At 67.0% G+C, this 57,280-nt stretch carries 49 protein-coding genes and 1 riboswitch (2 of these 50 only partly in view); of the genes, 27 read left to right on the forward strand and 22 right to left on the reverse strand.

Annotated elements, in window-relative coordinates:
* The 3 genes from AC5P5S_RS04615 to AC5P5S_RS04625 all read right to left on the reverse strand — a co-directional run.
* Positions 1-571: the 5' portion of a TolC family outer membrane protein gene (locus AC5P5S_RS04615; protein ID WP_033835642.1), read on the reverse strand. 788 nt of this gene lie to the left of the window's left edge; 571 of the gene's 1,359 nt are visible here — the first part of the coding sequence; its start codon is at positions 569-571; its stop codon lies beyond the left edge, outside the window.
* A 16-nt stretch (positions 572-587) separates the two neighbouring features.
* Positions 588-1,235 carry a protein-L-isoaspartate O-methyltransferase family protein gene (locus AC5P5S_RS04620; RefSeq protein WP_005410960.1) on the reverse strand — a complete coding sequence of 216 codons (648 nt, stop codon included), beginning with the start codon at positions 1,233-1,235 and terminating at the stop codon, positions 588-590.
* 136 nt (positions 1,236-1,371) lie between these two features.
* Positions 1,372-2,052 (reverse strand): TetR/AcrR family transcriptional regulator, encoded by a 681-nt coding sequence (locus AC5P5S_RS04625; RefSeq protein WP_005410959.1) that lies wholly within the window; start codon positions 2,050-2,052, stop codon positions 1,372-1,374.
* A gap of 117 nt (positions 2,053-2,169) precedes the next feature.
* Here AC5P5S_RS04625 and AC5P5S_RS04630 point away from each other — a divergent pair, with 117 nt between their 5' ends.
* Positions 2,170-3,300 (forward strand): efflux RND transporter periplasmic adaptor subunit, encoded by a 1,131-nt coding sequence (locus AC5P5S_RS04630; protein ID WP_012481207.1) that lies wholly within the window; start codon positions 2,170-2,172, stop codon positions 3,298-3,300.
* Positions 3,301-3,304: 4 nt separating this feature from the next.
* Complete coding sequence (locus AC5P5S_RS04635) at positions 3,305-6,466, forward strand: efflux RND transporter permease subunit (protein ID WP_062605679.1); 3,162 nt, start codon at positions 3,305-3,307, stop codon at positions 6,464-6,466.
* Positions 6,467-6,560: 94 nt separating this feature from the next.
* On the opposite strand, the gene AC5P5S_RS04640 is transcribed toward AC5P5S_RS04635, so the two are convergent.
* Positions 6,561-7,466 carry a LysR family transcriptional regulator gene (locus tag AC5P5S_RS04640; protein WP_062605681.1) on the reverse strand — a complete coding sequence of 302 codons (906 nt, stop codon included), beginning with the start codon at positions 7,464-7,466 and terminating at the stop codon, positions 6,561-6,563.
* A 117-nt stretch (positions 7,467-7,583) separates the two neighbouring features.
* Between AC5P5S_RS04640 and AC5P5S_RS04645 the strand changes: the two genes are divergently transcribed.
* Positions 7,584-8,357 (forward strand): SDR family oxidoreductase, encoded by a 774-nt coding sequence (locus AC5P5S_RS04645; protein ID WP_005414410.1) that lies wholly within the window; start codon positions 7,584-7,586, stop codon positions 8,355-8,357.
* Between the two features lie 101 nt (positions 8,358-8,458).
* On the opposite strand, the gene leuB is transcribed toward AC5P5S_RS04645, so the two are convergent.
* From leuB to ilvC, 9 genes are all read right to left on the reverse strand, one after another.
* Positions 8,459-9,520: a 3-isopropylmalate dehydrogenase gene (gene leuB, locus AC5P5S_RS04650; RefSeq protein ID WP_049432927.1), complete on the reverse strand. Its 1,062-nt coding sequence runs from the start codon at positions 9,518-9,520 to the stop codon at positions 8,459-8,461.
* The gene (leuD, locus tag AC5P5S_RS04655; RefSeq protein WP_024958459.1) at positions 9,510-10,088 is read right to left on the reverse strand and encodes a 3-isopropylmalate dehydratase small subunit; all 579 of its coding nucleotides are present in this window, start codon (positions 10,086-10,088) and stop codon (positions 9,510-9,512) included. Before leuD ends, leuB begins: the two co-directional genes overlap by 11 nt.
* Positions 10,088-11,506: a 3-isopropylmalate dehydratase large subunit gene (gene leuC, locus AC5P5S_RS04660; protein WP_043034057.1), complete on the reverse strand. Its 1,419-nt coding sequence runs from the start codon at positions 11,504-11,506 to the stop codon at positions 10,088-10,090. The genes leuD and leuC overlap by 1 nt, the downstream gene beginning before the upstream one ends.
* Before the next feature lie 60 nt (positions 11,507-11,566).
* A complete protein-coding gene (locus AC5P5S_RS04665; RefSeq protein ID WP_005410951.1) occupies positions 11,567-12,346 on the reverse strand; it encodes a class I SAM-dependent methyltransferase in 780 nt (259 codons plus the stop codon).
* Positions 12,347-12,356: 10 nt separating this feature from the next.
* Entirely contained in the window at positions 12,357-13,943 is a 1,587-nt protein-coding gene (locus AC5P5S_RS04670; RefSeq protein ID WP_043034058.1) for a 2-isopropylmalate synthase, read from the reverse strand.
* Positions 13,940-15,031, reverse strand: coding sequence for a threonine dehydratase (locus tag AC5P5S_RS04675; RefSeq protein WP_033835631.1), 1,092 nt, complete (start codon positions 15,029-15,031; stop codon positions 13,940-13,942). The genes AC5P5S_RS04670 and AC5P5S_RS04675 overlap by 4 nt, the downstream gene beginning before the upstream one ends.
* A 96-nt stretch (positions 15,032-15,127) precedes the next feature.
* Entirely contained in the window at positions 15,128-15,379 is a 252-nt protein-coding gene (locus AC5P5S_RS04680; protein WP_005410947.1) for an ACT domain-containing protein, read from the reverse strand.
* Complete coding sequence (ilvG, locus tag AC5P5S_RS04685; RefSeq protein ID WP_062605683.1) at positions 15,363-17,099, reverse strand: acetolactate synthase 2 catalytic subunit; 1,737 nt, start codon at positions 17,097-17,099, stop codon at positions 15,363-15,365. The genes AC5P5S_RS04680 and ilvG overlap by 17 nt, the downstream gene beginning before the upstream one ends.
* 38 nt (positions 17,100-17,137) lie before the next feature.
* Positions 17,138-18,112, reverse strand: a complete 975-nt coding sequence (ilvC, locus tag AC5P5S_RS04690) for a ketol-acid reductoisomerase (RefSeq protein WP_005410945.1) — start codon at positions 18,110-18,112, stop codon at positions 17,138-17,140.
* 657 nt (positions 18,113-18,769) lie between these two features.
* On the opposite strand from ilvC, the gene ggt reads away from it, so the two are divergent.
* Positions 18,770-20,488, forward strand: a complete 1,719-nt coding sequence (gene ggt, locus AC5P5S_RS04695; RefSeq protein ID WP_062605860.1) for a gamma-glutamyltransferase — start codon at positions 18,770-18,772, stop codon at positions 20,486-20,488.
* Positions 20,489-21,047: 559 nt separating this feature from the next.
* On the opposite strand, the gene AC5P5S_RS04700 is transcribed toward ggt, so the two are convergent.
* Positions 21,048-22,625, reverse strand: a complete 1,578-nt coding sequence (locus tag AC5P5S_RS04700; RefSeq protein WP_005410943.1) for a BCCT family transporter — start codon at positions 22,623-22,625, stop codon at positions 21,048-21,050.
* Between the two features lie 220 nt (positions 22,626-22,845).
* Positions 22,846-22,946, forward strand: a riboswitch (TPP riboswitch).
* An 82-nt stretch (positions 22,947-23,028) separates the two neighbouring features.
* Here AC5P5S_RS04700 and thiC point away from each other — a divergent pair.
* From thiC to AC5P5S_RS04730, 6 genes are all read left to right on the forward strand, one after another.
* Positions 23,029-24,873, forward strand: a complete 1,845-nt coding sequence (gene thiC / locus AC5P5S_RS04705) for a phosphomethylpyrimidine synthase ThiC (protein ID WP_012481195.1) — start codon at positions 23,029-23,031, stop codon at positions 24,871-24,873.
* A gap of 139 nt (positions 24,874-25,012) precedes the next feature.
* A complete protein-coding gene (locus AC5P5S_RS04710; RefSeq protein ID WP_005410941.1) occupies positions 25,013-25,684 on the forward strand; it encodes an ion channel in 672 nt (223 codons plus the stop codon).
* 269 nt (positions 25,685-25,953) lie between these two features.
* Complete coding sequence (locus tag AC5P5S_RS04715) at positions 25,954-28,284, forward strand: winged helix-turn-helix domain-containing protein (RefSeq protein ID WP_231336637.1); 2,331 nt, start codon at positions 25,954-25,956, stop codon at positions 28,282-28,284.
* 114 nt (positions 28,285-28,398) lie between these two features.
* Positions 28,399-29,298, forward strand: coding sequence for a helix-turn-helix transcriptional regulator (locus AC5P5S_RS04720; protein WP_495276293.1), 900 nt, complete (start codon positions 28,399-28,401; stop codon positions 29,296-29,298).
* A gap of 49 nt (positions 29,299-29,347) precedes the next feature.
* Positions 29,348-32,311, forward strand: a complete 2,964-nt coding sequence (locus AC5P5S_RS04725; protein WP_005410938.1) for a TonB-dependent receptor plug domain-containing protein — start codon at positions 29,348-29,350, stop codon at positions 32,309-32,311.
* Between the two features lie 179 nt (positions 32,312-32,490).
* Positions 32,491-32,697, forward strand: a complete 207-nt coding sequence (locus tag AC5P5S_RS04730) for a hypothetical protein (RefSeq protein WP_005410937.1) — start codon at positions 32,491-32,493, stop codon at positions 32,695-32,697.
* Between the two features lie 57 nt (positions 32,698-32,754).
* Here AC5P5S_RS04730 and AC5P5S_RS04735 read toward each other — a convergent pair whose 3' ends face one another.
* Both AC5P5S_RS04735 and ppa read right to left on the reverse strand, forming a co-directional pair.
* The gene (locus AC5P5S_RS04735) at positions 32,755-33,876 is read right to left on the reverse strand and encodes an HDOD domain-containing protein (RefSeq protein WP_005410936.1); all 1,122 of its coding nucleotides are present in this window, start codon (positions 33,874-33,876) and stop codon (positions 32,755-32,757) included.
* A 152-nt stretch (positions 33,877-34,028) separates the two neighbouring features.
* On the reverse strand, positions 34,029-34,565 hold the full coding sequence (ppa, locus tag AC5P5S_RS04740; protein ID WP_005410935.1) for an inorganic diphosphatase: 537 nt from the start codon (positions 34,563-34,565) through the stop codon (positions 34,029-34,031).
* A gap of 184 nt (positions 34,566-34,749) precedes the next feature.
* Here ppa and AC5P5S_RS04745 point away from each other — a divergent pair, with 184 nt between their 5' ends.
* The 4 genes from AC5P5S_RS04745 (at position 34,750) to AC5P5S_RS04760 (ending at position 39,956) form a co-directional block, all read left to right on the forward strand.
* Positions 34,750-35,223 (forward strand): hypothetical protein, encoded by a 474-nt coding sequence (locus AC5P5S_RS04745; protein ID WP_231336636.1) that lies wholly within the window; start codon positions 34,750-34,752, stop codon positions 35,221-35,223.
* 72 nt (positions 35,224-35,295) lie between these two features.
* Positions 35,296-35,796, forward strand: a complete 501-nt coding sequence (locus AC5P5S_RS04750) for an RNA polymerase sigma factor (RefSeq protein WP_005410933.1) — start codon at positions 35,296-35,298, stop codon at positions 35,794-35,796.
* A 104-nt stretch (positions 35,797-35,900) separates the two neighbouring features.
* Positions 35,901-36,836, forward strand: coding sequence for a FecR family protein (locus AC5P5S_RS04755; RefSeq protein WP_049396200.1), 936 nt, complete (start codon positions 35,901-35,903; stop codon positions 36,834-36,836).
* Between the two features lie 201 nt (positions 36,837-37,037).
* The gene (locus AC5P5S_RS04760) at positions 37,038-39,956 is read left to right on the forward strand and encodes a TonB-dependent receptor (protein ID WP_231336635.1); all 2,919 of its coding nucleotides are present in this window, start codon (positions 37,038-37,040) and stop codon (positions 39,954-39,956) included.
* Positions 39,957-40,105: 149 nt separating this feature from the next.
* On the opposite strand, the gene AC5P5S_RS04765 is transcribed toward AC5P5S_RS04760, so the two are convergent.
* The gene (locus tag AC5P5S_RS04765) at positions 40,106-40,363 is read right to left on the reverse strand and encodes a DUF2789 domain-containing protein (protein WP_005410930.1); all 258 of its coding nucleotides are present in this window, start codon (positions 40,361-40,363) and stop codon (positions 40,106-40,108) included.
* Between the two features lie 107 nt (positions 40,364-40,470).
* Here AC5P5S_RS04765 and AC5P5S_RS04770 point away from each other — a divergent pair, with 107 nt between their 5' ends.
* From AC5P5S_RS04770 to AC5P5S_RS04790, 5 genes are read left to right on the forward strand one after another with little or no spacing between them, the layout of a single operon-like run.
* The gene (locus tag AC5P5S_RS04770) at positions 40,471-41,058 is read left to right on the forward strand and encodes a biliverdin-producing heme oxygenase (protein ID WP_005410929.1); all 588 of its coding nucleotides are present in this window, start codon (positions 40,471-40,473) and stop codon (positions 41,056-41,058) included.
* A gap of 31 nt (positions 41,059-41,089) precedes the next feature.
* The gene (locus AC5P5S_RS04775) at positions 41,090-41,557 is read left to right on the forward strand and encodes a YbaN family protein (protein WP_100438088.1); all 468 of its coding nucleotides are present in this window, start codon (positions 41,090-41,092) and stop codon (positions 41,555-41,557) included.
* A complete protein-coding gene (gene exbB / locus AC5P5S_RS04780) occupies positions 41,544-42,272 on the forward strand; it encodes a tonB-system energizer ExbB (RefSeq protein WP_231336634.1) in 729 nt (242 codons plus the stop codon). Before AC5P5S_RS04775 ends, exbB begins: the two co-directional genes overlap by 14 nt.
* Positions 42,273-42,281: 9 nt before the next feature.
* Entirely contained in the window at positions 42,282-42,707 is a 426-nt protein-coding gene (gene exbD / locus AC5P5S_RS04785) for a TonB system transport protein ExbD (protein WP_043034068.1), read from the forward strand.
* Positions 42,704-43,423: an energy transducer TonB gene (locus AC5P5S_RS04790; RefSeq protein ID WP_099484122.1), complete on the forward strand. Its 720-nt coding sequence runs from the start codon at positions 42,704-42,706 to the stop codon at positions 43,421-43,423. Before exbD ends, AC5P5S_RS04790 begins: the two co-directional genes overlap by 4 nt.
* A gap of 77 nt (positions 43,424-43,500) precedes the next feature.
* Here AC5P5S_RS04790 and AC5P5S_RS04795 read toward each other — a convergent pair whose 3' ends face one another.
* Entirely contained in the window at positions 43,501-45,528 is a 2,028-nt protein-coding gene (locus AC5P5S_RS04795; protein WP_059035334.1) for a sodium-translocating pyrophosphatase, read from the reverse strand.
* A 354-nt stretch (positions 45,529-45,882) separates the two neighbouring features.
* Here AC5P5S_RS04795 and AC5P5S_RS04800 point away from each other — a divergent pair, with 354 nt between their 5' ends.
* Entirely contained in the window at positions 45,883-46,386 is a 504-nt protein-coding gene (locus tag AC5P5S_RS04800; RefSeq protein ID WP_005410923.1) for a hypothetical protein, read from the forward strand.
* Positions 46,387-46,458: 72 nt separating this feature from the next.
* Here AC5P5S_RS04800 and AC5P5S_RS04805 read toward each other — a convergent pair whose 3' ends face one another.
* Together AC5P5S_RS04805 and AC5P5S_RS04810 are read right to left on the reverse strand one after the other, a co-directional pair.
* Positions 46,459-46,848: a DUF488 domain-containing protein gene (locus AC5P5S_RS04805; RefSeq protein ID WP_005410922.1), complete on the reverse strand. Its 390-nt coding sequence runs from the start codon at positions 46,846-46,848 to the stop codon at positions 46,459-46,461.
* A 118-nt stretch (positions 46,849-46,966) separates the two neighbouring features.
* Positions 46,967-48,223: a 6-phosphofructokinase gene (locus AC5P5S_RS04810; protein WP_005410921.1), complete on the reverse strand. Its 1,257-nt coding sequence runs from the start codon at positions 48,221-48,223 to the stop codon at positions 46,967-46,969.
* Between the two features lie 136 nt (positions 48,224-48,359).
* Between AC5P5S_RS04810 and AC5P5S_RS04815 the strand changes: the two genes are divergently transcribed.
* The 3 genes from AC5P5S_RS04815 (at position 48,360) to AC5P5S_RS04825 (ending at position 51,193) form a co-directional block, all read left to right on the forward strand.
* Positions 48,360-48,923 carry an adenylate kinase gene (locus tag AC5P5S_RS04815; protein WP_005410920.1) on the forward strand — a complete coding sequence of 188 codons (564 nt, stop codon included), beginning with the start codon at positions 48,360-48,362 and terminating at the stop codon, positions 48,921-48,923.
* 330 nt (positions 48,924-49,253) lie between these two features.
* Positions 49,254-50,618 (forward strand): UDP-N-acetylmuramate:L-alanyl-gamma-D-glutamyl-meso-diaminopimelate ligase, encoded by a 1,365-nt coding sequence (gene mpl, locus AC5P5S_RS04820; RefSeq protein WP_043034072.1) that lies wholly within the window; start codon positions 49,254-49,256, stop codon positions 50,616-50,618.
* Positions 50,615-51,193: an LON peptidase substrate-binding domain-containing protein gene (locus AC5P5S_RS04825; protein ID WP_012481182.1), complete on the forward strand. Its 579-nt coding sequence runs from the start codon at positions 50,615-50,617 to the stop codon at positions 51,191-51,193. Before mpl ends, AC5P5S_RS04825 begins: the two co-directional genes overlap by 4 nt.
* A gap of 147 nt (positions 51,194-51,340) precedes the next feature.
* Here the strand turns inward: AC5P5S_RS04825 and AC5P5S_RS04830 are convergent, their stop codons facing one another.
* On the reverse strand, positions 51,341-53,338 hold the full coding sequence (locus AC5P5S_RS04830) for a bifunctional DedA family/phosphatase PAP2 family protein (protein WP_032966985.1): 1,998 nt from the start codon (positions 53,336-53,338) through the stop codon (positions 51,341-51,343).
* A gap of 85 nt (positions 53,339-53,423) precedes the next feature.
* Here AC5P5S_RS04830 and AC5P5S_RS04835 point away from each other — a divergent pair, with 85 nt between their 5' ends.
* Positions 53,424-54,086 (forward strand): serine/threonine-protein kinase, encoded by a 663-nt coding sequence (locus AC5P5S_RS04835; protein ID WP_231336633.1) that lies wholly within the window; start codon positions 53,424-53,426, stop codon positions 54,084-54,086.
* A 14-nt stretch (positions 54,087-54,100) separates the two neighbouring features.
* Positions 54,101-54,589 (forward strand): DUF2867 domain-containing protein, encoded by a 489-nt coding sequence (locus AC5P5S_RS04840; RefSeq protein WP_216655130.1) that lies wholly within the window; start codon positions 54,101-54,103, stop codon positions 54,587-54,589.
* A 51-nt stretch (positions 54,590-54,640) separates the two neighbouring features.
* On the opposite strand, the gene AC5P5S_RS04845 is transcribed toward AC5P5S_RS04840, so the two are convergent.
* A complete protein-coding gene (locus tag AC5P5S_RS04845) occupies positions 54,641-55,324 on the reverse strand; it encodes a hypothetical protein (protein WP_005414380.1) in 684 nt (227 codons plus the stop codon).
* A 108-nt stretch (positions 55,325-55,432) separates the two neighbouring features.
* Here AC5P5S_RS04845 and AC5P5S_RS04850 point away from each other — a divergent pair, with 108 nt between their 5' ends.
* Together AC5P5S_RS04850 and AC5P5S_RS04855 are read left to right on the forward strand one after the other, a co-directional pair.
* On the forward strand, positions 55,433-56,251 hold the full coding sequence (locus AC5P5S_RS04850; protein WP_062605701.1) for an SDR family oxidoreductase: 819 nt from the start codon (positions 55,433-55,435) through the stop codon (positions 56,249-56,251).
* Positions 56,252-56,343: 92 nt separating this feature from the next.
* On the forward strand, positions 56,344-57,280 hold the 5' portion of the coding sequence (locus AC5P5S_RS04855; RefSeq protein ID WP_062605703.1) for a YiiG family protein. It continues 56 nt past the right edge of the window; only the first 937 of its 993 coding nucleotides appear in the window; its start codon is at positions 56,344-56,346; its stop codon lies off the right edge, out of view.

Raw genomic sequence — 57,280 nt, forward strand, 5'->3', positions numbered from 1 at the left:
CACGCGCCTGGTCGTACTGGGCGCGTGCTTCGTGCACGTCGGTGATCGGCGCCAGGCCCACTTCCAGGCGCTTGTCGGCGAAGTCGAACTGCTTCTTCGCAGCCGCTTCATTGGTCTGTGCGGCGTTCAGCGATTCGATCGCCACCAGCACGTTGAAGTAGGCCGCCGAGGTGCGCACGATCAGGCTGTCGTTGGCAGATTCGAGGGTGAAGTCCGCCGCCTTGCTCAGCTCACGCTGCGAACGCAGGTTGTTGATCTGGGTCCAGTTGAACAGCGTCTGGCTGCCATCGATCGTGTAATTGCGGCGCTTGTTGGTGAACGAGCCGGAGTTGATGTCGGCGTTCGGCTCGCTGCGCGTGCGGTTCAGCGTGGCCTGGCCGTTGATCTGCGGCAGCAGGGCGGCGCGCGCCTGCACGGCGCCTTCCTTGTCGACCAGCCGGGTCGATTCGGCGGCGGACAGCTGCGGATCGCCGTTGCGCGCCATTTCGTAGACCTGCAGCAGGTCGGCGGCATGGGCAGACAACGGCAGCAGGGCAGTGGCCAGCGCAACAGCGAGGGATCGGCGGATCATTGCGGCTTCCTTGGACTCAGAGGTGGAACTGGGGTGCCGGGGCGGCACCGCGCAGGTAATCGATATCGGTCTCGAACAGGGACTCGGTGCTGCCGTCGGCCTTGACCAGCAGGGCCTCCATCGCCGGCGAGCGGCCGTGGATCACGAACAGGCGACCACCCGGACGCAGCCACGAGGCGAACTGTGACGGCACCACGTCGACCGCACCAGTGACACAGATCACGTCAAAGCGGCGTTCGGTCTGCCAGGACAGGGCGTCAGCCACTTCCACGCGGACGTTGGTGCCCAGGCCGGAGGCGTCCAGGCGGGCACGCGCGGCGGTGGCCAGCTCCGGGTCGATCTCCAGGCTCAGCACGTCGCGCGCGAGCGCGCCGATGCAGGCGGACAGGAAGCCGCTGCCGGTGCCGATTTCCAGCACTTCGTCACCCGGCTGCAGATCCAGTGCCTGCAGGGTACGGCCCTCGATGACCGGCTTCATCATCTTCTGGCCGTGGCCGATCGGCAGTTCGACATCGGCGTAGGCCAGCGCGCGGTGTGCATCGGCGACAAAAGCCTCGCGCGGCAGGCGGGCCAGGACGTCGAGCACCTTGATGTCCAGCACGTCCCAGGGACGGATCTGCTGTTCCACCATCAGTTCGCGGGCGTGGGCGTAATCAATCGTCATGAGGTTCAAATCCAGCGCAGTGGGCCGGCCATTTTACCGGTGCCGGAGGCCGGCGGCGCGCCCAGAGCATCAGCTGCCGGGTGGCCGGGGTCGCAGTGCCGGAAGTCATCGCGACCTCCGGTTCGTTCAGTTTTGGTTATTCAGCCGTCCCGGCCCCTCGCGGCGCATAGGCGCGCAGGAAGAAGTCGATGCTGGCGGTCACGTGGGCAAGAGGGTCGCACTCCACCGGTGACAGTGGCATGCCGCACATCATATGCATGTGCACTTCGCCCTTGACCAGGGTCAGGAACTGCTCGCCAGCCAGCGAATAGTCGGTGATTTCCAGCTCGCCGCGCTCGGCGCGCGCCCGCAGGAAGTCAGCCAGGGCCTCGCAGGTACGTTCCGGTCCTGCCTTCCAGAACAGCTCGCGCAGGCGTTCGTCGGTCTCCGGCGCCATCATCATGCGCTGGATAGAGATCGCCGCATCGGAAGTGATCAGTTCGAAGAAGGCCAGGCCGATGCCGATCAGCTGGTCGCGCAGCGGGCCGTCCGCGTCGGCCACGAACAGGGCATCGGGCAGCATTTCAATGCACTTTGACTGCACGGCCTCGGAGAACAGGGTCTCCTTGTCGCCGAAGTGGCTGTACACGGTCAGCTTCGAGACGCCGGCCTGGGCGGCAATGGCGTCCATGCTCACGCCGGTATACCCCTGTTCGATGAACAGTACCTTGGCTGCTTCAAGGATCGCCGCGCGCTTGCCCAGATCCTTGGGGCGCCCGGGTCCGGCGGCCTTGGCAGCGGGCTTGGCCGACGGCTTGCGGGAAGTGGAAGAACTCATCGCAACAATACTAGACCAAGCGGTTCGATATTTATACTATACCGGCCGGTTTATTAAATTGGGCCGGCAGTCGCGGCTCCCCCTTGTTGCAACCCTGCGTTTTCAGGACGTTGACCGATGAAGATCGTGCGCTGGATGGGCGGTATGGTGTGGGTGGCTGCGCTGGCAGCCTGTTCGGGACAGGAACAGGCGCCGCAGGCGGCCGTGCCGGTACTGGTGGTTCACCCCGGCGAACAGGCCGGACAGGCGCCGGCGGCATTCCCGGGCACGGTGCGTGCCCGTCAGGAAAGCCCGCTGTCGTTCCGCGTCGGTGGCAACCTGGTCAAGCGCCACGTCGATGCCGGCCAGCGGGTGAAGAAGGGCGACGTGCTGGCCGAACTGGACGTGGCTGACTTCGCGCTGCAGGCCCGTGCCTCACAGGCGCAGCTGGCTGCTGCCGAGGCCGACCTGGTGCGTGCCCGCGATGACCTGAAGCGCTACCAGGTGCTGGCCGACCAGCAACTGGTCAGCCGCTCGCAGCTGGACCAGCAGTCCGCGGCGTTCAAGGCCGCGCAGGGCCAGGCCAATGCGGCCCGCGCCAACCTCGATGTGCTGCGCAACCAGGCTGACTACGCGCAGCTGCGCGCGCCGGCCGATGGCGTGATCGCCAGCCGCGAGGCCGAAGCCGGGCAGGTGGTGTCCGCCGGCCAGACCATCTTCAACCTGGCCGCCGATGGCGGCCGCGAAGTGCTGATCGACCTGCCCGAGGCGACCATCCGCGACTACGCGGTCGGCCAGCCGGTCGAGGTGGAACTGTGGAACCGCCCGGGCCAGCGCCTGCCCGGTACGATCCGCGAGATCGCCGCCGCCGCCGATCCGCAGGCACGCACCTATGCCACCCGCGTCAGCCTGGCCGCCGATGCGCTGGCCGATGTCGAACTGGGCCAGAGCGCACGCGTCTACAGCAGCGCCGGTCGCCACGGCACCCTGCAGCTGCCGCTGGGCGCGCTGCAGCGCGGTGCCAACGGTGCCGCCAGCGTGTGGGTGGTCGATCCGGCCAACAGCACGCTGAAGGCCGCCCCGGTCACCACCGGTGCGTTTGGCAGCGAGACCGTGCCGGTGCTGTCCGGCGTGAACGCGGGTGACTGGGTGGTTGCCGCCGGTGGCCACCTGCTGCGGGCGGGCCAGCCGGTGATCGCCGTGGACCGGCAGAACCGCCCGGTGCTGAAGCCGGCCGCGCCGGCCGCTGCCGCCAAGGCCAAGGAGTAAGCCGGTGCGCCGCTTCAATCTTTCCGAGTGGGCGCTGGCCAACCGCCCGCTGGTGCTGTTCGCGATGCTGGCCTTCGCGCTGATCGGCGCGTGGTCGTACAAGCACCTGGGCCAGTCCGAGGATCCACCATTCACCTTCAAGGCGATGGTGGTGCGCACGCTGTGGCCGGGCGCCACCGCCGAACAGGTCTCGCGGCAGGTGACCGAGCCGATCGAGAAGGCGCTGATGAACACCGGCGAGTACGAGTTCATCCGCTCCTATTCGCGCCCCGGCGAATCGCAGGTCATCTTCATGGCCCGCGACAGCCTGCGTTCCAGGCAGATCCCGGACCTGTGGTACCAGGTGCGCAAGCGCGTGGGCGACATCCGTGCGACGCTGCCGCGCGAGATCGTCGGTCCGTTCTTCAACGATGAGTTCGGCGACACCTACGGCAACATCTATGCGTTGACCGGCAAGGGCTTCGACTACGCGGTGATGCGCGACTACGCCGACCGCATCCAGCTGGAACTGCAGCGCGTGCCCGATGTCGGCAAGATCGACCTGGTCGGCCTGCAGGACGAGAAGGTGTGGATCGAGCTGTCCAACACCCGCCTGGCCACGCTGGGTGTGTCGATGCAGCAGGTACAGCAGGCGCTGGCCGACCAGAATGCGGTCACCGGCACCAGCTTCTTCGAGACCGCCACCGACCGCGTGCAGCTGCGCGTGACCGGCCAGTTCAACGACATCGAAGCGATCCGCCAGTTCCCGATCCGCGCCGGTGACCGCACCGTGCACCTGGGCGACATCGCCGAGGTCAAGCGTGGCTTCGCCGATCCGGCGTCGCCGAAGATGCGCTTCATGGGTGAAGAGGCCATCGGCCTGGCAGTGGCGATGAAGGATGGCGGTGACATCCTCAAGCTCGGCGCCAATCTCGATGCCGAGTTCGAGCGCCTGCAGAAGACCCTGCCGGCGGGCATGCAGCTGCGCAAGGTGTCCGACCAGCCGCAGTCGGTGGAAGAGTCGGTCGGCGAGTTCGTGCAGGTGCTGACCGAAGCGGTGGTGATCGTGCTGCTGGTCAGTTTCTTCTCGCTGGGCCTACGCACCGGCCTGGTGGTGGGCGTGACCATTCCACTGGTGCTGGCGATGACCTTCTTCGTCATGCACTACTTCGACATCGGCCTGCACAAGATTTCGCTGGGTGCACTGGTGCTGGCGCTGGGCCTGCTGGTGGACGATGCGATCATCGCGGTGGAGATGATGGCCACCAAGATGGAGCAGGGTTACGACCGCCTGCGCGCGGCCAGTTTCGCCTGGGAATCCACCGCGTTCCCGATGCTGACCGGCACGCTGATCACGGCGGCCGGCTTCCTGCCCATCGCTACGGCGGCCTCGAGCACCGGTGAGTACACGCGTTCGCTGTTCCAGGTGGTGACCATCGCGCTGGTGGTGTCGTGGATCGCGGCGGTGCTGTTCATCCCGTACCTGGGCGACAAGATGCTGCCGGACCTGTTCAATCCGCAGCCGCCGAAGCCGGGCAGCGTGTCCGCGCGCTGGCACGCCAAGCGCCAGCAGTGGGCCGATCGTTATCCGGCGCTGGCCAAGCTGATCGCGCCGCCGCAGCACGGGCACGACCACGATCCGTACCAGCGCCCGTTCTACCGCAGCTTCCGTCGCTTCCTCGATGGCTGCCTGCGCCACCGCTGGTGGGTGATTGCCGCGACCATTGCCCTGTTCGTGTTCTCGCTGATGATGTTCCGCTTCGTGCCGCAGCAGTTCTTCCCGGATTCGACCCGGCCGGAACTGATGGTGGACATCGAGCTGGCCGAGGGCGCATCGCTGCGCTCGACCCAGGCCCAGGCCGAGAAGCTGGAGAAGCTGCTGTCCAGCCGCGAGGGCATCGCCAACTACGTGTCCTACGTGGGCACCGGTTCGCCGCGCTTCTACCTGCCGCTGGACCAGCAGCTGCCGGCCACCAACTTCGCCCAGTTCGTGGTACTGGCCAAGGACATCAAGGCGCGCGAAAGCACCCGTGACTGGCTGCTGCACGAGGTGATTCCGAAGTTCCCGGACGTGCAGATGCGCGTGACCCGCCTGGAGAACGGCCCGCCGGTCGGCTATCCGGTGCAGATGCGCATTTCCGGCGAGCACATCGAGAAGGTGCAGGCGATCGCGCGCCAGGTCGAGGCCAAGGTGCGCGAGAACCCGCACGTGATGAACGTCAACCTGGACTGGAGCGAGCCGAGCAAGGTGGTGCGGCTGGTGATCGACCAGGAGCGTGCGCGGGCGCTGGGCGTGAGCAGTGCCCAGGTCAGCCAGTTCCTGTCCAGTTCGCTGGCCGGGCAGTCGGTGAGCGTGTACCGCGAAGGCAACCGCCAGATCGAGATGCTGCTGCGTGGCCCGGCCGATGAGCGCAACCAGCTGGAGCTGCTGTCCAGCCTGTCGATGCCGACCGCCAACGGCGGCAGCATCACGCTGTCGCAGGTGGCGACGATGGAGTACGGCTTCGAGGACGGCATCATCTGGCACCGCAACCGCCTGCCGACGGTGACCGTGCGTGCCGACATCAGCGATGGCATGCAGCCCCTGGACGTGGTGCATCAGATCCTGCCGACGCTGGATGGCATCCGTGCCGAGCTGCCGAACGGTTACCTGCTGGAAACCGGCGGTACCGTGGAGGATTCGGCACGTGGCCAGAACTCGATCAAGGCCGGCATGCCGCTGTTCCTGGTGGTGGTGGCCACGCTGCTGATGCTGCAGCTGCGCAGCTTCTCGCGTGCGGCGATGGTGCTGGTGACCGCGCCGCTGGGCATCATCGGCGCGACGTTGTTCCTGCTGCTGTTCCGCGCGCCGTTCGGCTTCGTGGCACTGCTGGGCACGATCGCGCTGGCCGGCATGATCATGCGCAACTCGGTGATCCTGATCGACCAGATCCAGCAGGACATCGATGCCGGGCATGACCGCTGGCATTCGATCATCGATGCGACGGTGCGCCGCTTCCGCCCGATCGTACTGACCGCGCTGGCGGCCGTGCTGGCGATGATTCCGCTGTCGCGCAGCGCGTTCTACGGCTCGATGGCGATCTCGATCATGGGCGGCCTGATCGTCGGCACGGTGCTGACGCTGGTGTTCCTGCCGGCGTTGTACGCGGCATGGTTCCGGGTGAAGCCGGACGAATCCGGGGCGTAATGCCCCGGGTTCTGCGGCCGGGGTCGGATCCCTTTCCCGCTGGGAATGGGCTCTGACCCCATCCACCTTGTGCACATCCACGCATGGCGTGGATCTACTGTAGCTGCAGGCCGCTCCGTAGCACCGGCAGCAGCCATTCGATGAACACCTGCACGCGTTGCGCGCGGTGCTGCCGGTGCGGCTGCAGCAGGGTCACCGGTAACGGCTGCGCCACATGCTGCGGCATCACTTCCACCAGCGCACCGGATTGCAGTTCGGCCTGCACGTCGTAGCGCGGAATCTGCAGCAAGCCCAACCCGGCCACACAGCACGCGATCGACGCTTCTGCACTGTTCACCCGCACCCAGCCGGGCATCGGCAATGTGCGTAGCTGCGTACCCTCCTGCCACTCCCACGGTTCCACCCGCGCCGTGGTCGGCGACGCGTAGTTCACCGCCCGGTGCTGCTGCAGGTCGGCAGGTTGCTGCGGCACACCGTACTCGCGCAGGTAGGCCGGCGCGGCAACGTTGACGAAGTCGAGCTGGCCCAGCGTGCGGGCCACCAGGCTGGAATCGCCCAGCTGCCCGACCCGCAGCACGGCATCGCAGCCGTCTTCGATCAGGTTCACCGCGCGGTCGGTCATGCCCAGGTCGACTTCCACCTGCGGATGGCGCGCGAAGAAGTCGGGCAGCGCCGGGGCGATGATGCGGCGGCCGATGCGACTGGGCACGTCGATCTTCAGCAGACCCACCGGCTGCGCATCGTCCTGCCGGAACAGCGATTCGGCGTCTTCAACCTCGGCGATCAGGCGCAGGCAGCGGGCATGGAACACGTCGCCGTCGTGGGTGGTCGACACCCTGCGGGTCGAACGCTGCAGCAGGCGGGTACCGAGCCGCTGCTCCAGCTCCGCAATGGCTGCCGAGACGGTGGAGCGGGGCAGGCCGAGCTGGTTGGCGGCGCGGGTGAAGCTGGCGCACTCCACCACCCGGGTGAAGATGCGGAAGCGATCGATCCGGTCCATTGTTCGCTGGCTCTGGAAGGTTAAGTCAATGCGGCGGGCTTTATCCGCATTTTCTGCACGATATCGTCGTCAGGGCAGGGTTGCCACCCCGGACAGCCCACTTCCGAGACCGAGGCCATGACCGACCATTCCCTCAAGGGCAAGACCGTGCTGATCGCCGGTGGCGCCAAGAACCTGGGCGGACTGATCGCCCGCGACTTCGCCAGCCAGGGCGCCAAAGCCATCGTCATCCACTACAACAGCGCCGCCACCCAGGCCGATGCAGAGGCGACCGTCGCCGCCGTGCAGGCCGCTGGCAGCAAGGCCGTTGCCCTGCAGGGCGACCTGACGTCGGCGGCAGCGATGGAGCGCTTGTTCGCCGATGCCGTGGCCGCAGTCGGCCGTCCCGACATCGCCATCAATACGGTCGGCAAGGTGCTGAAGAAGCCGCTGCTGGAGATCAGCGAAGCGGAGTACGACGAGATGAGCGCGGTCAACGCCAAGGCCGCGTTCTTCTTCCTCAAGGAGGCTGGACGCCACGTCAACGACGGTGGCCGCATCTGCACTCTGGTCACCTCACTGCTGGGTGCGTTCACGCCGTTCTATTCCAGCTATGCCGGCACCAAGGCGCCGGTCGAGCATTTCACCCGCGCCGCGTCGAAGGAGTTCGGTGAGCGCGGCATCTCGGTGACTGCGATCGGGCCGGGCCCGATGGACACGCCGTTCTTTTACCCGGCCGAGAGTGCCGATGCGCAGGCGTACCACAAGACCGCGGCCGCGCTCTCGGCGTTCACCCGCACCGGCCTGACCGACATCGCCGACATCGTGCCGTGGATCCGCTTCCTGGTCACCGACGGCTGGTGGATGACCGGGCAGACCATCCTGGTCAATGGTGGGTACACCACCAAATAATGCAGCCACGCATGGCGTGGCTCTACAGTAGAGCCACCCCATGGGTGGCTGCCCGCAATGTGCGAAGGGAGAGGCGCCACAGGTGGCGTGGCGCTATCGGATCAGTTGAGTTTGGCCAGCACCGCGTCGGTGGCGGCTGCCGTGCTCACCGCCTGGCCCTTGGCGGCCAGATCGGCGGTGAACACGCCATCGTCCAGCACGGCGTGCACGGCGGCTTCCACCGCAGCGGCTTCCGTTTCCAACCCCAGCGAATGGCGCAGCAGCATCGCGGCGCTGAAGATCGTCGCGTACGGATTGGCGATGCCCTTGCCAGCGATGTCCGGGGCCGAACCATGGATGGGCTCGTAGATGCCGACTGCACCGGGTTCGCCCAGCGAGGCCGACGGCAGCAGGCCGAGCGAGCCGGCCAGCATCGAGGCTTCGTCGGTGAGGATGTCGCCGAACATGTTCTCGGTCACGATCACGTCGTACTCGCGCGGCTTGGCCAGCAGGTGCATGGCCATGGAATCGACCAGCTGGTGCTCCAGTGCAACGTCCGGGAATTCCTCGCGGCCGATGCGCGCGGCCACGTCACGCCACAGGCGCGAGGTCTCCAGCACGTTGGCCTTGTCCACCGAGGTGACCTTGCCGCGGCGCTGCCGGGCCAGGCGGAAGGCACTGCGCAGCACGCGTTCGATCTCGGCCACGGTGTAGCGGCACAGGTCGCTGGCGCTGTCGGCGTCGCGGGTCTTGTCGCCGAAGTAGATGCCGCCGGTCAGTTCGCGTACCACCACGAAGTCCACGCCCTGAAGCAGCTCGGCCTTGATCGGCGAGGCGTGCAGTGCGGCTTCGTGGGTACGCACCGGGCGCAGGTTGGCATACAGGCCCAGCGCCTTGCGGATCGCCAGCAGGCCCTGTTCCGGGCGCACCTTGGCATTGGGATCGGACCACTTCGGGCCGCCGACCGCGCCCAGCAGCACCGCGTTGGCGGCCTGGCAGGCAGTCAACGTCGAGGCCGGCAGCGGCTCGCCGTGGCGGTCGATGGCGATGCCACCGATGTCGTGCTCGCTGAAGGTGAAGGTGTGGTTGAAGCGTTCGGCGACGGCCTTCAGGACGGCGACTGCCGCGGCGGCCACTTCCGGGCCGATGCCATCACCGGGCAGGACAACAATTTCAGCGTGCATGCTCACTCTCGTAACGTTCGATTTCAGGGACACGGCCCAACAGATACCCCAACTGGTCGACGCCTTCCAGCAGGCAGGTCTGCGAGAAGCCATCCAGCGGGAAGGAATAGACGCGCCCATCGGGCGTGCGCAGCTCACGCGCGGCCACGTCGATGGTCAGCTCGTCGTCCGGGCGCTGCATCAGCGCCTGCACGTCGGCTTCGTCCAGCACGATCGGCAGCAGGCCGTTCTTCAGCGAGTTGCCGCGGAAGATGTCGGCGATCTCGCTGCTGACGATGGCACGCAGGCCCAGATCGGTCAGTGCCCATGGTGCATGCTCGCGCGACGAGCCGCAGCCGAAGTTGCGGCCCGCCAGCAGGACGCTGCGGCCGGCGTTGTGCGGCTGGTTGAAGGCGAAGTCGGCCACCGGCGAACCGTCGGCCTGCCAGCGCCAGTCATTGAACGCGTTGCGGCCCAGGCCGGCGCGTTCGGTGGTGGACAGGAACCGCGCCGGAATGATCTGGTCGGTGTCGATGTTGGTCTGGCGCAGCACCACGCTGGCCGAGGTCAGGGTACGGAAACCGGCCATCACGCCACCTCCTGTGCGAACAGTTCGCGGGTATCGGCGACGTGCCCGTTCACCGCGGCCCACGCCGCGCTCATCGGCGAGGCCAGTAGCGTGCGCGAACCAGGGCCCTGGCGGCCTTCGAAATTGCGGTTGCTGGTGCTGACGGCCAGCTGCCCGGGTGCGACCAGATCGCCGTTCATGGCGATGCACATCGAGCAGCCCGGCTCGCGCCACTCGGCACCGGCCGCGCGCACGATCTCGTGGATGCCTTCGGCCTCGGCTTCGCGCTTGACGATCTCCGAGCCCGGCACCACCAGCATGCGCACCCGGTCAGCGACGCGACGACCGCGCAGTACCTGCGCCACTTCGCGCATGTCGCTCAGCCGACCGTTGGTGCACGAACCGACGAACACCACGTCCACCGGCGTTCCGGCCAGCGCCTTGCCGGCCTGGAAATGCATGTAGTCCAGGCCCTTCTGTGCGGCGGCATCGTTGGCCGCCGGAATCGGCGCATCCACCGCGATAGCCGTGCCCGGATGGGTACCCCAGGTCAGGGTCGGGCGGATGTCGGCGGCGTCAATGTGCGCTTCGCTGTCGAAACGCGCGCCCTCATCGCTGCGCAGCTGCTGCCAGCGCGCCACGGCGGCGTCGAAATCGGCGCCCTTCGGCCCGCGCGGCGTAGCGGCGACGAAGTCGAAGGTGACCTGGTCCGGCGCCACCATGCCGGCACGCGCACCCGCCTCGATCGACATGTTGCACAGGGTCATGCGCTGTTCCATGTCCATCGCTTCGATGGTGCTGCCACGGAACTCGATGACGTGGCCGGTGCCGCCGTTGACGCCGATCACGCCGATGATGTGCAGGACCACGTCCTTGGCGCCGACGCCGGGCGCCAGCGGGCCATCGACGGTGATCGCGAAGGTCTTCGCCTTGCGCTGCAGCAGGCACTGCGTGGCCAGCACGTGGCCGACTTCACTGGTGCCGATGCCGAAGGCCAGTGAACCGAACGCACCGTGGGTGGAGGTGTGGCTGTCGCCGCAGACGATGGTCATGCCGGGCTGGGTGAAGCCTTGTTCCGGCGCGATCACGTGGACGATGCCGCGGTTGTCCGAGGCCATGTCGAACAGTTCGATGCCGTGTTCGGCGCAGTTGCGTGCCAGGGTGGCGACCTGCGCTTCGGACGCAGCGCTGGCGTAGGGCAACGTGCCGTCGGCGGCAGGCGGCAGGGTTGGCGTGGAGTGGTCCATCGTCGCCTTGGTGCGGTCCGGCCGGCGCGGCGACAGGCCGCGCTCGCGCAGTTCGGTGAACGCCTGCGGCGAGGTCACCTCGTGGATCAGGTGCAGGTCGATGTACAGCACGGCGGGGGCGCTGTCGGTTTCGGGAACCACCACGTGGGCGTCCCACAGTTTGTCGTACAGGGTGCGGGGTGCGGAAGTCATGCGTATGCCTGGCAGAAGTACGAAATAGCGAACATCAGTAAAGGAAACGGAACGGTCAAGTCAGCGACGGCGGGCGAGCACGCGCAGGCGCACGTAGTCGGCCAGCGGCTGGCCGGCGGCATTGCGCGGCAGCTCGGCCAGCAACGCGGTGGCGGCCTCGCGCACGGTAGCGCGGGCCTCGGCCGGCAGGTCGTCCAGCAGTGGTGCAGCGAAGACCCGCAGCCAGCCGGCCACGCCGGTCGGCAGTGCGGTCGGGCGCGGCGTGCACTCGATCAGTTGCACCTGGAAGCCATGCTGGCGCAGGCGGTCGGCGTAGGCATCGGCGGTCGGGAAATACCACTGGAAGGTGCTGGCGCCATGGCCGTGGGCCACGCGCGCGGCCTGTACCGCCGCGATGATCGTGGCCACGTTGCCGTGGCCACCGAATTCGGCGACAAAGCGGCCGCCGGGGCGCAGGGCGCGGCGCACGCCTTCCAGCACGCGGTCCGGAGTCGTCATCCAATGCAGTGCGGCATTGCTGAACACTGCATCGAACTCGCTGTCGAACGACAGCGCGTGGCCGTCCATCACCTGCGCGTCGACACCGCGTGCGCGGGCGGCGACCACCAGTTCCGGCGAAGCATCCACGCCGTGGATGCGTGCGCCGCTCAGCGCCAGTTCGGTACTGAGTACGCCATCGCCACAGCCCAGGTCGAGGATGCGCTCACCGGCGCGCGGGTCGAGCAGGCGCGAGACCGCGCCGCCGAGCAGCGGGACGAAGCCGGCGTCGATCGCATAGTCCTGGGCGTTCCACTGCTGGCCAGCGGCGCTGGCCGGGGTGAAGGTGTCGAAGGCGCTCATGGCGGGTTCCTCAGGCGGTGGCAGGGGTGGGAACGTCGGTGCTGTTGTGGGCGGTGGCCTGGCGCTGGCGCAGCAGGCGGTTGGCCACATCCAGCCAGGCCAGCGCGGAGGCTTCGATGATGTCCTTGCTGGTGCCGGTGCCGTCGTACTCCACGCCTTCGTGGCGCACGCTCAGGTTGGCCTCACCGCGCGCATCGGCGCCGATGCCGACGCTGTGCACGTGGTAGCTGTCGAGCATCAGCTGCACGCCGGTAGCGGCCGACAGCGCGCCGAACAGCGCATCGACCGGGCCATCGCCCTGCGCGGTCTCGGCCACGCGGTTGCCGTCCGGGTCGGACAGTTCGACCAGCGCGTTGGCGCGGCTGCCGACATCGCTGATGGTCATCGAGGCCAGGCGGTAGCCCTGCGCGTTGGAGCCGCCCTGCATCAACGTCTGCAGGTCGGCATCGGTGACCACGCGCTGCTGTTCGCACAGGCCCTTGAACTGCTCGAACACCAGTTTCAGTTCGTCTTCGTCCAGCCAGAAGCCCAGCGCACGCAGGCGCGCTTCAACAGCGGCGCGGCCACTGTGGCGGCCCAGCACCATCTGCGAGTCCTCCCAACCCACGTCTTCCGGGCGCATGATTTCGTAGGTGCCGCGATGGCGCAGCATGCCGTGCTGGTGGATGCCCGATTCGTGGGCGAACGCATTGGCGCCGACGATGGCCTTGTTGCGCTGTACCGGCATGCCGACCAGGCGCTGCAGCAACTGCGAGGTGCCGACGATGCGCGGGGTGTTGATCGAACTGTCCTGCTCGTAGAAGGCCTGGCGCACCTTCAGCACCATCGCGATCTCTTCCAGCGAGCAGTTGCCGGCGCGCTCGCCGATGCCGTTGACGGTGCACTCGACCTGGCGCGCGCCGCCTTCGATGGCGGCCAGCGAGTTGGCCACGGCCAGGCCCAGATCATTGTGGCAGTGCGCGCTGAAGATCACGTTGGCCGCGTTCGGTACATCGGCGACGCCGGCGATGACCTGCTGGAACATCGCGCGGATCTCTTCGGGCGTGGTGAAGCCGACGGTATCGGGCAGATTGATGGTGGTGGCGCCGGCGGCAATGGCCACGCGCGAGACTTCGATCAGGTAGTCCAGCTCGGTGCGGGTGGCATCCTCGGCCGAGAACTCGACATCGTCGATGTAGGAGCGGGCCAGCGATACGTGCTTGCGTACCGACTCCAGGACCTGTTCGCGGGTCATGCGCAGCTTGTGCTCGCGGTGCAGCGGGCTGGTCGACAGGAACACATGCAGGCGCGGGTTGGCCGCGGCTTCCAGTGCGCGTGCCGAGGTCTCGATATCGGCCTGCAGGCAGCGGGACAGCACCGCCAGGGTCAGGCTCGGGCGGCGCAGTTCGCGGCCGATCAGTGCCATCGCTTCGCGGTCGGACTGCGAGCTGGCCGGGAAGCCGGTCTCGATGATGTCCACGCCCAGTTCGTCCAGCGCACGCGCCATCACCAGCTTCTGCGGCGGGCTCATGCTGCAGCCAGGGGACTGCTCGCCGTCACGCAGGGTGGTGTCGAAGATGCGGATGCGCGGGGTGGTAATTCGTTCGATGGTGGTCACAGGGAAATCTCCTCGACAGCGGGCGTTGCGGCTTGCAGGTGGGAAGGGGAAGGCATGGGGGAGGGCGGCGCGCTGGCCTTGGCGGGCGAGCGGGGTGTTTCGCTGCGCCGTCGCCGTGGCTTGCGCGGCGGGCGCGGTCGGATGTCGGTTAGCAGGCCGGCCAGCACACCGGCATCGATGTTCCCGCCGGAGACCACCGCGCACTTGCGGCGGCCCGCGACGCGGCGGCCAGCGGCCAGCGCCAGCGCGCCGGCACCCTCGGCAATGATGTGTTCCTCCAGTGCCAGCCGGACCAGGGTTTCGCGCAGTTCGGCTTCGCGCACGATCACGACATCGTCCAGCAGCGAGGTGCATAGGCGACGGGTCAGGAAGCCGGGGATCTTCACCCGCACGCCGTCGGCCAGCGAGGCGACGGGTGCGATCTCGCGCACGTCGCCGCGGATCGCGCGCGCCATCGAATCAACGCCTTCCACCTGCGCGCCGACCACGCGCACGCCCTGTGATTTCAGCGCCAGGGCCACGCCGGAAGCCAGGCCACCGCCACCGATCGGCACGATCACCACGTCCGGCGCGTGCGCGGCCAGCTCGATGCCGACCGTGCCCTGGCCGGCGATCACGTCGGCATCGTCGAACGCGGACAGGAAGCGGTAGCCGTGGCGTTGTGCCAGTTCGACCGCGAAGGCGTAGGCTTCGTCATAGCTGTTGCCGTGCTGGCGCACGGTCGCGCCCCAGTGGGCGACGCCGGCGATCTTGGTGGCGGGTGCACCATGCGGCATCACAGTGATGGCCGGCACATCCAGTCGATAGGCCGCCCAGGCCACGCCCTGGGCGTGGTTGCCGGCCGAGGCGCAGATCACCGGCCGGGTGTCGCCGCGTTCGCGGCCGGCCAGCAGTGCATTCAATGCGCCGCGCACCTTGTAGGAACCGGTGCGCTGCAGGTTCTCCAGCTTCAGCCAGGTACCGAAGCGTTCGGCGTGGTGCAGCGGGGTGGGCGGCAGGAAGCGGCGCAGGCGGGCCTGCGCTGCCAGGACGTCGGCGACGCTTACGTCGCCGACATCGCTTTCCTGGCTGGTGTCAGCGGCCGGCATGGGCCACCAGCGCGGTGCGGGCGACCGCCGCATGCGGGCACGGGCGGCGAAGAAGACGCCTCCGTACCGGCACCGTGGTCGCTACGGTACGGGTGTTCATGGCGATACTCCTTCCACGGCGGTGACCTGCACGGACACGCAGTCGTAGATCTTCTCGATCTGCCGGCACAGCGTTTCCGCCGGGCGCTGGCCATCGACGACCAGCTGCAGGTGCCAGCGGCCATCGTCGGCGGCCACCGGCGCACCGCTGATCGCACGCGGCGCAAAGCCGCGGCGTTCGGCCATGCCGATCACGCGCAGCAGCGCGCCCTCGGCCGGGTGCAGCACCAGGTCAAGCCGGTATTGCATTGGGGGTCTCCTGGCGGGCATGGGCGGGGTTGCTTTCCAGCATCGTGCTGTTGGCGGTGTTCGGCGGCACCAGCGGCCACACGTTGGCGCGTGCATCGATGGCCACGTGCAGCAGCGCCGGGCCGGGCTCGGCCAGCAGCGCGGCCAGGCCGCCTTCCACGTCGTCGCGGTTGTCGATGCGGGTGGCGGCAATGCCGAACACCTGCGCCAGGGCTACGAAGTCCGGGTTGTCGGACAGGTCGATCTCGCTGTAACGCTCGGCGAAGAACAGTTCCTGCCACTGCCGCACCATGCCCAGCGAACTGTTGTCCAGCAGCACGATCTTCACCGGCAGGCGGCAGCGGGCGATGGTCGCCAGCTCCTGCACGTTCATCATGAAGCTGCCGTCGCCGGACACCAGTACCACGGTGCGCTCCGGGCAGGCGAACTGCGCACCCATCGCCGCTGGCAGGCCGAAGCCCATCGTGCCCAGTGCGCCACTGGTCAGGTGGTTGCGGGGATGGTTGAAGCGGCAGTGCTGGGCCACCCACATCTGGTGCTGGCCGACATCGCAGGCGATCACCGCATCGGTCGGTGCCAGCTCGCTCAGGCGCTTCAGCAGCGCCGGGGCGTAGATGTGCTGGCCCGGTGCGTCGTAGCGTGCAGCGAAGCGGTCGCGGTGCTGCGCACAGCGCTTGCGCCACGCGTCCTGGTGGGCCCTGGGGGAGGGGAAGGCCGCACGCAGGGCACGGATGGCGTGACCGACGTTGCCAGGCACGGCGATGTCGGCAGTGCGCAGCTTGGAGATCTCGTAGGCGTCAGCATCGATGTGGACGACGCGGGCGAATGGCGCGAACTCGGCCAGCTTGCCGGTCGCGCGGTCGTCGAAACGCGCACCCAGCACCAGCAGCAGGTCGCTTTCCTGCACCGCCATGTTGGCCGCGCGGGTGCCATGCATGCCCAGCATGCCCAGCGACTGCGGATGGTGGGCCGGCAGTGCACCGAGGCCGCGCAGGGTCATCACGGTGGGGATGGCACTGGCCTCGACGAAGTCGCGCAGGTCCTGCACGGCATCGCCCAGGGCGATGCCACCACCTGCGTAGACCACCGGCTTCTCGGCCACCGCCAGCGCGGCGATGGCCTCGGCGATGGCGGCCTCGGCCGGCGCCGGCGGCGGTTCGACGTTGCTGGGCACATGCGCCGGCAGATGGCTGGCATCGGCCAGCTGCACATCCTTGGGCAGGTCGATCAGCACCGGGCCGGGGCGACCCTCACGGGCAATGCGGAACGCATCGGCCACCACGCGCGGCAGGTCATCGACGCTGCGCACCAGCCAGCTGTGCTTGACGATCGGCATCGTCAGGCCGAACACATCCAGTTCCTGGAAGGCGTCGGTGCCCAGCAGCGGCGTGCCGACCTGGCCGGTGATGCAGACCATCGGTACCGAATCCAGCATCGCATCGGCAATGCCGGTCACCAGGTTCGAGGCGCCCGGGCCGGAGGTGGCCACGCAGACGCCCACCTGGTTGCTGGCGCGGGCGAAGCCGTTGGCGGCCAGCGCCGCGCCCTGCTCATGGCGTACCAGGATGTGCTTCAGCGACGAATCCACCAGCGCGTCGTAGAACGGCATGATGGTGCCACCGGGATAGCCGAACAGCGTGCGGACGCCTTCGGCCTCCAGCGCCTGGGTCAGCCAGCGCGCGCCGTTGGGCGGCGCGCTGCGATGTGTCGAAGAGTTCATGGGGGAACCTTGCAAAGCGGGTGGGGGAGGCCGCGTGGTTACGCGGCCTGTCCTTGCAACCAGACCATCTTGGCGCGCAGTTCCTTGCCCACCTTTTCGATCGGGTGCTCCAGGTCGGCCTGCTTGAACCTGTTGTAGTTCGGCAGGCCCGCTTCGTACTCGGCCACCCAGTTCTTGGTGAAGGTGCCGTCCTGGATGTCCTTCAGCACCTCCTTCATGCGCTCCTTGGTGCCGGCATCGATCACGCGCGGGCCGCTGACGTAGTCGCCGTACTGCGCGGTCTCCGAGATGAACTCCAACATGCGCGAGATACCGCCTTCATAGAACAGGTCCACGATCAGCTTCAGTTCGTGCAGTACTTCGTAATAGGCGATCTCCGGCTGGTAGCCGGCTTCCACCAGGGTCTCGAATCCGGCCTGCACCAGCGCCGAGGCACCGCCGCACAGCACCGCCTGCTCGCCGAACAGATCGGTCTCGGTCTCTTCCTTGAAGGTGGTCTGGATCAGGTTGGCGCGCGCACCGCCGAGGCCGGCCGCATAGGCCTGCGCATGCTGCGCGGCCTTGCCGCTGATGTCCTGGTAGACCGCCCAGATGCACGGCACGCCACGGCCGATCTCGTACTCACGGCGCACCAGCGCGCCGGGGCCCTTCGGCGCGACCAGCACCACGTCCAGGTCGGCACGCGGCTCGATCATCCCGTAATGCACGTTCAGGCCATGCGCGAACAGCAGGCACGCCCCCTGTTTCATGTTCGGCGCCAGCACGTCGTTGTAGAGCTTCTTCTGCACCATGTCCGGGGTCAGCACGGCAACCAGGTCGGCGTCCTTCACGGCCTCGGCGGGCGCGATCACGGTGAAGCCATCGGCCTGCGCCTTGGCTTCGGTCGGGCCGCCCGGACGCAGGCCTACCACCACGTCGAAGCCGGATTCGCGCAGGTTCAGTGCGTGGGCGCGGCCCTGGCTGCCGTAGCCGATGACGGCGATCTTGGTCTGGGGCAGGTCGTTGGTGCTCATGGGGGAGGTTCCTTGCGGTGGGAAGAAAAAAGAACGGCCGGTCGTCGAGGTGACGTGCCGGCCGGTCAGGGGAAAGCGGTGGAGGAGGCGCCGCGCATCGCACAGGCGCAGCCACCACGAGGCGTGGTGGTGCAGGTCCGGGTTGTGCGATGAGCGTTGGTCATGGTGGTTGCGTCTGAAACCAGGTTCTGAAATGAAAAAACCCGCACCGGGGCGGGTGCGGGTTTTTGAAGAGTTCCGGTGTGTGTGTTGCTTACACGCTGGCTCGTCCCGCACCTGTTGGTTGGGTAATAAGTACGAGCACAAGAATCGAACGCAGCGAGGCGGCGCCGGTGTCGGCGGCTTCGATGTGGGTTCGCGGTGGCGTGTTGTGATGCAACATGTGATCGAGAGAAACACAGCCATTTCGGCGGTGTCAACCCTCGCGACGGATTTTCTATCGGTTTCCGCTGCATCCAGCGCAATCGCTTGCGGCACAAGGATGGTTGCTGCTGAAAGTGTTTCGGTGAACCCGAATTCACTCCTTTCGGGGCGGTTTTTGCGCGGAATCCGGTGGATTTTTCCGCCCAAGGATCAGCGTCCATGACGTCTGTCCGATACCGCGTGAAGGCCGCACCGGCGAAGATCGGGGAACCACCCGTCCATCGGAACCCGACCGTGTCCCGACGCCTTGCCCGTTCCCTGCTCGCCGCCGCCGTACTGGCTGCCGTACCCGCGCTGTCCTTCGGCGCCGACCGCATCACCGGCCACACCTTCGCCACCCGTTCGGAGGTGATCGCCCCGCATGCGATGGCCGCGACCTCGCAACCACTGGCCACCCAGATCGCGCTGGACGTGATGAAGGGCGGCGGTTCGGCAGTGGACGCGGCGATTGCCGCCAACGCCGCGCTCGGCCTGATGGAGCCGACCGGCAACGGCATCGGCGGCGACCTTTTCGCCATCGTGTGGGACCCGAAGACCCAGAAGCTCTACGGCTACAACGGCTCGGGCCGCTCGCCGAAGTCGCTCACCCTGGGCGAGTTCCAGCGCCGTGGCCTGAAGGACATCCCGGCCACCGGTCCACTGCCGGTGTCGGTGCCGGGTGCCGTCGACGGCTGGTTCGCGCTGCACGACCGCTTCGGTCGCAAGCCGATGGCCGACAACCTGGCGCCGGCCATCCGCTACGCCCGCGAGGGTCACCCGGTGGCCGAGGTGATCGCCTACTACTGGGACCGCTCGGTGCCCAAGTTGTCGCAGTACCCGGGCTTCAAGGAGCAGTTCACGATCAACGGCCACGCCCCGCGCAAGGGCGAGATGTGGAAGAACCCGAACCTGGCCAGCACCCTGCAGAAGATCGCCGACGGTGGCCGCGACGCCTTCTACAAGGGCGAGATCGCCCACACCATCGGCGACTACTTCAAGGCCAACGGTGGTTACCTGAGCTACCAGGACATGGCTGACCATCATGGCGAGTGGGTCGAACCGGTCAGCAGCAACTACCGCGGCTACGACGTCTGGGAACTGCCGCCGAACAGCCAGGGCATCGCCGCGCTGCAGATCCTCAATGTGCTGGAAGGCTACGACTTCTCGAAGATCCCGTTCGGTTCACCGGAACACGTGCACCTGTTTGTCGAAGCGAAGAAGCTGGCCTTTGCCGACCGTGCGCGTTTCTACGCCGACATGGCGTTCCAGCCGGCACCGGTGCAGAAGCTCATCTCCAAGGAGTACGCCGCGCAGCGTCGTGCGCTGATCTCGATGGACAAGGCGTTGAAGGAAGTGCAGCCGGGCACGCCGAAGCAGCTGGAGGAGGGCGACACGATCTACATGACCGTGGCCGACGCCGACGGCATGATGGTTTCGCTGATCCAGTCCAACTACCGTGGCATGGGCAGCGGCATGGCACCGCCCGGTCTGGGTTTCATCCTGCAGGACCGTGGCGAGATGTTCGTGCTGCAGAAGAACCATCCCAACGGCTACGCGCCGGGCAAGCGTCCATTCCAGACCATCATTCCGGGGTTCATCACCAAGGGCGGCAAGCCGTATGCCAGCTTCGGCGTGATGGGCGGCGCGATGCAGCCGCAGGGCCATGCGCAGATCGTGATGAACCTGGTGGATTTCGGGATGAACCTGCAGGAAGCCGGTGATGCGCCGCGCATCCAGCACGAAGGCTCGACTGAACCGACGGGTCAGGCCACGGCGATGACCGATGGCGGCGAAGTGAATCTGGAAACCGGCTTCCCGTACGAGACGGTGCGTGCGCTGATGCGCAAGGGGCATCGCATCGTGTTCGCCGATGGGCCTTATGGCGGGTACCAGGCGATCATGCGTGATCCTGATACCGGGGTGTATTACGGTGCGTCGGAGAGCCGCAAGGATGGGCAGGCGGCGGGGTACTGAGTTTCCCGGCCAACGGGCTGAGCCCCCTCTGCGGTGGGTTCAGAAGCGGAATAGCTTGTTGGGCCGGGTGGATAGGCTGTTCGGGGGACGCCGCAAGTACGTCCTTGTAGGCTTGGCAGCCGCATCCATGCGGCTGACACCCCCGCCCAGCCCACCCACCCGGCCCCTGACAGTTTCCGTGGCCGCCACCGCAGGAAGAGAAAGAAGAAGATCAAAAGCAAAGACAACAGCAACAGCAACAGCCGCGCGCTGTGGGTTGGGGTCAGATCCGTTTTCCTTCGGAAAACGGATCTGACCCTTTCTTGTTTTCTGATACACCTCATCCACGCATGGCGTGGAAAACCAACCGTCACCGGGAAATTGTCGGAAGCGGGGAGGGGGCCGATGGCGGGACCGTCCACGGCATGGATGCCGTGGCCGAGCCTACAGGGACGTACTTGCGGCGTGTCCCGCCATCGGCCCCCTCCCCGCCAAACCAGCAGAAATCCAGAGCCGCTTTTGAAGTTGTTGTTGCCGTTGCTTGAAAAAAGCGGTGCAGCCGCAGGCTGCAAAACAGCCCTCAATCCTGATCGTGCGCGCGCGCTGCCTCGGCCTGCGTCTCCTCCTGTGCCGCCATCTCGCGTGCAATCCACGCATCGATCATGTGCCGCTGGCGCTGCGCCTGCCGCCGCTCCCGCGTGTACTCCTGGTCCAGCACCCGGTACAGCGACACCATCACCAGCACCATCAGCAGCGCGAATGGCAATGCCGCGATCGTGATCATGCCCTGCAGCGCGTCCAGGCCTCCGGCCAGCAGCAACGCCGCTGCGATCAGTGCCACCGCAATGCCCCAGGCCAGCTTGCGCTTCAACGGTGGGTCGCCAGCCTCGTCGGTGGACATGCTGGCCAGCACCAGGACCGCCGAATCGGCCGAGGTCACGAAGAAGATCATCAGCAGCACCAGCGCGATGCACGACAGCAACAGCGGTAGCGGCATGCTGTCGAACAGTGTGAACAACACCGTCTCGTAGCCATTGCCAAGCGCCTGCACCAGATCGGCGTGGCCGAAGATCTGTGCCCACAACGCAGTGCCGCCGAACACCGCGAACCAGAAGAAGCCCAGCAGCGTCGGTGCGAGCACGACGCCGATCACGAACTCGCGCACGCTGCGGCCGCGCGAGATGCGCGCGATGAACGATCCCACGAACGGCGCCCACGAGATCCACCAGGCCCAGTAGAAGATCGTCCAGTCCGCCACCCAGGTGCTGCCGGAGAACGGTGACATGCGCAGGCTCATCGTCACCAGCTGGTTGAGGTAGGAGCCCAGGGTGGTGGTGAACGTATCGAAGATGAAGCCGGTCGGCCCCAGCACCAGCAGGATGGCTGCCAGCAGGGCAGCCAACGCCAGGTTGAAGTTGGACAGCCACTTCACACCTCGCTCCACGCCACTGGCGGTGGAGGCCATGTACAGCACGAAGGCGACGGCAATGATGGTCATCTGCACGGCGACGGTAGCCTGCACGCTGAAGACGCGTTCGATACCGGCAGCAATCTGGATGGTGCCGAAGCCGAGCGTGGTGGCGACACCGATCGCGGTGGCAACTACGGCGGCGATGTTGACCACCCGACCGATCCAGCCGCGATGGTGGCGGCCGATGATCGGCTGCAGCATGTCGCTGACCAGGCCGCGTCCATTGCGGTTGAACTGGAACCAGGCCATCGCCAGGCCGATCAGTGCGTAGATCGCCCACGGGTGCAGGCCCCAGTGGAAGAACGCATAGCGCATCGATGCGCGCGCCGCATCCAGGCTTTGCGGCGCCAGGCCTTCCGGCGGCTTGCTGAAATGCGAGATGGGCTCGGCCGCACCCCAGAACACCAGGCCGATGCCCATGCCGGCGGCGAACAGCATCGACATCCAGCTGGCACGCGAGAACTCGGGTTCGGCGTCCTCGCCGCCGATGCGCAGGTTGCCGAAGCGGCCGAACGCCAGGTACATCAGGAACACCAGCGCCAGGAACACCACCAGCAGGTACAGCCAGCCGACACTGCGGATGACTTCTGCCAGCATCGACTGGACCACGGTGTTGAAGGGGCCGGGGGCGATACCGGCGAGCAGCACCAGCAGCAGAACCAGTGCGATGGAAACGCGAAACACCATGAAGGAGCTTCTCCGATCAAGGGGGATTGAGGGGAGCGAGCAGAGCTTGCAGCGAAGGGCCGGCGGCATGCAGCACGGACCGGGCAGGAGCCGCGAAGGCGGCGGGGAACGCATCGATCTCAGCAACGCGATGGCGTGCACGTTACTGAACGCGACGTCATGGTTCCGTTAACGAATGGCGATCTGGTCCCGGAGGCGGGCGGTCTATGCTCTAATGCGCACCAAGAAGCGGGGGTACCGGGCCATCTGGCCACGGTTGAGACAGTCCCTTGGAACCTGATCCGGCTCATACCGGCGTAGGGAAGCTTTGCAATGCAGCCGTGCCCGGACTCCGCCCAAGGACCGTCCGTGTGCGGGTGCCGTGCGCCGCCGCTTCGTCCCTGACCTTCCTGGACGATGCCCGATGAACGCACAGCTCTCCGCCCTGCAGCAACAGGCCCAGCAACTCTCCGCATCCGTGACCCGGCCCATTCCCGGCTCGCGCAAGATCCACGTGCCCGGTTCACGCCCGGATCTGCAGGTGCCGATGCGCGAGATCGCGCTGACCCGTACGCCGACGCTGTTCGGCGGCGAAGAGAATGCGCCGGTGACCGTTTACGACACGTCGGGCCCGTACACCGACCCGGAGGTGCGCATCGATCTGTCCGCCGGTTTGCCGGCACTGCGTCGCGGCTGGGTGGAAGAGCGCGGTGATACCGAGCAGCTCGAAGGACTGAGTTCTTCGTTCGGTCGCGATCGCGAGCATGACCCGAAGCTTGACGCGGTGCGTTTCCCCGCGCGCAGCCTGCCACGCCGTGCACGTGCCGGTGCCAACGTCACCCAGATGCATTACGCGCGCCGCGGCATCATCACGCCGGAAATGGAATTCGTCGCCATCCGCGAGAACCAGCGCCTGGACGCGATCCGCGATGCCGGCCTGCTGCAGCAGCACCCGGGCGAGGCCTTCGGTGCGTCGATCCAGAAAGTCATCACCCCGGAGTTCGTGCGCGACGAAATCGCCCGTGGCCGTGCGGTGCTGCCCAACAACATCAACCACCCGGAAAGCGAGCCGATGATCATCGGCCGCAATTTCCTGACCAAGATCAACGCCAACATCGGCAACAGCGCGGTGTCTTCCGGCATCGCCGAGGAAGTGGAGAAGCTGGTGTGGGCGATCCGCTGGGGCGGTGACACGGTGATGGACCTGTCCACCGGCAAGCACATCCACGAGACGCGCGAATGGATCATCCGCAACTCGCCGGTGGCGATCGGTACCGTGCCGATCTACCAGGCCCTGGAGAAGGTTGACGGCCGCGCCGAGGCACTGACCTGGGAGATCTTCCGCGACACCCTGATCGAGCAGGCCGAGCAGGGCGTGGACTACTTCACCATCCACGCCGGCGTGCTGCTGCGCTACGTGCCGCTTACCGCCAAGCGTGTTACCGGCATCGTCAGCCGCGGCGGCTCGATCATGGCCAAGTGGTGCCTGGCGCACCACAAGGAGAACTTCCTCTACACGCATTTCGAAGACATCTGCGAAATCATGAAGGCCTACGACGTGACCTTCTCGCTGGGCGACGGCCTGCGCCCGGGTTGCATCGCTGATGCCAACGACGCGGCGCAGTTCGGCGAACTGGAAACGCTGGGTGAACTGACGAAGATCGCCTGGAAACACGATGTGCAGACCATGATCGAAGGCCCCGGCCACGTGCCGATGCAGCTGATCAAGGAAAACATGGACAAGCAGCTGCGCGAATGCGGCGAAGCGCCGTTCTACACGCTGGGCCCGCTGACGACCGACATCGCGCCGGGCTACGACCACATCACCAGTGCGATCGGCGCGGCGATGATCGGCTGGTTTGGCACGGCCATGCTCTGCTACGTGACGCCGAAGGAACACCTGGGCCTGCCCAACCGCCAGGACGTGCGCGACGGCATCATGGCTTACCGCATTGCCGCGCACGCGGCCGACCTGGCCAAGGGGCATCCGGGCGCACAGGTACGCGACAACGCGCTGAGCAAGGCGCGCTTCGAGTTCCGCTGGGAGGACCAGTTCCACCTGGGCCTGGATCCGGAAAAGGCCAAGGAATTCCACGACGAGACGCTGCCGAAGGACGCGCACAAGCTGGCCCACTTCTGCTCGATGTGCGGACCGCACTTCTGTTCGATGAAGATCACCCAGGACGTGCGCGACTACGCCGAGGCCGGCATGAAGGAGAAGTCGCAGGAGTTCCGTGCTGGCGGGGCCGAGGTCTACCGCCAGGGGTGACGGGTAACGGGTAGTGCCGGCCGCCGGCCGGCATTCCGTCGTGCACGGGACCGGGGAGAGTGCTGGCCAATGGCCGGCACTACCGTTCATCACGCCGCGCCCGGCTATCCTCCGCGCATCGCCCAGGGGAAAGGACGCCATGCCCGTTGCCACGACCACCCGCTGGCTGGCCATCGCCCGCCGCCATCCTTCGGCCTGGCTCCTGGCCGCCCAGTTGATCGCGGTGCTGCTGTATCCCGCCCTCGATGACACCGCCGCTGGCCGGGCGGCGCTGGGCATGTTCGGCATGGCGGTACTCGGCCTGGCGCTGTGGGTGGTCCAGCGCAGTCCGCTGGGAACCTGGCTGGCATTGCTGCTGGCCATTCCATCGGTGGTGTTCTCGCTGGCTGGCGCCCTGCTGGACCGCAGCGCGCTGCTGACCACCGCGCAGCTGCTGGAAAGCCTGCTGTACTTCTATACGGCCGGGGCATTGATCGCCTACATGCTGCAGGACCATCGAGTAACACGCGACGAACTGTTCGCGGCCGGGGCAACCTTCACCCTGCTGGCCTGGGGGTTCGCCTTTGCATTCGCGGTGTGCCAACAGTGGTATCCAGGCAGTTTCCAGGGCGCGACGGCTGGCCCCGAGCGCAGCTGGATGGAGCTGCTTTATCTGAGCTTCAGCTTGTTGTCCGGAGTTGGATTGAGTGACGTCGTGCCGTTGCACCCGCAGGCACGGGCCTTGGTGATGCTCGAACAGTTCGCAGGCGTCATGTATATCGGCCTTGTGGTGTCGCGTCTGGTCGGATTGACCATGCTTCGGCGCATGTGAAAATGAACGCCAGATAAAAATTTCGCGCCCATAAGGGCGCGAATGGTGATGCAGATTATGTGAATGCGTCGGCGAGAGAGAGCCTGAGTGTCGACCCCGTCATAGGCGGGGTAACCGGCTTAGGCTAATATCCGGGGGCGTTATTGTTTTTGCGGTATGCGCCGATGCTTTGTGCGGAATCTGGCTTTTCGATGGCCCTGTCCAGGGACGGTGGGGACGGTATTGCTGGTGAGCCCTGCCCAGGTCCCGTCCCTACTGTATAGCGGAAAATGAACAGCAGCGAACTCACGCCCATTGACGCCGACCGCGTGCAGGTCGGCGACTGTGTCATTACCTTGTCCTCGCGTGAGGTCGAGGTTGAAGGCGCGCGCCGTCCGCGGCGGCTGACGCCGAAAGCGCTGGGCGTACTTCGCGTGTTGATGCGGCAGCCTGGGCGCGTGGTCACCCGTGAAGAGCTGTTTGCCGAGGTCTGGCCCGATACGTTGCCGACCAATGACGTGCTGACCCAGGCCGTCACCCAGCTGCGCAAGGCGTTCGCCAACGACGACGACAATGGCCAGGCCTACATCGAGACCATCGCCAAGAGCGGCTATCGGCTGCTGGTACCGGTGCAGGCGCTGGACGACGTCGAGCCGGCGGCGGAAGTGGACGCGCTGGCCGTTGCGGATGTGATGCCGTCGCCGGACGGTGCCGGCACGATTCCGGCGCTGGCCGTGCCGGCAGCGCCTTCACGCCGGCGCGGCTGGCGCCAGCTGCGCCGCCAGCTGTTGTGGGTGCTGGGTGTGATGATGCTGGCCGCGCTGCTGGTCATGGCCACATTGTTGCTGCGGCGCGGGCCGGATCCGAGTTCACCGGTGGATGCAGCGGTCGAGAACGGCGTGCGGGTGATCGGCAGCCCGCAGCGTCCCTATCGCCTGATCACCGCCACCAGTGGTTTTGAAACCTATCCCACACTTTCGCCGGACGGCTCCCAGGTGGCCTACGAAGGCGCCAACGAGGATGGCGCCGGAGGTGGTGTGATCAAGGTGCAGACCTCGGGCAATGCGCCGGCCCGGCAGCTGGCGCTGCCGCCCAAGGGGGCCAGTGACCGTTTCCCGAGCTGGTCACCGGACGGGCGCGAGATCGCTTTTGCCCGCTTTGGAGCCGACGGCGGTTGCCAGGTGCTGATCGCCAGCGCCACTGGCGGCGGCGTGCGCCAGGCGACCCGTTGCGATGGAACCGAGCTGCTCAGCTTCGACTGGACACCGGATGGCCGCGGCCTGGTCTTTGGCAGCATGGTGGGCCGCTATGCCCATCGCGGCATCCGTGTGCTCGACCTGGCCAGCGGCCAGTGGCGGGCGTTGGACTACGCGGTCGATCAGGATGATTTTGACTACGCGCCACGCTACTCGCCCGACGGCAAGTGGCTGGTGTTCGTGCGCAATCCACAGATGGGCGACCTGTGGCGGATGCCGGCCGCAGGCGGTGAGCTGGAGCAGTTGACCAACGAATCCGCCGAACAGCGTGGCTGGGCTTGGCTGGGCGATGGGCGCAGCATCGTGTTCGGCCGGCGCGTGGACAGCGAGGTGCGGTTGTACTACCTGGACGTGGAGCGCCGCACCTTGCGTGATGCCGGCCTCGACGACGCACAGTGGCCTGCGGTGTCGCGCCACGGCGACGTGCTGGCCTTCGTTCACCGCCGTGCCCAGTTCGGCGTGTTCAAGGTGCCGATGGCCGGCGGCAGCGCCGAGCGGCTGTTCGCGTCCAGCGGGCGCGACGGGCAGCCGATGGCGGCGCCCGACGGTCGCCAGCTGGTCTTCACCTCCGATCGTTCCGGCAGTTTCGCGCTGTGGTGGGCGGACATGCAGCGGCCCGACTCACTGCGGCCGATCGAGGGCCTGCGTCCGGAGGGGCGGCAGGCGCCGGACTGGTCGGCCGACAGCCGCCAGCTGCTGGTGGTCGGGCGTGACGAGCATGGGCGTACCGTTGTCTACGAGATCGCCCCGCGCGACGAGCACCTGCAACCGCTGCCGGTTCCGGTGGATCAGCCGCTGCAGGCCCTGTACGGGGCAACCCCGGAGCAGCTGCTGGTAGTCGAGCGCGATGCAGAGCAACGCACCCGGTTGAGCCTGTTCGATCGCAGCGTGACCCCCTGGCGCCGCCTGGCCAGTATCGACGGCGTCTCCCAGGCGCGTTTCGATCGCGGCGATGGCCGCGTGCTGTTCACACGCCTGGCGTCCGGCGGCTTGTGGTCGGTGGATGCGGCACTGTCCCCGGCCAGCGTGCAGCAGGTCAGTGAAGACCGGCCCAGCCGATGGCGCTATCGCACCTGGACGGTGGCGGGCACCGGAGGCATCGGGTATCTCGGCAACTCGACCGAATGCGGTACGACCTTGATCCATATCCAGGCCGGCACCGAAGCCCCCGAGCGCTGCCTGGACCGGCAGCGGCTCAGTGCGGGCAACGGCATCAGTGCCAGCGCCGATGGCCGGGATCTGTATGTCGCCCTGGCGGTCAGCGATGGTGCCGACATCGGCGTCATGCAGCTGCCCCGGTCGACGCCGGCACTGTTCCCGGCCTTTCTCAAGTCGTTGATCCTGAAGAAAAATATCTCTTCGTGATTTTTTCGTGGAGTTCTCGCCGCGAATTCGTGGCGATCTCGGCGGATTTTCCTGACGGGCTGACGCCTGATTAGGCAAAACGGAAGCCTGTATCAGGCAAACCCGTGGTGCTCCATGCGTCAACTCTCGCTGGCCGATCGTGGCCAAACCGTCTCCCTCGACAAGGCGCTGGACGATCTCGCGCCGACCTGCATGGGCGTGGCCCGGCTCGGCAGCCTGCAGACCGCAGGGTCAAGCTTCACTGTCTGGCTGCAGGTGCGGGGCAGTTCCTGGGTGGAAGCCAAGGAAGGGCGTTTCCGCCTGCGCCATGGTGAGTGGATTGCCTTCGAGAAGGAGTCGCGCCCCTTGGTGCAGGCCGGCCGTAACGGACTGTGCGTGGGCCTCAGCCTGACTGCGGAGGCGATGCGGGTGCTGTCCGAGATGGCCGACTGCGGCCTGTATGCCGGTCGTGGTCGCGTGAGCCGCGGCGACGCCCGCGTTGCCCTGCGCCTGTGGCGCGATGCGCTCGACAGCGGCCTGCCAGCGCAGGCGCTGCGCCCGCTGTTGTTGCATCTGGCCGGCCTGCAGCGTGACCTGGCCGACAACGTACAGCGCTGCCCCGGTCGCTCACGCAGCCGCAAGCGCCAGGTGTTCGGCCGCATGCAGCGCGCCCGTCTCTATCTGGAGGGCAACAGCCACCGCGTGGTGCGGATCGGCGAACTGGCCGAGCTGACCAACTTCTCCAGCTGGTATCTCTCCAAGACCTTCCAGAGCCTGTATGAAGAGAGCCCCCAGTCGCTTTCGGCACGGTTGCGCCTGGAGCGGGCCGCAGATCTGCTGCGCGACACCGACATGATGGTGGGCGAGGTCGCCGCGGCCAGCGGATTCGACAACTGCTGCAGCTTCGCGCGCGCCTTCCGCGCCCGTTACGGGCAGTCTGCTTCCCGGTTCAGGGAAAACGGCGGCTTGCTCCCGCCACACTCTGCAAAGTCTACGGTTGGGTCGCGCAAATACAGCATCGCAACGCAATCGTAACGTGCTGGAGCGTTTTAACACGCTACTAACACGTACCTTGGAGAGATTGATGAACGTTCGCACCCCTGCCGTGCGGCTGGGCCTGCTGCCCGCCGGCATCGCGCTGGCGCTGGCACCGGCATTTGCTTCCGCACAGGAAGCCAGTGCCCCGACCACCCTTGATCGCCTGGAAGTCACCGGTTCCCGCATCCGCTCGGTGGATGTGGAAACCTCCCAGCCGGTCCTCACCGTAAGCCATGAGGACATCCAGCGTTCGGGCCTGGTCAGCGTCGGCGACCTGCTGCAGAACCTGTCCGTGGCAGGCACCCAGACCTTCAGCAAGGCGGCCGTGCTGGCGTCCAACCCGGAACAGGGCGGCCAGTACGTCAGCCTGTACAACCTGGGTGAGCAGCGCACGCTGGTGCTGGTCAACGGCAAGCGCTGGAGCACCAGCCTGGCCGGCTTCACCGACATGTCGACCATCCCGACCTCGCTGATCGAGCGCATTGAAGTCCTGAAGGACGGCGCCTCGGCGATCTACGGTTCCGACGCCATCTCCGGCGTGGTCAACATCATCCTGCGCAAGAACTTCGATGGCGCCGAGGCCAGTGCCTACTATGGCCAGAACAGCCACGGCGATGGTTCCAAGACCCAGTACAGCCTGACCCTGGGTGCCAGCGGCGAGCGCTCCTCGATCGTGTTCGGCGCGAACTACATCAAGGAAGATCCGGTGTGGGCCAAGGATCGTGGCCTGACCAAGTACTCCTATGGCCAGGGCCACAAGGAAGACGGTCTGAGCCCGGCTGGCCCGTGGGGTCGTTTCACCGATCCGCGTGCCGAAGGCACCGCCGGTGCTGGCGAATACAACAAGGCTGGCAAGTGGGTCCCGAACACCTGGGTGGTCAACCACACCGGTTCCTGGGACACCCCGGTCGGCGTTGGCCAGCCGTCGAACAACTTCAACAACTACCACCTGATTGGTCTGGACGACTACTACAACGCCTCGCAGCAGATGATGCTGAACCAGGGCGCTGAGTCGAAGACCATGTTCACCTCGGCCAGCTACGACATCAACGACAACCTGCGTCTGAAGTCGACGGCGATGTACTCCGAGCGCGATTCCAAGCGCCAGATCGCCGGCTACCCGCTGACCGGCACCTCGCAGCCGCAGTTCCCGGTGGCGATCAGCAAGGACAGCATCTACAACCCGCTGGGCAACTGGGCCAACCCGGGCGCCGGCGTTGACATCGGTGGCTGGGGCCGTCGTATCTTCGAACTGCCGCGCATCACCCAGAACAACGTCAAGTCGCTGCACTTCGACGCGGCCCTGGAAGGCAACTTCGACTTCAACAACCGTCCGTTCGACTGGGATGTGGGCATCAACTACAACCAGTTCGACGTGACCCAGACCAGCTCGGGCAACATCAACCTGCTGGCCCTGAAGAACGCCCTCGGCCCGTCGTTCATCAACGCCAACGGCGTCGCCCAGTGCGGCACCGCTGCCAACCCGATCGCGCTGGGCACCAGCCCGGGCAGCTGCGTCCCGTTCGACCTGCTGGGCGGCGCCAGCGCTGCGACCCCGGATGCGCTGAAGTACATCAATACCCTGCTGAACTCGACCGGCCAGAGCAAGAGCAAGCAGTACTTCGCCAACATCACCGGTTCGCTGTTCGACATGCCGGGCGATGCGGGCGAGTTCGCCTTCGCTGCCGGTTACGAGCATCGCGAAGTGTCGGGCTACGATCACCCGGACGCACTGTCCTCCTCGGGTTACACCACCGAGCTGGCCGCGCAGCCGACCGAAGGCAAGTACAAGACCAACGAGTTCTACCTGGAACTGATGGTGCCGCTGCTGCGTGACCTGCCGGGTGCCAAGGAGCTGTCGCTGGATATCGCCAGCCGCTACTCGGACTACGACAAGTTCGGCAACACGGTCAACAGCAAGTTCAGCGTGACCTGGAAGCCGATCGACGACCTGCTGGTGCGTGCGACCTACGGCGAGGGCTTCCGTGCCCCGACCCTGGACGACACGTTCGGTGGTGGTTCGCAGACCTTCGACAAGTTCACCGATCCGTGTGATGCCGTGTTCGGCCAGCGCAGCAACCCGGCCGTTGCAGCTCGTTGCGGTGCTGAAGGCCTGGCGTCCGACTTCCGTCAGACCGACGCTGCCGGTCGTCCGATCAGTGCCCGTGACACCCAGGGTAACAACCCGTTCAACTCGGGTGTGGGCAACGACAAGCTGCAGCCGGAAACCAGCAAGACCCGCACCGCGGGCCTGGTCTGGAGCCCGAGCTTCGTCAGCGGCCTGAACGTCTCGCTGGACTGGTACAAGATCACTGTCGACAACGTGATCACCGCGCTGTCGGCGAACTACGTGCTGAACCAGTGCTACCAGAACGGTGTGCAGGCCTTCTGTGACCAGTACAGCCGTGGCGACGTCGCCAACGGCCAGCAGGTCACCGGCCTGAGCCGCGGCAACGCGAACCTGGGCTCGCTGGAAACCGAAGGCTACAACTTCGGCGTCCGCTACCGCATGCCGGAATACAGCTTCGGTACCCTGTCGTTCAACCTGGACACCAACTACCTGACCAGCTTCCGTCAGCAGGCCACCAAGGGTGCTGCATGGGATGACTACGCAGGCTACTGGAACTACCCGCGTGTCCGCGGCACCCTGGCCAGCACCTGGACCAAGGGCGACCTGTCGGCCACCTGGACCATGCGTTACTACGGCGGCTTCCGCGACTTCTGCTACGACCAGGAAAATGGCCTGGAGTGCAACCAGCCCGATTACTACACCGAGAACGGTGGCTGGAGCGGTGGCCTGGGTGCCAACAAGAAGGGCGCGATCGTCTATCACGACATCTCGGCCACCTGGCAGGCCCCGTGGAACGGCAGCGTGACCGTCGGTGCCCGCAACGTGTTCGGCAAGACCCCGCCGATCACCTACGCGGTGACCAACGCCAGTGCCGTGCAGCTGGACCCGATGCTGGATTACGACCGCTTCCTGTTCATCCAGTACAACCAGCGCTTCTGATCCATCGAAGCCTGAAGGCAAGACGAGGAGGGCGGGCCGCAAGGCCCGCCCTCTTTGCGTTTGGCAGAGCCGGGTCGGGAAATTCTGAATCGGGCAGTTCAGCGACAAAGGTCACGCTTGTCGCAACTGGACCGCTGGTAGGTTCGCAGAGGTCCATTCCGGACCAAGGAGAGCGCGAAATGAACAACGCGATGCCACGTATGTTTGCTGCTGCAGTTCTCGCCGTCCTGAGCCTGGCCGGCAGTGTGTCGGCCGGTCCGCTGGTGTGTGCCAATGGCCGTTATTGCGCGGAGGTGCGCAGCAACTGCATCAAGGCCGGTGAGGATGCGGCGTACTGCCAGTTCCTGTTCGAGCGCTGCGTGTACGACCACTGCGCGCAGCCCTGATGCAACGAAGGCGCGTCCCTGCGGACGCGCCTTCATCGTGTGGATTGCCGGTGGAACTCAGGCTTCGCTCGGCGTAAGCCCCATCAGGCTGTTGGCATGTTCGCGCCACTGCGGCAGTTTGTTGAGCACGCCCGCGCGCTGCAGATAGTCCTCATCCACCGGGTCGCCGTTGACCAGCGCCAGAGCCACGTGCACCGCGCCGGTCACCCAGAAGCTGCGGGTGTTGGCGCGCTGCGGTTGCAGGTGGAATGCCACCGCTTCGATGATCGGCATCGGCAGGCCCCACAGCCCCAGCAGGTAGGCACCGGCTTCGGCATGGCCCGGGCGGGTATCACCGGCCAGCGACGGCTCGGTGCGCTCGTTGCGTACGCCGGGCAGCAGCAGGCCGATGTCGGCCAGCAGTGCCGCGGTTGCGCCCAGTTCGGCACTGGACTCGGGCAGCAGGCGTGCGGCCAGGCGCGAGGCGAGCAGGGCGCGCTGCTGCAGCGAGTTGCGTTCGGCTGTCGACAGCGTCGGCGCCGAGAACACTTCACTGGCCAGCACCAGGTCACGCAGCGTGGCCAGGCCCAGCCGGGTGACTGCAGTACGCAGGTCGGCAATGGTGCGGCCCTGGCTGAAGAACGCCGAGTTCGACAACTGCAGCACCTTGGCGGCGATGGCCGGATCGGCGGCCACCAGCTTGGCCACGTCGGCGCTGTCGGCGTCGTCATCATGCTCCAGCGCCTGGGTCAGGCTCAGGTACAGGTGCGGCGGCGACGGCAGTTTCTCGATGCGGCCGATGGCATCGCGCAGGCGCGGGCTGTCCAGCACTTCGCGCAGCTCTTCCAGGCTGGTCAGCGCTTCCAGCAGTACTTCCGGTGCCAGTGGCAACGGCAGGAAACGGTGAGCGACACCGATCAGGCGTGCCGGCGGCGGCCGGTTGCCATGCTGTGCGTCCACCAGCGCGATGCGGATGGTTTCCGGACGCAGGGTCCTGATCTGGCCGAGCAGCGTGGTGGCATTGAGGTCCGGCAGCTGCGGGCAGACAATCACCGCGTCCACGCCCTGGGTGGCAACCGCGGTCATCGCGGTCTGGCCATCGGTGGCGGTCAGCGGCTGCCAGTCTTCCCCAAGATCGGCAATGAATTCGGTCAGCTCAGCCGGCAGGCTGGCTGCATCCCCAACAAGCAGAATACGCACGACACATTCCCCTGGCTGTCTCGACGATGGATGTCGATGACGTGTGAAGTGACGCAATTTACCTAATACGGCAGCAAGAGTGATGTGCCGTCATCATGAAACGTGACCCGCATCGCTCCGGCAGGGTACCGCCGGAGCGATCCGGTTCAGGCTCAGGCCTTGCTGTCGAGGTGGCGCTGGTGCGCCTCGATCAGGATCTGCTTGGCCTCAGCGGCGCCGCCCCAACCGTCCAGCTTGACCCACTTGCCCTTCTCCAGGTCCTTGTAGTGCTCGAAGAAGTGGCCGATGCGCTCCAGCCAGTGGCTCGAGACCTGGGCGATGTCTTCAACGTGGGCGTAGCCACTGAAGATCTTCGAGACCGGCACGGCCAGGATCTTCTCGTCGCTGCCCGCCTCATCGCTCATCTTCAGCACGCCGACCGGACGGCAGCGCACGACCGAGCCCGGCACCAGCGGCAGCGGCAGCACCACCAGCACGTCGGCCGGATCGCCGTCGCCGCACAGGGTGCTCGGCACGTAGCCGTAGTTGCAGGGGTAACGCATCGGGGTGGACAGGATGCGGTCGACGAAGATCGCGCCGGTTTCCTTGTCCACTTCGTACTTCACCGGCTCCGAGTCCTTCGGGATCTCGATGATGACGTTGATTTCTTCCGGCGGGTTCTTGCCGGGCGAGACGAGTTCCAGACCCATGGTCGTGCTCCAGGTGGGGGATATAGACGGATAGCCCCCCATTTTATGCCTTTGCCGGGCGCTGTGCAGAGGGAGGGGCTGACCGCTGCGTGGGGCAGGGACCCACGCGGCAGGCCGGGGTTGGCTGATAGGGCCGGCCGGTGCGGGGGCGCAGGCTGGATCGACCTTGCCAAGGAGTCCGCCGATGAAAGTGTCTGTCCTGCCGTTCGCCCTGTTCTGCATGCTGCTGGTTGCGCCGTTGGCCCAGGCCTCTCCTTACGTCGACCTGATCGACTACCCGCGGCAGGAAGCCAACTGGGACCGCTTCTTTGCCCTGGAGGGACGTCTGCAGTACGGGTTCGACGCGATCTGCGGCGATACCTTCTGCGAAGGCGAGTACAGCGATATCCGCGCCCTGCGCCTGCGCTGCTCGGTGGACGCGGTACGCGGCACGGTGCATGAGTGCCTGTGGGCATTTGCCGCCAGTGACCTGGCTGTGTCGCGGCATGACGGTGCGATCGTCGCCCGGCAACCGACCTGGCTGTGCCGCCTGCCGCTGGTGCCTGGCACACCGGTGGAGGCCTTCCATGCCGCGCTCGCCGCCCGCAATCCACTGCATGACCCGTTGCCGGGGACCTCGCAGAGCGTCTATGACGGGCTGACCGGGTGCATCCATTGATGCGAACGTGACTGATTCTCATTAACGGAGTAGCATGCGCGGCGCCTTCCGTCTGTCGTCCCGGTTCCGCGCATGTCCTCCAATGCCGCCTCCCTCACCGAACTGCTGATCCGCGAGCGGCCTGCGCTGCTGCGCCGGGTGCAACGCATCCTGGGGGGCGACAACGGCGCCGAGGACGTGATCCAGGCGGTGTGGTTCAAGGCGCGTGGTGTCGATGACAGCCAGGCCATCGACAATCCGCGTGCCTACCTGTACCGGCTGGCCGCCAACCTGGCCACCGACCACGGCCGCGAATCGACCCGGCGCAACCGCCTGCTGGCCGACCACTACCTGTGGGGAGCGGACGAGGTCATCTCGACCGAGGAACAGGCCATGGCCCAGGACGAGCTGCAGCGTGTGCTGGATGCGGCCGGACACCTGCCGGAGCCGACCCGCACCATCTTCCGGCTCAACCGCCTGCAGGGCCTGACCCAGGCCGAGATCGCCCGCCGCCTCGGGGTGTCGGTGACCACCGTCGAGAACCATGTGCGCACCGCGTTGCAACGCCTGGCCTGGGCGCGCAGCGGCCGATGATCGCCCCGGCTTGGGGCTGGCCCTCGCTGAAACGTCTTGATCACTGGACCGTGGATGCGGTCTAGTTCCCCCGCCCGCGCTTGAATGCGCCTGTCCGCCAGCCGATGAGCCCGCCGAACACGCTGCCCGCCGCCAATGACGATGCCCTGGCCGAACAGGCCCGGGGCTGGATTGCGTGGCTGGCCTCGGGTGATATCGGCGAGGGACGCATGCACGAGTTCGAGCGCTGGCTTGCAGAGCCGGGGCACCGCCGGGCCTTCGAGCACGAGCGCACGCTGTGGCGCAGTGTCGGGCCACGCCCGCTGGCCCGGTGTGCCGAACGCCGCCGCCCGCATCGAATGCGCTGGGCGATGGCCGCTGCAGCTGTGCTGGCGATGCTGGTGGCATGGCCGGAGGCCTGGTTGCGGCTGCAGGCCGACCATTGCAGCTCGCACGTCGTGCAGAACGTAACGCTGCCCGATGGCAGCCGCGCAGTGCTGGATGCGGACAGCGCGATCGCCGTGCGCTTCGATGCGCACGCACGCGAGGTCGAGCTGCTGCGCGGGCGCGTCTGGTTCGAGGTCAGCCCGGATGCGCAGCGGCGTTTCAGCGTGCGTGCCGGCAATGGCGTGGTTGAGGACATCTCGACCGCGTTCACCGTCGCGCGTGGCGATGACCGGGTGGAAACCCAGGTCGGGCAAGGCAGGGTGCGTGTGGCCAGCCCGGCCGACGGTGGCTGGACCTACCTGCAGGTGGGCCAGCGCGCCGTCTATGGCGAGCGCAGCGGCGTGACGCGCCTGCAGGATGTGGCGGCCGACAGCGTGGGTGCATGGCGCCAGGGCGAGCTGCTGCTGGAGCAGGCCAGCGTCGCCGACGCCGTGCAATGGGTGGGGCGCTATCGTGCCGGCCCGACGTTCGTGCGCGGTGATCTGTCGCGACTGCCGGCGATCAGTGCGGCGCTGCGCATCGATCGCCCGGAACAGGCGCTGGACGCGTTGGCGGCGACGGCAGGTCTGCAGGTCACCCGCCTGCCGCTCGGCGTCGCCATCATCCATCAGTAGATCCACGCCATGCGTGGATGATGTTCCCGATGTGCCGGCCAACGGTCGGCACCCACCGCGACCGCAAATCGCCCTTGGGGTTGCCGCGCGCCCAGCCGTCTTACCCCGCGAACGTACCCGCCGCCGCCACGTACGTCGCCGTGTCCGCCTGTGTTGCGGATGACGCCGCGCCTGCGGCACCGATTACCTGACAGGTTCCCCATGTTCGACTCCCACCGTCCGGGCCGCGCGCCGCGCCCGTCCCGCCTGTGCATTGCATTGCTGGCTGCCGGCCTGGCCAGTGCCACGCCATCCGTGCTGGCACAGAACGCCCGTGGCGATCACGCCGCCGTACAGCGCTTCGACATTCCGGCGCAGCCCCTGGACGAGGCGCTGCGCAGCTACATGCGCCAGTCCGGCGTGCAGGTCGTGTATCCGGCCATCCTGGCCCATGGGGTGAGCTCGCGTGCGGTCAATGGCAGCCTGCCGGCCAACGAGGCGCTGCAGCAGCTGCTGCAGGGCAGTGGCCTCGCGGTGCGCCGGGTCAGCGCAGATGCAGTCACGCTGGAAGCGGCAACGCCGGCGCAGGCCGACAGCGGCGTGATCGTCACCGACACGCTCAGCGTGGCCGGCGACCGCGTCGACAGTGGCGCGACCAGCGACGAGGCGCGCCTGCTCGACAGCTATCGCAGCGTCGGTTCCACCACCACGCTCAACCGCACGCACCTGGAGCGTTTCCGCGGTACGTCCAACGGCGACATCGTCAAGGGCGTGGCCGGCGTCACTGCCGGTGACCCACGCGTCGGCAATGGCTTCGACGTCAACATCCGCGGCATCCAGGGCCAGGGCCGCGTGCCGGTGATCATCGACGGTGGCCAGTCCAGCATGGATACCTACCGTGGCTATGCCGGTCAATCGCAGCGTACCTACCTCGACCCGGACCTGATCTCCAGCCTGACCATCACCAAGGGCCCGAGCCTGCAGGCCAACGCCTCTGGCGGCATCGGCGGCGTGGTCGAGATGGAAACGCTGAAGATCGGCGACGTGCTGCGCGAAGGGCGCGACTTCGGCGTACGCGTGCGTGGCGGCCTGGCCAACGCCAGCGCCAACAACCTGCCGTCCTACAGCGCCGCGCCGCGCAACGATCGCAGCGCCACCGGCAGTCAGTTCTTCAACGTGGCCGCAGCCGGTCACTGGGACCGCTTCGATCTGGTCGCCGCCTATGCTTACCGCGACAACGGCAACTATTTCTCCGGCAAGCACGGTTACGATGATTTCCCACAGACCCGTCGCACGCTGGCACCGCTGAATCCGCCGCGTACCGAGGTCTTCAATACCTCGGCCCGCTCGAAGTCGGCGCTGCTCAAGGGCACCTGGCGTATCGACGATGCACAGACCCTGGAGGCGGGCTACCGCCGCTACGAAGGCACCGCCGGCGAGATCATGGCCTCGCAGATCATCCGCGTCGATCGCGACCGCATTCCGCAATGGGATCCGGGCCACGTCGACATGGACAGCTACACCCTGCGCTATCGCTTCAACCCGGACAGCGAGCTGGTCGACCTGCGCGTCAATGCCGCGTACACCGACACCGACAGCGTGATGTACAACAGCCTGACCGGCATCACCCCGTGGTATTTCGATCGTCGTACCGAGTGGTACGACGCGCCCAGCTTCAGTGGCGACCCCGGCTACAAGGATGCCTACCGCAATCCGCTGCGACAGAAGCGCTTCGGACTGGATGCCAGCAACACCTCGAAGTTCGACACACGTGCTGGCGCGTTCACCCTCGACTACGGCCTGTCCTACAGTGACGAAGACATCGCACCGGGCAGCTCGGGCCCGGTCATGCACGACGATCTGGTCAACAACCGTTTCCTGCGCAACGCCGAGCGCAAGGAATACAGCGCCGTGGCCTCGCTGAAGTGGCAGCCCGATGAGCACTGGGAACTGCTGGCCGGCGGCCGCTGGAACCGCGTGGACGTGCACGACCGCAACCGCCTGGCCACGCCCGATGCCTACGAGGTGCAGGGCCAGTACCGCTACACCGAGCTGCTCAATGGCAACCCGGCGCTGCCGTCGTGGCGGGCCAAGCGCATCGCGCTGCTGAACTGGTATCCGGATGCCAACGGCAACTTCACCCAGGAATCGCTGCTGGCCTCACCGTACAAGAAGGGCACGGTGGGCGACATCGGTGGCTGGAACTTCTACGACGCCGGCAAGGCGCAGGACCTGGAAGTGCCGGTCAGCTGGACCTGGTCGCAGCCGATCCGCCGTCGTGACACCGCGTTCTCGCCGACCGCCAGCGTGGCCTACCGCTTCAGCGAAGACACCCTGGTCTACGTGAAGTACGCCGAAGGCACCAAACTGCCGAGCCTGTTCGAGACCACGCTGGGCCTGTTCACCGCTGCCAAGCCGGTGGGCGAGTTGAAGCCGGAGCGTGCGCGCAGCTGGGAAATCGGTGCCAGCACTCTCCGCTATGACCTGTTCACTGCCGGCGATCGCCTGGCGCTGAAGCTGGCGTACTTCGATACCCGCATCGACGACCTGATCACCCGTGACTACCGCACGCTGTCGGCCGGCCTGATCCGCAACGTCGACCAGTTCAAGGTCTCGGGCATGGAGTTCCAGTCCAGCTATGACAGCGGCAAGGTGTTTGCCGATCTGTCCGCGCACTACTACTTCAAGGCCAAGACCTGCGCGCCGGACATCGCCGCCGAGCGCCGTGCCTATGGGGCGCAGCGCAGGAACGGCGAGCTGGCCAACACGCCCGACTGCGTGGACGGCGGCTTCGAGGGCTCGTACACCAATACCCAGAACCCACCGCGCTACATGGTCAACCTGACCCTGGGCTCGCGCCTGTTCGACGAGCGCCTGACCTTCGGCACCCGCGTGGTCCACAACGCCGGCCCGATCAGCAAGCTGGACAAGGACTGGAACGTGGGCCTGTCGGCGATCCAGCAGCTGTACCGGCCAACCACGCTGGTGGACCTGTTCGCCAGCTGGAGCTTCAACGACCAGCTGTCGGTGGAAGCCGGCGTGGACAACCTGACCGACCGCTATTACCTGGACCCGCTGGCCCTGGGCGTGATGCCGGCCCCGGGCCGCACCGCGCGGCTGGCGCTGACCTGGAAGTACTGATCGGTCGCGGATGAGCGGTGGGGTCGGATCCCTTTCCTGCGGAAAGGGCTCTGACCCCAGCGAGCCCAACCGCCCTCGGTGGGCGCGGACCTTGGTCCGCACCGCTTCTGCCGTGCAATCGACAGCGCCGGGCCATGCCCGGTGTCTATTTACAGCCCGCTCGAAGCCTTTACCGCATCTTCGTGCAGCGACTCGTTCAGCTCATCCACCACCGTGGTCCATGCCGCATCGGCCTGCAGTGATTCGGACAGGAACTGGCGCTGGGCATCGTTCCAGTACGGTGCTTCGACCACTTCGACATCGGTGGCCAGCTGGTGCTCGCGGATGAAGCGGGCGATGCCCTCTGCGCTGGCATCCAGGCCCAGCTGCAGGAACAGGTTGGTCATGCGCGGTTCGGTGGTGATCATCGTCGGTTCCGGATGGACAAGGGGATGGCCCATTATCGGTGTAGACGGCCTTGGGGAAAGCCCCGTGGCAGACGTCTACAGCACGACGACCCCCTTGGCATTCCCCCATGAACGCACACATCGCCCCTGAAGAAAGCCGCAGCCTGCGGCTCAAGGCCGCCACCCGCGACAGCCACGGTGCCTTGGACAAGCGCATCATGGCCGGCGACATCTTCGCCGACCGCAGCAATTTCGCCCGTTTCCTGCGCGTGCAGTATCGCTTCCACCGCAGCATCGATGCGCTGTATGCCAACCCTGCGCTGGACGCACTGCTGCCGGACCTGGGCGAGCGCCGCCGCCTGACCCAGGTCGCGCGCGACCTGCAGGACCTGGAGCAGACCCTGCCGGGGGCTGACATCGCGGCGTTGCCGTCCGATCTGGAACTGCCCGCCGCGTTGGGGTGGCTGTACGTGGCTGAAGGCTCCAACCTGGGCGGCACCATTCTGTACAAGATGGCTGCCAAGCTCGGCCTGGACCGTGATTTTGGCGCCCGCCACCTGGCCGCGCATCCGGATGGCGCGGCGCGCCACTGGCGTGAGTTCACCGCGGCGCTGGACGCGGTACCGCTGAGTGTCGAGCAGGAGCAGCAGGTGATCGATGCGGCCGACGCCGCGTTCCGCAGCGTGCACGGCCACGTCGAAGTGGAATTCGCCTGATGCACGGCGCGCGCCCACAGGTGCAGCGCTGATGCGCTGGCTCTGGTTCGCGCTGGGCTGGCTGATGGTCGGGCTCGGGGTGATCGGCGCGTTGCTGCCGGTGATGCCGACCACCATCTTCCTGATCCTGGCCGTGGGCTGCTTCGCGCGCAGCTCACCGAAGTTCGAGCAGCGCCTGTTGGCGCATCCGCGCTACGGCCCGTCGCTGCGGTTGTGGCGCGAGCAGGGCGCGGTATCGCGCAAGGGCAAGGCGTTTGCCAGTGCCGGCATGGCGCTGGGCTTTGCCCTGTTCTGCTGGGGCGCGCACCCGTCCTGGCGCCTGCTGTTGGGCGTGGGCCTGTTCTTCGCGGTCAGCGCCGGCTACGTGCTGAGCCGACCGGCACCGCGGCTGGAGCCCCATCCGGTCGTGGAAGTGGACGACGCCAATGATCCGCGCGCGGCCCGTCGTCTCGCAGCGACCCCTGATGCTGATGGAAACCGAGACGATGCTGCCTGCTGACCTGGCCCCCGTGGCCGCCCCCGCATTGACCCCATGGGGCATGTACCTGGCCGCCGACGTGGTGGTGAAGGCCGTGATGATCGCGCTGGCACTGGCGTCGCTGGCCACCTGGACCATACTGCTGGCCAAGGGTTGGGAACTGACGCGCCAGGCCCGGCAGCTGCGCGCGGCGCGCGCGCTGTTGCTGCAGTCCGCACAGCTGCCGCCGCAGAGCGAAGAGGCAAGTCTGCAGCAGGGCATCGCGCTGGCGATGCTGGACGCCGCCCGCACCGAACTGCGTCTGTCGCAGGATCTGGATAGTCGCGACGGCATCAAGGAGCGCATCGCCTCGCGCCTGGACCGCATCGAGCTGGAGACCGCGCGCGTGCAGCGGCGCGGCATCGGTGTGCTCGCCAGCATCGGCGCGGTGGCGCCCTTCGTCGGCCTGTTCGGCACGGTGTGGGGCATCATGAACAGTTTCATCGGCATCGCACACAGCAACACCACCAACCTGGCGGTGGTTGCGCCCGGCATCGCCGAGGCCCTGCTGGCGACCGCACTCGGCCTGGTCGCGGCGATTCCCGCGGTACTGGTCTACAACCATTTCAGCCGCGTGCTGGCCGGCCTGCGGGGCCTGCTCGGCGATCTGTCGGCGGCCGTGCAGCAGCTGGTCTCGCGCGATCTTGATCGTGCCGTGCCGCGTACCGCAGCGGCACCGCTGCGCGCGGTGCACTGAGGCGCGACGATGGCGATCAGGACCGCGTCCGACCGCGACGACGCACCGGAAGAAGCACACGAGATCAACGTCACGCCCTTCATCGACGTGATGCTGGTGCTGCTGATCATCTTCATGGTAGCCGCACCGCTGGCCACCGTATCAGTGCCGGTGCAGCTGCCGGCCAGCAGCGCCAGTGCCACGCCGCCCGAACAGGCGCCGGTGTATGTGACCGTGCAGGCCGATCTGTCGCTGCGCGTGGGCGAGCAGGCGGTGGCGCGTGACGGGCTGGCCGCTGCATTGCAGGCGGCCACCCACGGCGACACCGCGCAGCGCATCTTCCTGCGTGCCGATACCCACGTGCCTTACGGTGAACTGATGGCGACGCTGGACGCGCTGCGTGGCGCAGGCTACTTGAAGGTGGCACTGGTTGGACTGGAGCAGGGCGCGCGATGAGTGGACTGCGGCGCTGGGCGACCAGCCTGGCGATCGTGCTGCTGGTGCACGCGCTGCTGATCGGCGCGGCCTGCTGGTGGGCGACGCGCGCACCGGTACTGGCTGCGACGGCGCCGCCCGCCGCGCTGATGCTGGAACTGGCACCGATGGCGCAGGCACCGCCGGTGCCGCCGCGCGAGGTCGCCACCGGTCCACTGCAGCAGCAACAGCAGCGGCAGGCGCCGAAGCCGGCCCTGCGCGAGCAACCGGAGGCGCCGGTGCAGCCGCAGGGTGACCTGCCACCGCCGCGTACACCAGAGCCAACGCCCTTGCCGGATGTCGCCGACGCCAATGTCGCGCAGACCAGCGCACCGCCACAGGTGGCCGCTGACGCCGCCGCGCGCTACGCCGCACCGCAGACCACGGCGGGTGAGCGCAGTCGCGCCGAGGCCACCTGGGAAGGGCGCCTGCTGGGGCACCTGCAGAAGCATCGCCGCTATCCGCGCCAGGCCGAGCGGCTGCGCCAGCAGGGCGTGGTCTACGTGCGCTTTGCCGTGGCCCGCGATGGCGCGGTCTCAGGGTTGAAGCTGGGCCGCAGCAGTGGCTTCGCGCTGCTTGACCAGGAGACGCTGGACACCGTGCAGCGCGCCAGCCCGGTACCGGCGCCGCCGGCCGAAGTGGCCGGCGACCCGGTGGACGTGATGGTGCCGGTGTCGTTCTTCCTGCGCGGGCGGTGATTGACGGTGGGGTCGGATCCCTTTCCTGGGAAAGGGCTCTGACCCCATCGAGGCCGTCATCCACGCATGGCGTGGATCTACAGCAACGGCACCAGCAGCAGCGCGACGATGTTGATGATCTTGATCAGCGGATTGATCGCCGGGCCGGCCGTGTCCTTGTACGGGTCACCGACGGTATCGCCGGTCACCGCAGCCTTGTGCGCCTCGCTGCCCTTGCCGCCGAAGTGGCCATCTTCGATGTACTTCTTGGCGTTGTCCCAGGCGCCACCGCCGGTGGTCATCGAAATGGCCACGAACAGGCCGGTCACGATCGTGCCGATCAGCAGGCCACCCAGTGCGCGTGGCCCCAGCAGCAGGCCGACCACCACCGGCACCGCCACCGGCAGCAGCGAGGGCACGATCATTTCGCGGATCGCCGAGCGGGTCAGCATGTCCACCGCCTTGTCGTACTGCGGCTTGCCGGTGCCCTGCATGATGCCGGGGATCTCGCGGAACTGGCGACGTACTTCCTCCACCACCGCACCCGCCGCGCGGCCGACCGCTTCCATCGCCATCGCACCGAACAGGTAGGGAATCAGGCCGCCGATCAGCAGGCCGATGATCACCGTGTGGTCGCTGAGGTCGAAGCGGAATTCCTGCCCGGGATGTGCAGCCTGCAGGTTGTGCGTGTAGTCCGCGAACAGCACCAATGCGGCCAGTGCGGCCGAACCGATCGCATAGCCCTTGGTCACCGCCTTGGTGGTGTTGCCCACCGCATCCAGTGGATCGGTGATGTCGCGGATCTCCGAGGGCAGCTCGGCCATCTCGGCAATCCCACCGGCGTTGTCGGTGATCGGCCCGTAGGCATCAAGAGCGACGATCATGCCGGCCATCGACAGCATCGCGGTGGCGGCGATGGCGATGCCGTACAGCCCACCCAGCGCGAACGCGCCCCAGATCGCCGCACACACGGCCACCACCGGCAGCGCGGTGGACTTCATCGAGATGCCGAGGCCGGCGATGATGTTGGTGCCGTGGCCGGTGGTCGAGGCCTGCGCCACGTGCTGCACCGGCTTGTACTGGGTGCCGGTGTAGTACTCGGTGATCCACACGATCAGCCCGGTCAGGACCAGGCCGATCAACGCGCAGCCGTACAGGGCCATCGGCCCGTGCACGTTGTCACCCATCAGGCCGGTAGTGATCGGGTAGAAGGCGATGGCGGCCAGCACGCCGGAGACGATCACGCCCTTGTACAGCGCGCCCATGATCGAGCCGCCAGGCTTCACTTTGACGAACAGCGCGCCGATGATCGAGGCGATGATCGATACGCCGCCCAGCACCAGCGGATACAGCACCGCATTGGTTCCGGCTTCGGCCAGCATCAGGCTGCCCAGCAGCATCGTTGCGATGACGGTCACCGCGTAGGTTTCGAACAGATCGGCGGCCATGCCGGCGCAGTCGCCCACGTTGTCACCCACGTTGTCCGCGATCACCGCCGGGTTGCGCGGGTCGTCCTCGGGAATGCCGGCTTCCACCTTGCCGACCAGATCGGCGCCGACGTCGGCGCCCTTGGTGAAGATGCCACCGCCCAGCCGCGCGAAGATCGAGATCAGCGACGAGCCGAAGGCCAGGCCGACCAGCGCATGCAGCGCCTGTTCCATCGGCAGGCCCATGCGCAGCAGCAGCGCGTAGTAGCCGGCCACGCCCAGCAGGCCGAGGCCGACCACCAGCATGCCGGTGATGGCACCGCCGCGGAAGGCGACGTCCATTGCGGCGCTGATGCCGTGGCGTGCAGCTTCGGCAGTGCGCACGTTGGCGCGTACCGACACGTTCATGCCGATATAGCCGGCCGCGCCGGACAGTATCGCGCCGACCGCGAAGCCGATCGCGGTGTACCAGCTGAGGAACACACCGACCAGCACGAACAGCACCACACCGGCCACGCCAATGGTCAGGTACTGGCGGTTGAGATAGGCACGCGCACCTTCCTGGATCGCCGTGGCGATCGCGATCATGCGTTCATTGCCGGTGGGTTGGCGCAGGATCCAGCGCGCCGAGACGATTCCGAACAGGATCGCGAGAATGGCGCAGCCCAGCGCCAATGACAGCCCGTGACGTTCCAGCATTAGACCCCTCCGCAGAATGGATGTAGGCATCCAGTGGCGATGAACGGCACCACGAGGGGGACGACGGGCTGCAGCCTGGAACCAACCCGTACCGACCTTGGCGGTCGTCCGACGTATGGCGGTGTTCAGCATTCCCTGGTGCCCGCAGTATGCGTGCCGCCACTTGTAGAGTCGAGCCGTACTCGACTGGCTTCTACTAGCCGCGCCTCCTGAACCTGTGGGTGCCCTCAGGATGGAAGGCATCGCCATGCGCGCGGGCCCTGTCGCCGGGCCAGGGGCACGAGAGTCACAGGCCTTTGCACCCCGTTAAGCCAAGCTCTGCAAGCCTGCGCTCAGTCCTGTAGGAGATCTCCCATGCGCCTGTCCCTGTTGATGCTTGCCGCCCTGGTCCCGGCTGTACCAGCACTCGCCGCGGAAACCCCGGAGCTACAGCGCGCCGTGGGCGCTCCGCAGGCGGTAGGCGCGGTGCATACGCTGCGGCAGATCCCCGAGGCCTGTGCGCGCCTGGAAGGCGCCTTCACCGGGCAGGCGGCCGAGCCGTACCGCTTCTCTGCGGTGCGTACCAGTGAGCAGTGCCAGCCGCGCGCGCGCTTCGTCGACTACGCCAAGGCGCAGCCAAGTGCCGACAAGGGCTGGAAGCTCAATGATGTGATCCGCGTGCCCAGCGCAGCATGCCCGGCACAGCAGGCGGTGGTGCGCGTGTGGCGCCTGCCGTCGACCAACAAGGTCGAGCTGGACGGTCAGGGCCAGTCGCGCATCTATCTGGAGGAAGCGAAGAAGCAGGCCGCTGCCGGCCAGATTCCGCAGGTGACGATGTTCGCCGCGCAGCTGCAGATGGAAGGCAAGGCCTGCAACTGAAATTGCCTGGGCGGTGTACCCAAGCGGTCATCCACGGGTAGTGCCGGCCGCTGGCCGGCAACCCTGCAATCATCACTCCGCCAGCGTCGCCCCGCGCGCCACCAGCAGCTCGCGCAAAGCCCTGCGATGGCAGTGCGCCTCATCCTCGCAGTAGCACCCCACGCTGATGTCGTTGTGCTGCGACAGTGCGGCAAGCAGGTCCAGTGCATGGGCGGCATCCGGCGCTTTCATCTCGGCCTTGTAGTGGCGGAAGAACGCGGTCCAGTCGGCGGCCGTCTTCGCCTCATGCGCCCGCTTCACCAGTTCCGCGCTCGGTGACAGGGTCGGGAACCAGACGTCGTACCAGTCCTGTCGGGCGAACTCGCTGCGCGGCACGCCGCGCGGCGGCCGCCGCACGGTGCCGATGCGCAGGCCCTCGCCAGGCACGCGCGGCGTACCGAGTCGAACAACACGCAATGCCATGGTGTTCCTCCACTAAAAGGGGACGGAGGGGATTAAGTCGTATCCGACCCACTGCTGACGCTGTTGGAGATGACAGAGGGGCGTATGCGACTTAATCCCCTCCGTCCCCTTTTTCGGGTCAGCCCTCGAACGGCGGCAGCTTCTGCTTCACCGCCACGTTCTTCAGGGTGACGTATTTCGGCAGGCCGTCGGCGCCATACGGCAGCGGCGCTTCGCCCTTGATCAGCGGCGACAGGTAGGCCCGCGCCCTGGCGGTGATGCCGAAGCCGTCGCGGCGGATGAAGCCGGCGGGCATCTTCTTTTCATGGTTGGCGATCTTCGACAGTGGCGCCGCTTCGATCTTCCAGCGGTAGGGCGCATCGCTGCTGCGCACGATCACCGGCATCACGCCGTTCTGGCCCTTCAGCGCCAGCTGCACGGCGGCCTTGCCGACCGCCTGCGCCTGCTCCCAGTCGGTCCTGCTGGCCAGGTGCCGGGCCGAGCGCTGCAGGTAGTCGGGCAGCGCCCAGTGCACCTTCAGGCCCAGCTGGTCCTTGACCCGGCCGGCCAGGTGCGCGGCCACGCCGCCCAGCTGCGAGTGGCCGAACGAGTCCTTGCCGCCGCCAGCGTCAGCGACGAAGCGGCCATCGGCGGTGGCGATGCCCTCCGACGCCACCACCACGCAGTAGCCGACGCGCTCGACCACCGCTTTCACCTTGGCCAGGAACGCCGCCTCGTCATAGGCGCGTTCGGGCAGCAGGATGATGTGCGGCGCTTCGTCATCGCCGTTGCCGGCAAGGCCAGCGGCCGCGGCCAGCCAGCCGGCGTGGCGGCCCATCGCCTCGTAGATGAAGACGCGGGTGGAGGTCTCGGCCATCGCCGCCACGTCCAGCGCCGCCTCGCGTACCGACACCGCAGTGTACTTGGCCGCCGAGCCGAAGCCGGGGCAGGTGTCGGTCACCGCCAGGTCGTTGTCGATGGTCTTGGGCACGCCGATGCAGGTCAGGTCGTAGCCGGAGGCCTTGGCCAGCTGCGAGACCTTCAGCGCGGTATCGGCCGAGTCGTTGCCGCCGTTGTAGAGGAACCAGCGCACGTCGTGCGCGCGCAGCACCTCCAGCAGGCGGTCGTAGCGGGCGCGGTCGGCGTCCAGCGATTTCAGCTTGACCCGGCAGGAGCCGAACGCGCCGCCCGGGGTATGGGCGAGGGCGCGGATGGCCGCAGCGCTCTCCTTGCTGGTGTCGATCAGTTCCTCGCGCAGCGCGCCGAGGATGCCGTTGCGCGCGGCCAGGACCTTGATGCCCTTGGCCCGGGCCTGCTCGATCACCGCCGCCGCCGTGGCGTTGATGACCGCGGTGACACCACCGGATTGGGCGTAGAGGAGAGTACCGTTGCGCATGCGTCTACCTGCTCGGGGGAAAGGACATTGCAGGGACATTACCCGGATGCGGTAAAGTGGCGCTATTGCGGTGCAGCGATACCGGTCCGTCCGGGACGCGAACCTTCTTTGTTTTCAACACGTTGGAGTCAGGTCAATGCGATTGGTTCTGTTGGGACCGCCCGGTTCGGGCAAGGGGACACAGGCGACGCGCCTGAAGGAAAAGCTGGGGATCGCCCACATTTCGACCGGTGACATGCTGCGCGCGGAAATCGCCGCGGGCACGGAGCTGGGCAAGCAGGCCAAGACGGTGATGGATGCCGGCAACCTGGTGTCGGACGACATCCTGCTGGGCATGCTGGAGTCGCGCCTGACCCAGCCCGATGTCGCCAAGGGCTTCATTCTTGATGGCTACCCGCGCAATGTGGCCCAGGCCAATGCGATGGACGGCCTGCTGGCCAAGATCGGCCAGCCGCTGGATGCCGTGGTGCAGCTGGACGTGGCCACCGAGCTGCTGGTCGAGCGCATCGCCGGTCGTGCCAAGGAACAGGGCCGCGCCGACGACACGCCGGAAGCGGTGCGCCAGCGCCTGCAGGTCTACAACGACCAGACCGCCCCGGTGGTCGACTTCTACGCCGGCCGTGGCACCCTGGCCCGCGTCGATGGCGTCGGTGAGCTGGACGAGATCGAAGCCCGCATCCTGGCGGCGATCAAGGCCTGATCCGGCGGGGGCCGGCCTGTTGCCGGCCCTTCGGGCGCAAAAAAACACAGGCCTGGTCCGTGAGGATCAGGCCTGTGTCGTTTGACAGGCGCCAGCGAAGGGCTTGCTCAGGGCCCCGCAGCATGAGCTCCCTTGGGGATGGCCTCTTGGGGAGTAGGACCGGTTCGGGTACTGCGGCTGGCAGTTCGAATTGTGTCCGGGTTCACAGAACATCGCTATCGGGAATTCCCTGACAGGTGATTGGAGTTTTCTCACATCCCGTGTAGGACTTGTCTTACCCGGGGGCGGACATTGGCCCTATACAGCCGTCATCGGTCACAATCCTCGGTCATGAGCAGCGTACATATCCTTGCAATCGCCGGCACCTTCATGGGCGGCGTGGCCGCCCTGGCGCGGGAACTGGGCCATACGGTCAGCGGCAGCGACCAGGCCATCTATCCGCCAATGTCGACCCAGCTCGAGCAGCTGGGCATCGCCCTGGACCAGGGCTACCGCGCCGACAGCGTGCCGGCCGGCACCGATGACGTGGTGATCGGCAACGCCCTCTCGCGCGGCAATGCCGCCGTTGAGGCCGTGCTCGACGGCGGCCAGCGCTACATTTCGGGAGCGCAATGGCTGTCCGAACAGGTACTGCCGGGTCGCGACACCCTGGCCGTGGCAGGTACCCATGGCAAGACCACCACCACCACCATCCTCACCTGGCTGCTGGAAAGCGCCGGTCGTTCGCCCGGTTTCCTGATCGGCGGCGTCGCCGAGGATTTCGGCGTCTCCGCCCGGCTGGGCCAGGGCCGCGAGTTCGTGGTCGAGGCCGACGAGTACGACACCGCGTTCTTCGACAAGCGCAGCAAGTTCGTGCACTACCGGCCGCTGGTGGCCATCCTCAACAACCTTGAATACGACCACGCCGACATCTTCCCGGACGTGGCCGCGATCCAGCGCCAGTTCCACCACCTGGTGCGCACGGTGCCGGCGCGTGGCCGACTGATCGTCAACGGCGAGGACCCGCATCTGGCCGAAGTGCTGGCGATGGGCTGCTGGACCCCGGTCGAGCGCTTCGGCTTCGACCCGTCGCTGGAATGGCATGCCGAGCTGCTGGCCGCCGATGGCAGCGCCTTCCGCGTGCACCACCGCGGGCAGGCAATGGGCGATGTGCACTGGTCGTTGCTGGGCCGCCACAACGTGCTCAACGGCCTGGCTGCGCTGGCTGCCGCACATGCGGTGGGCGTGGCGCCGGCCGACGTGATTCCTGCGCTGGCGCGCTTCCGCAGCGTCAAGCGCCGCATGGAAGTGATCGGCCGCCATGACGGCATCACCATCTACGACGATTTCGCCCATCACCCGACCGCGATCGCCACCACGCTGGAAGGCTTGCGTGCCAAGGTGGGTGACGCGCGCATCGTGGTCGCGATGGAGCCGCGCAGCAATTCGATGCGGCTGGGCGCTCACGCGCAGGCGCTGGCCCCGTCGCTGGCGTTGGCTGACGAGGTGGTGTTCCTGCATCGCCCGGAACTGGCCTGGGATGCGGCCGCGGTGATCGCCGCGGTGCGCGGCGAAGCGCACGCGGTGCCCGATACCGACGCGCTGCTGGCGCAGCTGCAGGCCAGCGCGCGCAGCGGCGACCACGTGGTGTTCATGTCCAATGGGGGCTTCGACGGCGCACCGCGTCGCTTCCTCGCCGCGCTGCAGGCCCGATGAGCAGCGACACGTCACTGCCGCTGTTTCCGCTGCACACCACGCTGGTGCCGGGTGCAGCGGTCGGGCTGCGCGTGTTCGAGCGGCGGTACCTGGATCTGGTCCGCGACAGCGGCCGCAGTGGCGAGGGCTTCGGTGTCTGCCTGATCCTCGACGGCCAGGAAGTGGGAGCCCCGGCGACACCGGCAGCGTATGGCGTGCAGGTACGCATCGAAGACTTCGATGTCGGCGCCGATGGCGTGCTGCAGTTGCGCCTGCGAGGCACCCGCCGCTTCCATGTCGAGCGCACCCGCGTACGCGACAACGGCCTGGTGGTGGCCGACGTGCGCTGGTGCGACGAAGACCCCGACGATGAGCTGCGGCCGCAGCATGCGCTGCTGGCCACGGTGCTGGGGCACATCATCGAGCAGGCCGGTGAGGCCTATGCGCCGGCCAATCCGGCGTTGCTGGACCAGGCCAGCTGGGTTGGCTGGCGGCTGGCCGAACTGCTGCCGCTGAGCGAGCAGCAGCGCCTGCAGCTGCTGCAGATGGACGACCCGCACCAGCGGTTGCAGCAGTTGCTGGGCTGGATGCCGTAGCCGATAGCCGCCAACCAAGGTTGGCCACTACCCACGGCAGGGGACGACCAGGGCGCGGCAGAACCGGTAGCTGCCAACCTTGGTTGGCAGGCTTTCCCCGAAACGCCAGCCAAGGTTGGCATCTACCAGAGCGCTGCGGCGGCCTCCTCAGGGCATGGTGGTCTTCAACCGGAGCACCGGCAACCCGGTTTCGCTGTGCACGTCCTCGCGCTGCGGCAGGTCCTGCACGGCGTCCTTCACCGCGTTCAACGCCGGGTCGACGCCACGCAGCGGGTGCCACATGCCGATCCACTCGAAGTGGCGTTCGTAACGCAGGGTCTGTGCACTGCCCAGCCACAGCGGCGTGTTGCCCGCCTGCAGCTGCGCGGGTGCCGGCCACAGGCGCAGCACATAGCGTTCGTCCGGCTTCGCACCCTGGCGCACCATCAGCAGTGCTTCCACGCGGGTGTCCAGCGTGGCCGGCAGCACCGGCAGTTCATCGGCGCCGGTGTTCTTGTCCAGCATCAGCAGCGCCTGCTGCCAGCCGGCCTGTTCCTGCCGCTTCCAGCCACGCGCTTCCAGCTGCGCCTGCAGCGGTGCCAATGGCCCGGCCACCTGCACGTCCAGCGGCCAGCGCTGGTCGTCGTCGAACTCGTTGCGGCGCGCCGGCAGCGTGGCCCAGTCGTGCTGCCACCAGGCCTGCATGTCCATCGCCTGCGGGGCCGGCAGGGTCGGTTCGAAGCGTTCCAGCTTCACCGGGATGTTGCGCGGTGCGTACCACATCGCCGCCACGGCGAAGACGCCGTAGAACAGCCAGGCCACCGGCTTCACCCAGAACGAGCGGTTGAAGCGGCGGCGATAGGCGATGCCCAGCACCAGCAGCCAGAACGTGCCGAACAGCATGCCGCCGATCACGTCGCTCAGCCAATGCGCGCCCAGGTACAGGCGCGAGAAGCCGATCAGGCTGACCACGATGCCCGAGACCAGGTACGGCCAGACGCGGGTGCGGCCGGGCATCTCGCGTGCGATCAGCACCGCGAAGAAGCCGAAGGTGATGGTGGCCATGGTCACCGACACCGACGGGAAGCCGAAGCCGCTGCTGGCGTCGATCGGGCGCACCACATCCACGGTGGCGCCCAGCAGCATGGTCAGCGCCAGGCCGAAGGCCAGTGCCGCCAGCCAGTGCGCAGCGGCCATCCAGCGTCGGCGCCAGATCAGATAGCCCATCGCCGCGGCGGTGGCCGGCAGCAGGACCTGCCAGGCCCCGAGCGACGCCAGCGCAGCCATCGGGTAGTCGGCCAGCGGATTGCGCAGCGCCAGCATGGCCTGGTGCACCAGCAGGTCGATCGCCAGCGGCTCGCCGTGTGCGACCACCACGGTCAACAGCGCGAACCAGCCCCAGCCCAGCAGGAGCAGCATCAGCGCCAGCATCGCCAGCGGCACCGATTCGCGCCGCTTCGGGTCCAGCACGCCAACGGTGTAGCGGCCCAGCGTCGGGTGGCGGTTGGACCAGTCCAGCAGGCGCGCCAGCCAGTTGTCCATGCGTGCGGCCGACCAGCGGTAGCCGTACAGCACGATGGCCCAGACCAGGCCAAGGATCACCGCCAGCAGGCCGACCACCACCACCAGCCGGCCGGCCACAGCAGCCACCGCGTCGTACGCTTCGCCGAGGATCCAGCCCGGCGCCAGGAACAGCACCGCCCAGGAAATGCTGGCGATGCCGCTGGCCTGCACGTAGCGGCTGGCGGGCATCTTCATCATGCCGGCGATGGCCGGCACGAACGGGCGGATCGCGCCGACGTAGCGTGCCACCAGGATGCTCTTGAAGGCATTGCGGCGGAACAGGTTTTCGCCGCGGTCGAGCAGCTGCGGGTAACGGCTGAACGGCCACACGCCGCGCAGGCGGTCGCCCCAGCGGCGGCCGATCCAGTAACTGATGCCATCGCCTGCAAACGCACCCAATGCCGCAGCCGCCACCGCGTACGGCCCGGAGATCTGGCCCAGGCCAATGAACACGCCCACCGCGAACAGCAGTGGCAGCGCCGGCACGATGGCGCCAAGAATGATGACCGCATCGCAGAAGGCGATGAGGAAGATAACGGCGCCCGCCAGCACGGGGTGAGCGGCAATCCACGCGAGCGTGGCGTCGATCCATGAAGAGTCCATTGCCCGATTATAGGGGCGTGAAGGTGACTGGTTCCCAGCCGCTTCGTGACCGTTTGCAACCGGCGCCATCGCCTAGAATGGAGTCATGCCGCATACGCCAGACGCTCCCCACCGTGCTTTGAAGGCCGACAGTTTCGGTCAGATCCTTCTGGTTGAAGGGCCCGATGGCCCGTTCGTACGCCGCGATCTGGGGGCCACGCCGCTGTGGCTGCGGTTGCCCGCGTGGTGGCTTGCACGTCGCGAAGCACGCGCGCTGCGCCATATCCATGGCATGGCCGATGTGCCGCAGCTGCTGGCCTGGGATGGCCGCCACCTCGACCGCAGCTTCATGGCCGGCGATGCCATGTACCAGCGTCCGCCGCGCGGCGATCTGGCCTGGTTCCGCGCCGCGCGTCGCCTGCTGCAGCAGCTGCATCGCAATGGCGTGGCCCACAACGACCTGGCCAAGGAAGCCAACTGGCTGGTCACTGAAGATGGACGACCGGCGCTGATCGACTTCCAGCTGGCGGTGATCGGCAACCCGCGCTCGCGCTGGATGCGGCTGCTGGCCCGCGAGGACCTGCGCCACCTGCTCAAGCACAAGCGCATGTACTGCCGCGAATCACTCACCCCGGTGGAGAGGCGCGTGCTCAAGCGTACTTCGTGGGTGCGCGAGCTGTGGTTCGCCACCGGCAAGCCGGTCTACCGCTTCGTCACCCGCCGCATCCTGCACTGGGAAGACAACGAGGGGCAGGGACCGAAGCCGTGAGTGCATCGCAGGTGATGAGCGCGCCGCCGAGCGCGGGCAGCGTGCTGCGAACTCAGCTGCCCGGTGCGGATTTCGTGCATGCGTGCCATGCGACCACCCGTCGTGATGGGCGCTCGGCGTTGCAGGCCTATCGTGACATGGCCGCGAGCATTCCCGGTTGGTTCGATGGTCTGATGGCGCTGCGCAACCACGGCATGCGCCTGCTTGGGATGAAGCACCTTGGCTCATTGCGTGCGGTGCACGACACCGACGATCCGGCCGCCGGCCAGCGGCTGGGCATCTTCACCCTGCAGTCGCTGGATGACGATGCCATCGTGCTGGAAGACGATGATCGCCACCTGCGCGTACAGCTGGCCCTGCAATGGCAGGGCGATGTGCTGGAAGTGGTGACGGTGGTGCATACGCATAACGCATTCGGGCGGCTCTACATGCTGCCGGTCGCGCCCGTGCACAGGTTGATCGTGCCGCATCTGCTGCAGAAGCAGGTGCAGGCGTACCGATGATTCGACACTGCGCTCGCCGGGCCATGCCCGGCGACACGCGGCGTTTCCGGATTACGGCGTCGCCGGCACCACCTGCTGGCCGATGAAGTTGCGCTTGGCATCGAAGTCATAGGCGATCTGCAGCTGGCCCACGTCCGGGCAGGCGTGGCAGTCGCGCAGCGGTGTGCGGTACAGCAGGCGGATCCCGCCGCCCTCCAGCGGTGTCGCTCCGGCCGATTGCGCCGGCGCGAATGGCGTGGCCTGCGGGTTGGCCTTCAACAGCTCCTGCACGGCCGGGTCGGCACGCAGCGTGTCGTCCAGCTGTACGGCATCCACATCGATGCGCTTGCCGCTGGCGTCGACCAGGCGGGTGCCTTCGTTGGTGTTGGCCCGGAAGGGATACTCGACCGTGGCAATGCCCAGCCCCTCGTTCTCATGCCAGGCGGTGACATACGCCAGTTCCCCGGCGCTGGACAGTTGCTCGGCCGCGGTGATCGCCTCGGCGCTTGCTCCCCCCGCTCGCATCGCATCGCGCAGGCAATCCCGGGTGGCGGCATTCTCGCCCTGGCGGCATGCGTTCAGATCGCCATCCCAGACCACGGCCTCGCTCCAGCGCATCTTGCCGTCGGCGGCGGCCTTCTCCGCGCTGGGCGCGTCACCGGCGGGTGGCTCCTTGCCGGGTTCCGGCGAACGGCCCTGGCAGGCAGTCAGCAGGGCAAGCCCCAGGGCAGGCAGCAACAGGCGGGAACGGCGCATGGCGTGGACCTCGTGCGTTGGCTGGAGGCCCGAGTATCGTCAAGGCCGGGTGAACTCCGCGTCGGCGCGGCATACTAGCGGCTCATTGCATACGCTGGAGTGTGGAACGTGGGCAGTCTGCAGGGCAAAACGCTTTTCATCACCGGAGCCTCGCGTGGGATCGGCCTGGCCATCGCACTGCGCGCTGCGCGCGACGGCGCCAACGTGGCCATTGCGGCCAAGTCGTCGGTGCCGAATCCGAAGCTGCCGGGCACCATCCATACCGCGGCTGAAGCGGTGACGGCGGCAGGCGGGCAGGGCCTGGCCCTGAAGTGCGACATCCGCGAGGAAGAGCAGGTGCACGCGGCGGTTGCGGCCACGGTCGATACCTTCGGTGGCATCGACATCCTGGTCAACAACGCCAGCGCGATCTGGCTGCGCGGTACGCTGGATACGCCGATGAAGCGTTTCGACCTGATGCAGCAGGTCAATGCGCGCGGCAGTTTCCTGTGCGCGCAGGCCTGCCTGCCGTACCTGCTGCAGGCGCCGAATCCGCACATCCTCACCCTTGCACCGCCGCCCAGTCTGGAGCCGAAGTGGTGGGCACCGCATACCGGCTACACGCTGGCGAAGATGGGCATGAGCTTCGTTACCCTGGGCCTGGCCGCGGAATTCGGCCCGCAGGGCGTGGCGGTGAATGCGCTGTGGCCGCGCACGGTCATCGCCACCGATGCGATCAACATGATCCCGGGCGTGGATGCGGCCGGCTGCCGCATGCCGCAGATCATGGCTGATGCCGCGCATGCGGTGCTGGTGCGCGAAGCGGCGGGCTTCCATGGCCAGTTCCTGATCGACGATGACGTGCTGGCGCAGGCGGGTATCACCGATCTTTCGGGCTACGCAGTGGATCCATCGCGTCCGTTGCTGCCGGATCTGTTCCTGGATTGATCGTACGTCGCCGGAAGAGGCCGAGGCTGCGAGCTTCGGCCTGCTGCGCTAGAATGTGCGTCTGTAATCGTTTTCAACAGGGATGTGAACACATGCCACGCACTCTTTCCGTCGCGGCGCTGGCCGCTTCGCTGTCGTTGATCCTGGCCGCCTGCGGTGGCAAGGCACCCGCCGCTGCGGGCGGCGACGCTGCATCCGGCACGCCGGACGCCAGCGCGGCGCCGTCCGACCCGCAGCAGCAGTTGACCGCCAAGCTCAACGCCTACATCGGCTGCTTCAACGCGCTTGATTCGAAGACCCACGGCAGCATCGAGTCCTATACGCGCTGGATCAAGGATGTCGCCGCCGGCCCGACCGGTCGCGAGACACAGGTGTACGGTCCGTTCGAGATCAGCGATTACGACATGAAGCAGTGCGATGCCCCCGTGACCGAGGCGATCGCTGCCAAGCCAGTGCTGGCCGAACTCGATGCTGCTGCTGGCCACTACCAGCAGGCGCTGAAGGCACTGGTGCCGATCAGCAAGGACGCGCACGACTACTACGATCGCCAGGACTACGAAGACGACCAGTTCGCCAAGGGCAAGCAGCTGCACGCGCCCCTGATGGCCGCCTTCAAGGATTTCGTGGCTGCCAGCGAAACGTTCAATGCCGAGCTGGAGCGCCAGAACGACGCCGCCCAGCGCGAGCAGCTCAAGGCACTGGAGCAGGCCGAGGGTCGCACGCGCGAGTACTACCGCCTGGCGATGATGCTGGAAGCCAAGGCCATCATGGATCTGATGAGCGAGGATGATTTCGATCAGGCCAAGGCCCGCGAGCGTCTGGATGCGTTCAACCGCATTTCCGACGAAGCGCATGCGAAGGTGGCTGATCAGGAACCGGGCAAGCTGGACTGGAACAGCTTCGAGCGTGAGGCCGAGAACTTCCGTCGGGAAGGCAAGGCGCGGCTGCAGCGCGTCAGCGAGAAAGAGCCTTACACCGATTTCGAACGACGCATGCTTGATTCGCCGTCGATGGCGCCGCGTGGATCGG

Source organism: Stenotrophomonas sp. YJH_SMC_54 (assembly GCF_059368435.1).

Coding starts and splice junctions, on each gene's coding strand:
- AC5P5S_RS04630 (WP_012481207.1), top strand. CDS start 2,170: ATGAAGATCGTGCGCTGGATGGGCGGTATGGTGTGGGTGGCTGCGCTG.
- AC5P5S_RS04805 (WP_005410922.1), bottom strand. CDS start 46,848: ATGGCATTGCGTGTTGTTCGACTCGGTACGCCGCGCGTGCCTGGCGAG.
- AC5P5S_RS04835 (WP_231336633.1), top strand. CDS start 53,424: ATGCCGCATACGCCAGACGCTCCCCACCGTGCTTTGAAGGCCGACAGT.
- ppa (WP_005410935.1), bottom strand. CDS start 34,565: ATGGGTCTGGAACTCGTCTCGCCCGGCAAGAACCCGCCGGAAGAAATC.
- AC5P5S_RS04840 (WP_216655130.1), top strand. CDS start 54,101: ATGAGCGCGCCGCCGAGCGCGGGCAGCGTGCTGCGAACTCAGCTGCCC.
- AC5P5S_RS04625 (WP_005410959.1), bottom strand. CDS start 2,052: ATGAGTTCTTCCACTTCCCGCAAGCCGTCGGCCAAGCCCGCTGCCAAG.
- AC5P5S_RS04765 (WP_005410930.1), bottom strand. CDS start 40,363: ATGATCACCACCGAACCGCGCATGACCAACCTGTTCCTGCAGCTGGGC.
- AC5P5S_RS04825 (WP_012481182.1), top strand. CDS start 50,615: ATGAGCAGCGACACGTCACTGCCGCTGTTTCCGCTGCACACCACGCTG.
- AC5P5S_RS04845 (WP_005414380.1), bottom strand. CDS start 55,324: ATGCGCCGTTCCCGCCTGTTGCTGCCTGCCCTGGGGCTTGCCCTGCTG.
- AC5P5S_RS04755 (WP_049396200.1), top strand. CDS start 35,901: ATGAGCCCGCCGAACACGCTGCCCGCCGCCAATGACGATGCCCTGGCC.
- AC5P5S_RS04800 (WP_005410923.1), top strand. CDS start 45,883: ATGCGCCTGTCCCTGTTGATGCTTGCCGCCCTGGTCCCGGCTGTACCA.
- AC5P5S_RS04810 (WP_005410921.1), bottom strand. CDS start 48,223: ATGCGCAACGGTACTCTCCTCTACGCCCAATCCGGTGGTGTCACCGCG.
- AC5P5S_RS04770 (WP_005410929.1), top strand. CDS start 40,471: ATGAACGCACACATCGCCCCTGAAGAAAGCCGCAGCCTGCGGCTCAAG.
- leuD (WP_024958459.1), bottom strand. CDS start 10,088: ATGGCCGGTTTCCGTACCCTGACCTCGGCCAGCGTGGTGCTGCGCCAG.
- AC5P5S_RS04710 (WP_005410941.1), top strand. CDS start 25,013: ATGCCCGTTGCCACGACCACCCGCTGGCTGGCCATCGCCCGCCGCCAT.
- AC5P5S_RS04745 (WP_231336636.1), top strand. CDS start 34,750: ATGAAAGTGTCTGTCCTGCCGTTCGCCCTGTTCTGCATGCTGCTGGTT.
- exbD (WP_043034068.1), top strand. CDS start 42,282: ATGGCGATCAGGACCGCGTCCGACCGCGACGACGCACCGGAAGAAGCA.
- AC5P5S_RS04760 (WP_231336635.1), top strand. CDS start 37,038: ATGTTCGACTCCCACCGTCCGGGCCGCGCGCCGCGCCCGTCCCGCCTG.
- mpl (WP_043034072.1), top strand. CDS start 49,254: ATGAGCAGCGTACATATCCTTGCAATCGCCGGCACCTTCATGGGCGGC.
- AC5P5S_RS04665 (WP_005410951.1), bottom strand. CDS start 12,346: ATGAGCGCCTTCGACACCTTCACCCCGGCCAGCGCCGCTGGCCAGCAG.
- AC5P5S_RS04775 (WP_100438088.1), top strand. CDS start 41,090: ATGCGCTGGCTCTGGTTCGCGCTGGGCTGGCTGATGGTCGGGCTCGGG.
- AC5P5S_RS04620 (WP_005410960.1), bottom strand. CDS start 1,235: ATGACGATTGATTACGCCCACGCCCGCGAACTGATGGTGGAACAGCAG.
- AC5P5S_RS04675 (WP_033835631.1), bottom strand. CDS start 15,031: ATGCCGGCCGCTGACACCAGCCAGGAAAGCGATGTCGGCGACGTAAGC.
- leuC (WP_043034057.1), bottom strand. CDS start 11,506: ATGACTTCCGCACCCCGCACCCTGTACGACAAACTGTGGGACGCCCAC.
- thiC (WP_012481195.1), top strand. CDS start 23,029: ATGAACGCACAGCTCTCCGCCCTGCAGCAACAGGCCCAGCAACTCTCC.
- AC5P5S_RS04815 (WP_005410920.1), top strand. CDS start 48,360: ATGCGATTGGTTCTGTTGGGACCGCCCGGTTCGGGCAAGGGGACACAG.
- ilvG (WP_062605683.1), bottom strand. CDS start 17,099: ATGAACTCTTCGACACATCGCAGCGCGCCGCCCAACGGCGCGCGCTGG.
- AC5P5S_RS04700 (WP_005410943.1), bottom strand. CDS start 22,625: ATGGTGTTTCGCGTTTCCATCGCACTGGTTCTGCTGCTGGTGCTGCTC.
- AC5P5S_RS04725 (WP_005410938.1), top strand. CDS start 29,348: ATGAACGTTCGCACCCCTGCCGTGCGGCTGGGCCTGCTGCCCGCCGGC.
- AC5P5S_RS04715 (WP_231336637.1), top strand. CDS start 25,954: ATGAACAGCAGCGAACTCACGCCCATTGACGCCGACCGCGTGCAGGTC.
- AC5P5S_RS04750 (WP_005410933.1), top strand. CDS start 35,296: ATGTCCTCCAATGCCGCCTCCCTCACCGAACTGCTGATCCGCGAGCGG.
- AC5P5S_RS04730 (WP_005410937.1), top strand. CDS start 32,491: ATGAACAACGCGATGCCACGTATGTTTGCTGCTGCAGTTCTCGCCGTC.
- AC5P5S_RS04645 (WP_005414410.1), top strand. CDS start 7,584: ATGACCGACCATTCCCTCAAGGGCAAGACCGTGCTGATCGCCGGTGGC.
- exbB (WP_231336634.1), top strand. CDS start 41,544: ATGCTGCCTGCTGACCTGGCCCCCGTGGCCGCCCCCGCATTGACCCCA.
- AC5P5S_RS04830 (WP_032966985.1), bottom strand. CDS start 53,338: ATGGACTCTTCATGGATCGACGCCACGCTCGCGTGGATTGCCGCTCAC.
- ilvC (WP_005410945.1), bottom strand. CDS start 18,112: ATGAGCACCAACGACCTGCCCCAGACCAAGATCGCCGTCATCGGCTAC.
- AC5P5S_RS04680 (WP_005410947.1), bottom strand. CDS start 15,379: ATGCAATACCGGCTTGACCTGGTGCTGCACCCGGCCGAGGGCGCGCTG.
- AC5P5S_RS04720 (WP_495276293.1), top strand. CDS start 28,399: ATGCGTCAACTCTCGCTGGCCGATCGTGGCCAAACCGTCTCCCTCGAC.
- AC5P5S_RS04640 (WP_062605681.1), bottom strand. CDS start 7,466: ATGGACCGGATCGATCGCTTCCGCATCTTCACCCGGGTGGTGGAGTGC.
- AC5P5S_RS04790 (WP_099484122.1), top strand. CDS start 42,704: ATGAGTGGACTGCGGCGCTGGGCGACCAGCCTGGCGATCGTGCTGCTG.
- leuB (WP_049432927.1), bottom strand. CDS start 9,520: ATGCACGCTGAAATTGTTGTCCTGCCCGGTGATGGCATCGGCCCGGAA.
- AC5P5S_RS04795 (WP_059035334.1), bottom strand. CDS start 45,528: ATGCTGGAACGTCACGGGCTGTCATTGGCGCTGGGCTGCGCCATTCTC.